Genomic DNA, 57671 nt, shown 5'->3' on the forward strand with positions numbered 1-57671 from the left:
TCGTGCGGCCCCCGTTCGGTCAGACGGTCTTCGCGGTCGCCCGCGTCCCGGGCTGACCCCGGCGCGCGCCACGCCGCCCGGATCGGACGTGATGGGCGACAGGTCCGGTTCGTGGCGTGGGCAACGCGCCGGATCTGGGGTTTTACCGGTGCGCGGAGGCCGTCCGGTGGCCCACACTGGGCTCGGCAGCGTGAGACGGGTCCGCCCCTCCTCCGGACGGGTTCCCCGGGCGTCGTCCGCCGCGCGGCCGGCCACAAGTTCCCGTGTGGTCCGACGGCCCGGCGGCCGGGAGACGGGAGGGGGTTTCCCGGCCGCCGGGTCCATACCCGGGGTCCATACTTGGGGGCACGCAGTTCCGTCCCCCCGGGAGATCCCTACCGTGCACCAGCCGCCCGGCTCCGGCCGGAGGACCCGCGCCCGTCGGCGAAGGCGTCCCGTAAGCGCGCGGTCGGCCTTCGCGGCCGGGATCGTCGTCGGGGCCTGCGTCGTCCTGGCGGGTGTGGCGCTCGTGTCGGCCTTCGGCGACGAGCAGCCGGACGGGCCGCCCGCGACCGAGGGCCTTGCCGCGTCCGCGAAGCCGACGGGGGTCTTCTCCCGCGCCTTCGCCGGGACGTGGCGCGGCGCGCTGGCCACCGAGGACCCCGGCTGGGAGGTGCAGCTCGCGCTTCCCGAGGGCGAGGGCACCGGGTCGGTGCAGTACTACCAGCACGGCAGGATCGAGTGCAGCGGCACTGTCCAGTTCGTCAAGGCGGCCAAGGCCGAGCTGCGGCTTGACGAGCGCACCCCCAACTGCTCGCCCAACAAGTCGGGCATCGTCAGGCTCACCCCTCGGGGCAAGGGCCTCAGGCACCAGTGGTACGCCAACGAGAACGACCTCGCCGAGCAGGCCCCCTCCTTCGACGGGACCCTCAAGAAGGTCGGCTGACTTCTCAGGCCCGGGCGAGCGCGGCGATCGAGTCGTCGGTGCAGGTGTCCCAGAAGACGCCCGCGACGTCCTCGAGATGGTCAAGGGACTCGGCGCGGAACAGCTGGGTCTGGTACTTGGTGATGTCGTACTCGGTGCCGCCCATGGCCGTCAGGTCGAGCGGGTGGACGTCCATCGCCCGGAACTCCTCGATCTCCCCGTACGACGACAGAATCCCCGCGCCGTACGCCTTGAGCTCGTCCCCTTCGGCGACCACCCCGAACTCGAGCGTGAACCAGAAGACCTTGGAGACGAACTCCAACGCCTCGGCCGTCTCCACCCGTCTCGCCGCCCCTCCCGCCGCCCGGTACAGGGCCGCGTAACGGTCGGACGCAAGGGCGTTGCCGTGTCCCAGCACCTCGTGCAGGACGTCGGGCTCCGGCGTGTAGAACGGCGTGCTGTGGTGGCGGATGTACTGGGTGGCGTGGAAGCGGGAGTCGGCCAGGGAGCCGTAGAACTCACGCAGAGGCACGAGCCCGGCCGCGGGCAGGTAGGCGAACCCGGTGAGCGGTCCGAGGGCGTCACCGACCTCCTGGAGCTGCGGGATGCGGTCGACGGGCAGGCCGAGCCTGTCCTTGGCCGCGAGGTACTCCGCGGCCGCGTACCGCAGGTGCTTGGCGGCGAGCTCGGCCGACACCAGCCGCCACACCTCGTGCTCCTCCGCGGTGTACTCGGCCTCCGGCAGCGGGTCGCCGGGTTCGTGTTCCAGCGCGAGCCTGGCGATCTCGTTGCGCCGCTCCCGGTAGACCGGGTCGGCGAACCCGGGGTGGCCCCTGCCCAGCTCGACCGTCACCCTGCCGTGCTCGTCCTTGGTGACCGGGGCGAAGTACTGCGCCTCCTCGAACATCGCGCCTCCTCTCCTCCCCTTTGGCGATTCCCCCAAAGGGGGGTGGCTAGGCATGGGGACGGTTGTCGGGATCTCCGCAGTTCGGGGGCCGGGTTTGGCGGGGGACGGGGGAATGGCGGATGCTTTGGTGGTGACGAGTACCAGAGAGCTGCGGGGCGTGCTGCACGCACTGCCGGGCGTCGACGAGGTCGGGGCGCGCGCCCGCGCGGCCAGGCTCGCCGCCCGGTCGGTGAAGAACGAGTCCAAGGCCGCCGCGATCGACCTTGCGATCTCCATGGTCGACCTGACCACCCTCGAGGGCGCGGACACGCCGGGCAAGGTCAGGGCGCTGTGCGGCAAGGCCGTGCACACCGCCCCCGGCGCGCCGACCGTGGGGGCCGTGTGCGTCTACCCCGACCTGGTGAAGGTCGCGGTCGAGGCGCTCGGGGACTCCGGCGTCGGGATCGCGTCGGTCGCCACCGCCTTCCCCGCCGGGCGCGCGCCGCTCGCGGTGAAGCTCGCCGACACCCGTCAGGCCGTGCTCGACGGGGCCACCGAGATCGACATGGTGATCGACCGCGGCGCGTTCCTCGCGGGCGACTACGCCAAGGTCTTCGACGAGATCGTCGCGGTCAAGGACGCCGCCGGGGACGCCCACCTCAAGGTCATCCTCGAGACGGGCGAACTGGCCACGTACGACAACGTGCGCAGGGCGTCATGGCTGGCGATGCTCGCGGGGGCCGACTTCATCAAGACCTCCACCGGCAAGATCCAGCCCGCCGCGACCCCGCCCGTCGTGCTGGTGATGCTCCAGGCCGTCCGCGACTACGCGGCCGACTCCGGCAGGATCGTCGGCGTGAAGCCCGCCGGCGGCATACGTACCACCAAGGACGCGCTGAAGATGCTCGTCCAGGTCCGCGAGGTCGCCGGGCCGCGCTGGCTCGACCCCGCGCTGTTCAGGATCGGCGCGTCGAGCCTGCTCAACGACCTGCTCATGCAGCGGGAGAAGCTCGCCACCGGCGTCTACTCCGGCCCCGACTACTTCTCCCTGGACTAGCCATGACCTTCGCAGACGCCTACGCGGCGGCCCCCGAGTCCACGTCCGTGGTCGACCTGCGGGCGGACTACGGGCTGTTCATCGACGGCGCGTTCACCGCCGCCAAGGAGACCTTCCCGTCGGTCAACCCGGCGACCGAGGAGGTGCTCGCCGAGGTGGCCCTCGCCGGGGCCGAGGACGTCGACCGCGCCGTCGCCGCCGCCCGCGCCGCCTTCACCGACGTGTGGGGGCCGATGCCGGGGGCCGAGCGGGCCAAGTACCTGTTCCGGATCGCCAGGATCGTCCAGGAGCGCTCGCGGGAGCTGGCCGTCCTCGAGTCGCTGGACAACGGCAAGCCGATCAGGGAGACCCGCGACTTCGACCTTCCGCAGGTCGCGCAGCACTTCTTCTACCACGCGGGCTGGGCGGACAAGCTCGAGTACGCCGGGTACGGCACCACCCCGCTGGGCGTCACGGCGCAGGTCATCCCGTGGAACTTCCCGCTGCTGATGCTGGCGTGGAAGATCGCCCCGGCGCTGGCGTGCGGCAACACCGTCGTGCTCAAGCCCGCCGAGACGACCCCGTTGACGGCCCTTGCCTTCGCGGAGATCTGCCGTCAGGCGGAGCTGCCTCCGGGCGTCGTCAACATCGTCACCGGGGCGGGGGAGACAGGTCGTCTCCTTGTGGAGCACCCGGGGGTCGACAAGGTGGCGTTCACCGGGTCCACCGAGGTGGGCAAGCTGATCGCGCGGAGCGTCGCGGGCACGTCCAAGCGGCTGGGGCTCGAGCTGGGCGGCAAGGGCGCGAACATCGTGTTCGACGACGCGCCGCTGGACGAGGCGGTCGAGGGGATCGTCAACGCGATCTTCTTCAACCAGGGGCACGTGTGCTGCGCGGGGTCGCGGCTGCTGGTGCAGGAGTCGGTGGCCGGGGAGCTGCTTGAGCGGCTGCGGGCGCGGATGGAGACCCTCATCGTCGGGGACCCGCTGGACAAGAACACCGACGTCGGGGCGATCAACTCCGCCGCACAGCTTGCCCGTATCCGGGAACTTGTGGACTCCGGCGTCGCCGAGGGTGCCGAGGTCTGGACGCCGCCGTGCGCGCTGCCCGAGCGCGGGTTCTGGTTCGCGCCGACGGTGTTCACCGAGGTCTCCGCGAGCCACCGGATCGCCCGCGAGGAGATCTTCGGGCCTGTGCTTTCGGTGCTGACGTTCCGGACTCCGGACGAGGCGATCGAGAAGGCCAATAACAGCCCTTATGGGCTTTCTGCTGGGATCTGGACCGAGAAGGGGTCGCGGATTCTCGCCGTCGCCGAGCGGCTGCGCGCGGGGGTGGTGTGGGCGAACACGTTCAACCAGTTCGACCCGGCGTCACCGTTCGGCGGCTTCAAGGAGTCCGGTTACGGGCGCGAAGGCGGCAGGCAGGGGCTGGAGGCTTACCTTGCCTAAGAAGGCCAAGAAGAACAAGCGCGCGCGGGACGTCCGCGCGCAGGCGGCCGGGCCGGCGTCCGGCGGAGGGAACGGCGGGCCGATGCGGCTGGCAGTGCGCAAGACCTACAAGCTGTTCATCGGCGGGGCGTTCCCGCGCTCGGAATCCGGCAGGTCATTTGTGGTGAACGACGCCTCCGGCGCCTTCCTCGCGCACGCCGCCCACGCCTCGCGCAAGGACGTCCGCGACGCCGTCGTCGCGGCCCGCAAGGCGGCCGGGGGATGGGCCGGGCGCACCGGGTACAACCGGGGCCAGATCCTGTACCGGATCGCGGAGATGCTCGAGGGCCGGCGCGCCCAGTTCGTCGCGGAGCTGCGCGCGGGGGGCCTGACGGAGGCGGCGGCCGAGGCCGAGGTCGACGCGGCGGTGGACCGCTGGGTCTGGTACGCGGGCTGGACCGACAAGATCACGGCGATCGCGGGCGGAACCAACCCCGTCGCGGGCCCCTTCCTCAACGTCTCCACACCCGTCCCGACGGGCGTCGTCGGCGTCCTGGCCCCCCAGGAATCCCCCCTCCTCGGCCTGGTCTCCGTGCTCGCCCCCGTCATCGCGACGGGCAACACCGCGATCGTCATCGCCGACGCCCCCCTGACGGCCATCACCTTCGCCGAGGTCCTCGCCACCTCCGACCTCCCCGGCGGCGTCGTCAACATCCTCACCGGCCCACGCGAAGAACTGGCCCCCTGGCTCGCCTCCCACAAGGACATCAACGCCCTGGACCTAACAGGCGCCTCCCCCGCCCTCGCCACAACCTGCGAACACGCCGCCACCACCAACCTCAAACGCCTCCTCCGCCCAAACACCCAGGACTGGACCGCACCCCCCAGCCCCCGCCGCATGACAACCTTCCTCGAGACCCGCACAATCTGGCACCCCCTCGGCACCTGAACCCCTCCCCCCCGTCCCAAGGCAACCGCGCCCGCACACGTTCCCCACGGTCCGGGGGGACCGCGCCCGAGCACGTTCCCCACGTCCCAAGGCAACCCCGCCCGCACACCGTCCCCGAGAGGACCACGACCGAGCAGCTTCCCCACGGCCCTGTGGCGACCACGGGTACACCGCGTGCGGCCGCACACCTTCCCGCAGTCCCGAGGGGACCGCGAGCGAGCAGCTTCCCCATGGGCCCGGGGGGACCACGGGTACGCCGCGTGCGCCCGCACACCTTCCCCGCAGTCCCGAAGGGACTGCGGGAAGCCTTTCCCCGGGTGCCCAGGACTGTGCCGCGGAGCCCGGCACCCGTCGCATGACAGCGTTCCTCGAGACACGCACGGTGCGGCACCCCATCCGCGTCTAAGCGTCTTCCCCACAGCCCCGAGGGACCGCGAGCGAGCACGTTCCCCACGGCCCCAGGGGGACCACAGGTACGCCGCGTGCGGGCGCGCATCTTCCCCGCAGTCCCGAGGGGACTGCGACCGAGCACGTTCCCCACGTCTCCGAGGGGACCGCGAGTGAGCACGTTCACCACGGTCCCGGGGGACCACGGGTACGCCGCGTGCGGGCGCGCACCTTCCCCGCAGTCCCGAAGGGACTGCGGGGAGCTTTTCTCCCGGTGCCGTCTGAGCGACTTTCCACGGAATCGGGGAGATTGAGGCCGTCGCGTATGCGGCGGCCTTAACGCCCTGTATCCGGTTGCCTGTGCGGGCTGTCCGCGTCATGGGGGTTGTCGGCGTGCTGGGCGACGCGTGGGTATTTTGCCGTTCTGCGGTTTAAAGCCGCAGGTCACGGGCTATCTCCCCGTTACCTGATCACTACGGGGGGATGGATCAGTGGCTACCAACACAACGAGGCGTGCGACCACTCGCCGTAGTTCTACGACGAAGCGCACGTCGGCCGCCACGAAGACGGCCGGAAGGAAACCTACGGCGAAGCGCACGAGCGCCGCCGCCAAGACGACGGGCACCCGCGTCACCTCGCGGACCGGCTCGTCCCGCACGGGCACGTCCCGCGCTTCCAGCGCGCGCAAGCCCGCCACCCGCTCGACCGGCACCCGCGCGACGGGCACCCGGGCCTCGAGCGCCCGGTCCTCGACGGCCCGCAAGAGCACGTCGGCCGCCGCGCGCAAGCCCGCGACCCGGGCGACGACGACGCGGGCCACCTCGACCCGGGCGTCGAGCACCGGCCTCACGCCAGCCAGGGCGGCCACCAAGGTGAACTCGGCGGCGACCAAGATGACCTCGGCCACCACCAAGCTGACCGCGGCGGCCACCAAGGCGGGCACCTCCGCCAAGTCGATGAACACCGCGATGACCGCGATGAAGTCGGCCACGAAGTCGATGGCGACGGCCGCCAAGGCGATGTCAGACGCAGCCAAAGCACTCAAAACCGTCAAGTCAACCGCATCCGCCACCACCCGCCGCGCCTCGACCGCGACCCGCGCAACCGGCACCCGCGCCACCACAAGCCGCTCAACCGGCACCCGCGCGTCCGGCACCCGCGCCACGGGCACCCGCGCCACCGGCACCCGCGCCACGGGGACGCGCGCGACCGGCACTCGCGCCACGGGCACCCGCGCTACCGGCACTCGCGCCGCAGGGACGCGCGCGACGGGCACCCGCGCCACAGGCACTCGTGCGACCGGCACCCGCGCGACGGGCACCCGAGCCGCAGGGACGCGCGCGACCGGCACCCGCGCCACCGGCACCCGCGCCACGGGAACGCGCGCGACCGGCACCCGCGCCTCGACCGCGACCCGCGCCACCGGAACCCGGGCGACGGGCACCAGGGCGTCCGGCACCCGCGCGACCGGGACGTCGTCGACCCGCACGGCCGCCGCGCGCAAGCCCGCCACCCGCACCTCGGCGGGCACCCGCGCGACGGGCACCCGAGCCGCCTCGACCGCCCGCAAGGCGTCCGGCACGACCACCCGCAAGACCGCGACCACCCGCGCGACGGGCACGACCCGCACCACCGCGCGCAAGCCCGCGACGTCCACCGAGACGCCCGAGACCCGAACCGCCGCACCGACCCGCACCCCGGTCGTCCGCACCAGGGGCACCCGCCGCACCGAGGCCCACGAGGTGGTCCCCGGCAATCCCGAGGTCATGAAGGAGGAGATGGCAGAGACCGATGACGGCGAGTCCACGGTCCTGCGCAACCTCTCCGGCCTCTTCAGCCGCACCTAACGGCCGCCCACCCACCCGTGGCCCCCGCCCACCAGCCGGGGGCCACACCCACCCCACCCACCCCACCCCCCCAGATCCACACCCCCCCAGATCCACACCCACCCCGACCCCCGCCGCACCTCCACCCCCACCTCCGCGCCACACCCCACCCACCCCACACCCGCCCCCCAAACCCACCCACCCACACCCTGCTCCCGCCCCAGGAGCGCTCCATCTGGACGGCCCGGACGCCGCGCTGCGGGCCGAACTCGTCGGCACGCTCCTGACGTCGCCAGCCGGAGCCGCACCAGCCCCCACGCCACCCCCAACACCCGACCCCCGCACCGGCACCCCGGCTCTCCACACCCCACCTAGCCCAGCGCCACACCTCATCCGTCCGGGCTACACACCCGCGTCCCCTTGCGCCCGCCCCCCCGTCCCGCACTCTGTCCCCCCACCCCGCACCCCGCACCCCGCGCCCCCACCTCGCGCCCCGCACCCTGCGCCGCACTCCCCGTGCCGCGCACCACCCCGCGGGGGCCGCACCCCGCACCCACACGCCACGCACCGCAGGGGCCGCACCCCACCGCACCACACCCCGCGCCGCACCCCGTCCAGGGCCACACCCCGTCCCGCGCGCCACCCCCCTCGCGCTGCACCCGTCCCCGCGCACCCGGCCCCCAGCCCCACCCACGCTGCCCAGCTAGAGCCGCACCAGTTCCCCCGCACTAGCGGCCCTCGCGCCGCACCCCACCCCTGAACCCCGGCCCCCGCACCGCACCCAGCCCAGGGCCGCATCCCGTCCTGCTCGCGTCACGTGCCGCCCAACCGGGCCGCGCTCTGCCTCGCGCGTCACACTCTGTCCCCCCCACGCAGCCACTCTGGCCTCTTCAGTCGCACCTAACGGCCCCACCACCCGTGGCCCCGCCCACCAAGCCGGGGCCCACGCCATGCACCCCCGCGCCACGCACAGCCCCGCCAGGGCCGCACTCGCACCCCGCACCGCACCCCGCGCACCGCCGAGGCCACACCTCACCCCCGCACCCCACTTAACCTCCCGCGCACCTGCATCCCACCCGCACCCCGTCCACGGCCACACCCCGTTCCCCGCGCCGCCCCCTCGCGCTAAACCCGTCCTCCCGCGCCAGACGCTGTTCAGGGTGGCGCGCTGTCCAGCCGGGCCGCGTTGTCCGGGTGGGCCACCCCCGGTGTTCCCCTGCGCCGCACGCCGCCTATCCGGACCACATGCGGGTCAGGGCCACGCGCCGCGCAGCCGGGCTACACGCCGCCCGCTTGTGTTGAGTGTCCCGGCTGGGCCGCGCGTCGCACACTTGGGTTACGCGCCCTCAGGTGGGCCGTGCGCTGTCCACTCGGGTTGCGTGTCCGGGCGATCCCAGCCCGGATACGTGAGGGCGAGTCCGCGTGCCGTCCGGGCGGGGCGTGTGGCGTTCAGGCCGCGCGGTGGCCGCGTGGGTGGCGCGCTGTGCGGTTGGGTCGCGCGTTCAGGTGGGTCGTGCGCTGCCCTGCTGGCTGTGCGCTGTTCAGGGCCGCGCGGCACGCGCGGGTGGCAGGGCGTCCTGGGCCGCGCGCTGTCCACTGGGCTCCGCGCTGTCCGCTCGGCTGCGTGTCTGGCCGGGCCGCGCGCCGCGCGCTTGGGTCACGGGCTCTCCAGACGGGTCACGTGTCCGGGTGGGCCGCAGACCGTCTAGGCGGGTTGTGCGGTGCCCTGGGTTGCGTGCTGTTCGCGCGGGCGGCGCGCCGTGCGGCCAGGCGGCGTGTTTGGGTGGGTCGTGTGTTGTGTGCTTGGGGGGTGGGTGGGGGTGGGGTTGGTAAAGGGTTGGTGGGGGGGGTGTGGCGGGGTTGTGGTTGGTGGGGGGAGGTTTAGCGTCGGGGGTATGCGTCTGGGGATTGGTGTTGTTGGGTCTTTGACCTTGGTGTTTGCGCTGGTGCCGGGGGGTGGGGCCGCGGCGGAGACGGGGTATCGCGATGGGGGGCGGGATGTAAGGATCTTGCAGAAGCGGCTGAAGGAGCTGGGGTTTCCGCCCGGCAAGGTGAACGGCAGGTATGGGAAGGCGACGCGGTCGGCGGTGTGGGCGTTCCAGCACGCCAACGGGATCAGGCCGACCGCGCGGATCAACGCCGCGACGCGGCGGGCGCTGTGGCATCCGCGCAAGCTGCGGCCCCTGGCCCCCGGACGCGGCCGCCGCGTCGAGATCGACCTGCGCAGGCAGCTCCTCGTCGTGTGGAAGGGGCGCAAACCCGTCCTGGCGAGCCACATCTCGACCGGGGCGAACAAGAGCTACTGCGACCACGGCCTGTGCGGCTTCGCCAGGACGCCGACAGGGGACCACCGCGTCACCCGGCGCATCAAGGGCTGGCACACCGGACGCCTCGGCGCGATGTACTACCCGGCGTTCTTCGTCGGCGGCGTCGCCCTGCACGGCTCGACGTCGGTGCCGAACCGTCCCGCTTCGCACGGATGCGTCCGGATTCCCATGCACAACGCCAAGGCCGTCTACCGGATGGCGCCCGTAGGCACCCGCGTGTACGTCAGGGGTGCCGCCAAGCGGCGCTGAGCGTCACCCTACGGCCCTGGGGAGCCTGACGACGAACCTCGCGCCGGTGTCGGCGTCGAGGGCCGCCACGGTGCCGTTGTGGGCGTGTGCGATCTGCCGGCAGATGGCGAGGCCGAGCCCGCTGCCGCCGGTGTCCTTGCTGCGTGAGGCGTCGAGGCGGGTGAACCTGTCGAAGATCGCCTCGCGCATCTCCGGCGGGATGCTGTCCCCGTCGTTGATGACCTCCAGGACCGCCTCGTGGCCGTCCGGCCGGACCTTGACGACGACCTCGTCCTTCGCGTGCCGTACCGCGTTGTCCAGCAGGTTCGTGAACAGCCTGGCCAGGTGGACCTTGACCCCGGACACCTTCACCGGCTGCGCCTCGATCCTGACGCGCGGGTCCTCCGGACGCCGTCCGATCTCCTCCCGCACCAGCTCGGCGAGGTCGATGGGCTCCTTCTCGACGGTCGCGCCCGCATCCAGCCTGCTCAGCGCCAGAAGGTCCTCCACGAGCTCCGACAGCCGGTCGAGGCTGCCCGTCAGCTTCTCGGCCGTCGTCGGCCAGTCCGCCTCCTCCGGATACAGCATCGCCTCGTCGAGTTCGGTGCGCATCGCGGTGATCGGCGAGCGCAGGTCGTGTGAGGCGTTCGAGGTGAACTCGCGCTCCCGGTCGATCGTCGCCTCGAGCCTGGCCAGGACGAGGTTGGCGGCCTTGGCCAGCGCGCGCAGCTCGTCGTCGTGCTCGGGCAGTGCGATCCGACGGCCTCTGCCCTTGCCCTCGCCGATCGCGAAGCCGATCCGCATCGCCTGCGACCGGATCTGGCTGACGGGCTCCATCGCCACCCGGACGGTGTGCGCGGTGCCCGCCGCCGTCAACGCGATCAGCATCAGCGACACCAGCATCAGCTGGAAGACATAGGCCGAGCTGATGTACCAGGGGACGGGTTCGTCGATGACGTAGATGAACCAGTCGCCCGGCGTCTCGTAGACCCGCATGGCGATGATCGCCCGGCAGTTCTCCCCGGCCGCGTCGCAGAGGGTCTCGGTGGCGTGCGGGTGCGTCACCGAGGGCATGAGGTCCGAAACGCGGGGTTTTGAACCGAGATCCCCCGTCCCCCCGACGACCACGCCGTCGGCGTTGACGACCTGGACCCCGTCCAGCGTCTCCAGGGGCCCGACCGAGGGGATCATCCGGGGGACCTGGTCCCGTTTGATCATCTGGATCACGCCGAGCGCGGAGTTGGCCACGCTCTCGCGGTGCAGGTCGGCGACGCGGCCGCGCAGCACGAGCGTCAGAAGGATCGCCATGCCGAGGCAGAGCAGGGCTGTGACGGTCGCCGCGAGGACGGTCAGCCGGGTCCGGATGGACCACCGGTTCACCCTGCACCCCCCGAGGTCGCCTGGGCACACCTTCAGTCGGGGGATCTAACGTCCAGTAAAACACGCGGGGGCGACCGGCGGCAGCCCGGGTGCCCCCGCGTGATCTTCACATCCGTTCCGGGACCGTGATGCCGAGCAGTCCGAGGCCGGTGACCAGGGTGTTCAGGGCCAGCGAGCACAGCGCGAGCCGGGGCGCGCGGACCTCGTCCGGGACGGGTCCGTCGGGGCCCTTGACCACCGGGCAGTTCTCGTAGAACCCGGTGAGGGCGTCGGCCACGCCGTACAGGTAGGCGGCCAGCTTGTGCGGGGCGACGTCCTCGATCATCGCGTCGATCGCCGCGCCGAAGCCCAGCAGGTGCAAGGCAAGGGCCCGCTCGGCCGGGTGCGTGATCACGATCGGCCCCGACGCGTTCGCCGGGTCGGCGTCGGCGAGCCGGAAGATCGACCTGATCCGGGCGGCCGCGTACTGCAGGTACGGGCCGGTGTTGCCGGTGAGCGCGATCATCCGGTCGAAGTCGAACACGTACTCGCTGTCGCGCGCGACCGACAGGTCGGCGTACTTGACCGCGCCGATCCCGACGGCCTCGGCGATCTCGGCCTGGGTCGCGGCGTCGTAACCCCGGTCCTCGATCACCTTGGCGGCCCGCTCGACGGCCTCCTCGAGCAGCTGGGCGAGCCGGATCGGCTTGCCCGAGCGGGTGCGCAGGATCTTGCCGTCGGTGCCGAGCACGTTGCCGATGCCCGCGTGGAACGGCTCGGTCCGGCCCAGCCAGCCGGCCTTGCGGACCGTCTCGAAGACCATCTTCAGGTGCAGCGCCTGCGGGATGCCGATCACGTAGACGACGCGGTCGGCGTGCAGGGTCTGCGCCCGGTAGCGCAGCGCGGCCAGATCGGTGGTGGCGTAGCCGTACCCGCCGTCGCTCTTGCGGATGATCAAAGGGACGGGCTTGCCCTCACGGCCGGTGAAGCCGTCGAGGAAGACGCACAGGGCGCCGTCGTCGATCACCGCGATGCCCTGCTCGTACAGGTCGTCGCAGACCGCGCCGAGCATGTCGTTGTACTTGCTCTCCCCGGCCAGGTCGGCGTCGGACAGGGTGACGTCGAGCTCGGCGTAGATCTTGTTGAAGTACACCTTCGACATGTCGACCATGCGCCGCCATACCGTCAACGTCGCGTTGTCGCCGGACTGCAGCAGCACGACCCGCCGCCTGGCCCGGGCCGCGAAGTCGCTGTCGTTCTCGCCCTTGTCGCTCGCGTCGAACTTCGCCCGGGCCGCCTGGTAGAAGACGTTCGGGTCGGTGCGCAGCTCGGCGGCCGCCTCCTCCTCGCCGATGTCGAGCAGGTGCTCGATCAGCATCCCGAAGGGGGTGCCCCAGTCGCCGATGTGGTTCTGCCTGATGACGTGGTGGCCGCGGAACTCCGCGGCCCGGCAGAACGCGTCGCCCACGACGGTGGTGCGCAGATGCCCGACGTGCATCTCCTTGGCCACGTTCGGCGCGGAGTAGTCGACGGGGATCACCTGCGGCCGGTCCGTGCGCGGCACCCCCACCCGCGTGTCGCCGACCAGCGGCGTGGCCTGCCCCGCGATCCACTCGTCCGACAGGGTCAGGTTGACGAACCCGGGCCCGGAGACCTCGACGCCCGAGCAGATCCCCGCCACGTCGAGCCGCTTGACGATCTCGTCGGCGACGTCCCTTGGTCGCTCGCCGAGCTTCTTGGCCAGCGGCAGCGCCACGTTGGCCTGGAGGTCGGCGAACTGGGACGGCCGGATCACCGGGTCGGTGTGCGCGTACTCGACGCCGAAGGCGTCGACGATCGCGGCCTGCACCCGGGCGGCGAGAACGAGCTGTGGATCGGACATGTACCAAGGTTATCGACCCGGAGCACACCACTCGACGGGTTATCCACAGGCGAACTGACCATCGGAAGCGGCCTCGGATTCGTTCGGGGCCGTTTCTGCGTGCCGGGGATCACGTGCCTGAGCTGGGCGGATCGGCTCGGCTGGTGCCGATCTTGGTCGTTGGTGATCGCGGGTGGTCGTTGGTTCCCGCTGTTCGCGGGCCATAGACGGGCCAGATCCGGGACGTTTGCGCTGGTCAGAGCCATGCGGCGGGCTGTTGCGGGCCAATCGGCGAAGGGGGTGCGCTGCGTGGGCTCGGGGCGGTGGCCCTTGCGTCGGGCGGGTGGGCGGGACGGGGAGGGGAGGTGGACGGATCCGGACTTGGGCGGGGGAGCAAGGCCGCTAGCGTCATGCGAACGGGCAGAACAAGCCATGAGCGAAGCTCACCCTGAGGGCGGCGAAGCCGTGGCTTGGGCTTTGCGCGGGGTACCCGTCCAAGTAGGGATACGGCCACCGTGCGGGCACCTTCCAGGGGTGGTGGTGATTGTGGAGCCCCGGTGGAACAGCAGCGGACGCAAGCGCATCACACCATGTGGCTTCCGGGAGGCGGACTACTCTGGCGTGATGCCACCGGGACGCGTCACGAGGGCCTCATTCCACCGCCCGCTGGAGCCGATCGAACGCCCGATGCCGATGCCGCTGCTCCCCACGGCCATGTGGACGGACGCGCAGTGGTCCCGCCTCCAGCTCGGCTACGAGTCCCAGGAGATGGAGGAGAAATGGGACGCGATCGTGGAGGGCGACGTCCTCTTTCTTCACCGCAGCTGGACGGGGTACGGCGTCTATGAGCTGACCTTCGCTCACACCCAGGTCGGCCACCACATCTCCAGCGGCGCAATCGAGACGGGCGACCGCTACGGCTCTCCTCGCCCCGAGTTCGACGCCGTCCTGGCCGAGATGGTCATCGGCATCGTCCTCGGGGAGACCCCTGCACACCTCGGCGATCGCTTCCGGGCCGTCACCCGCGCTGACACCCCCGCCGAACTGCTCACTCACGCTAGCTTGGGCCTCCGCTGCGCTGACTAACAGACCGCCGTCAGCGGTCGCCCGAACAGGGACGCGCGCGGAGCGCTCCGTAGTTCGGGACGGCCGCGTCAGCGGACGGCCCTTGATCCTGTAGGGGAAAGACTCACACATCGAGGTATCTCCAGAGAGAATCCTCCGGCGAGTTCGTGCATTAGTCGCGTTGTGCGCCCTCTGGCCAGATGACGTGTACAGGTGTTCCGGCTTGGCGAGCGTGGCTCACAACGTCGGCGGTTCCGCCATAGCCGCGTGCTGGCTGCCCATCCCAAACGGCCCACAGTTCGTCGGCCTGGTCGAGCATGTGAGTGCTCGCGGCCATGTGCGCCTCTGAGTCCGACTCGACGAAGTCCAAGGCGTGGACGGAAGACGCTGAGGACAGAAGCCGGTCGTACTCGTCGTGGAAGGCTTCGGGGAGTTCTTGCCGGTACTTGGTCGCGGGGATGATGGCTTCGATGGTTCCGCCGTGATCCAGGACGACACGCGCGAAGATCTGATCGGCTCCATCAGCGAGACATGTCAACCCGACTACGGTACCGGTGGTGTTCGTGAGGAGATCACGAATCGCTTGTTCGATCAGACGGGCAGTCGCCTCGGAGAGTCCTCGGTGACCGGAAACGGCGATGCGGGGCATGACGGCTCCTTAGGGGAGGGTGGCGCGAAGCCGCCGGTCGAATTCTCGTACCCGGCCGGTCAGCGGGCCCGCGTACGCGCGGCGGAATCGTCGAGCACGGTGGATGAGGCGCTGAGCACTCGATTTGTAGAGGGGATTCGTCACACACGCCGCTGTCCCGTTGAGGACGCCCGTGGGTTCGGGCCGCCGAAGCGGTGGCCCGAACAGCACAACGGGCGTCCGGCGCTTGCGCCGGACGCCCGATTGGGCGTCGTTCGGGATCGCCGCGTAGTGGCGGTCCCGCTCGATCAGTAAGGGAAAGATCTCACGCTAGAGATCAGCCGTCCGCCTTGATCCGACTGAGAAGGCGGCGAAACACGGGGGCAGATGCGGCGAGATGGGGGAGCTGGGGGTGCTTGCTGTCCCGCAGGCCGATTGACGACCCGATCGGGGCAACCTCTACGCACTGACCGTTACCGCTGCTGTGGGTACTCTTTCGCCAAGCGCGGGCCGGTGTGACGCTCATTGGTCCGCACTCCTTCCTAGACGTCGGACGCGATACCGGCGATCAGGTCGGCGGACGCCGTAGGGCTGAGCGCGGCGGCTCGCAGGTGCTCAAACACCAGCCTATACCGCTCGACTTCACTCTCCTCCTCCAGAAATAGGTCACCGGCCATGCTGTCCAGGTAGACCACATCCTGTCCGATCTCCTTGGCGAACATCATGACGACGAAGGCACCTGACATGCCGGGGTGCACACCCGCGTCGAACGGGATCACCTGGAGGGTGACCTTGCGACTGCGGATCAGCTCTCGAAGGTGGTCAAGCTGCTCTCGATGCTCCTCCGCGGAGCCGACGCGCCGCCGCAACGCGGCTTCGTCCACGATGAACCACAGCTTTGGGGGCTTGGACCTCTTGAGGAGTTCCTGACGGCGCATCCGCGCCTCAACGAGAATGCTGATCTCGTTCTCGGAGGCTTCCGTGAGAGTCCCAGCGATCACGTGGCGCGCGTAAGTCTCCGTTTGCAGCAAGCCAGGCACGAACAACGCTTCGAAGTTCCAGATTGATGCGGCCTCCTCCTCGAACCCGATGTACGTCGCGTACCGATCGGTGAGAGTGCCCTCGAACCCCTGCAACCATCCATCGCGCCTACCTGAAGCCTTCAGCAGCTCCTTAAGGCGCTCTCGCTCCTCCTCCGAAGCTGCGTACAGGTCCAGCAGAGCCAGCAAGGTTCGAACCTGAGGCCGAACAAGCGCGTTCTCGACTCGATAGAGCGTCGCGGAGTTGATAGACGTCCGCGCCGCGACATCTTCCTTCGTGAGACCGGCCTCACGCCTGAGCCGTCTCAGCTCGGCGGCGAAGCGCCGAAGGCGGATTGTCGGTGTATGTGCAGCTGGAGCCACTTCGTTCCTCCCTGGGCCTGAGTGTCCAGAATGCATCTCCTACTTAAGTGGGTCAATATTCTGCATGCCTTGCATAAGAGCCACCCGCTAAGTCATGCTGAGCATTCCAGTGGTCACGGTAGCTGAGTGGTCACGTTCAGCGGTCTCCGATGACCAAAACAACGGCCCCGGTCGGTGCTCGAACACCGGTTCCGGGGCCTAGACCGGAGGTAGGTCCGATCATGAGCACAGAGTTTAGGGGACTGTCGGCGTTGGCTCCTCCGGAGGGTTTGGAGGCCCTGGAGGCGCAGCTACGGCGGCGGGGGGATCTGGTGGTCTCGTCGGGGCTCGCGGGCGGGCGGGTGCCGTGCCTGCGGGTGGCGGGTGCGGCGGCGTCGGGGGGCGTGATGGAGCGGGTGACGGTGGAGCCGGGCTCGTCCGGGCAAGAGTTCGTCCTGGCGCGGGGTGAGCGGCTGGCGGTCGCTGACGTGCCGGGCGCGGTGGAGCGGCTGGCCGTCGTGCTGGGCGGACACGTGAACTTCTCCGCGCGTGCGGACGCTCGGACGGTGGGGGCGGCGCGGGCGTGGTGTCGGCGGGTCCTGACGGGCTGCTGCGAGTCGCTGCACGACGTGATCATGGTGGTCTCGGAGCTGCTGGGCAACGCCGTCCGGCACACCGGGGAAACGCCGGTCGCGAGCGTGGTGACGCTCTGGCATGAGGGCGGCGGGCTGCACGGGGAGATCCGGCATCCGGTGGCGGAGAAGGCGGCTTGTCCGGCTACCCCGGTGGAGGTGCTGGCTGAGCTGGCGACCCTGGGAGCGGCGGTGGAGGTTCCGGTGGAGGCACTGGCGGAGAGCGGACGCGGCCTGCTGGTCGTGCGGGGCTACACCGCTGAGCTGCACCAGGCCATTACTCCTACGGAGCTGGTCACGACATGGCGGCACGGCTCGTGCGGGTGCGTTTGGGCGCGGTCTACCTGAGCACATGAAGCGCGTTTACAGAAGGGACGGCTGGGCGTGGACCGTGTGTCGCTCTCCGATTGGGGCCGGGCCTCTGAGTGGTGCCGGAAGGTCCTGGGCGACTGCGAGCGGGTGAAGGAGTGCCTGGCGGTCGTCTCGGCCTACCGGCAAGCAGTCCTGCGGGGTGGCCGGGCAGATCCCGAAAAGCCGAGCCTCTCGCTCCTCGTCTGGCATGAGGAAGGCGGGCTCTGCGTCGAAATCGAGGTCTGGGGGTATCGCCGTCAGGATCTTGCCTCGTTGGCCGGCTCCGCCGTCCAGCCGACGCACTCCCGGTTCGTCATGGTGTGGACGCTCGGGAAGTGCTGCGGGTCATGAAGCAGGAAGAGGGGCGGGGCACGGATGAAGGTGACGGTGAGGGTTCTGCTGTCACGGCCACGGAGCGGCCGATGGTGATAGCGGACGGCAACGCGAGTCTCCTTCTCGGCGTCGCGCGTCAGTGGCGGCGGAGGAGGAGGTTCAGGGTTCTGTCGTACCAGTCGTGGCGCAGCGCGTGGGACAGGAGCAGGGCGGCGGCGACGGCGATGGCCAGGGCGACGGCGTCGTTCTCGGCGCTCTGGTGCTGGAGCGCGAAGAACTCCCGCAGGCCGGGGACGGCTATGACGACGAGGAACGCCGCGCCCATCGACGCCACGAGCGCGACCCGCCACCACGTGTAGGGCCTGGCGATAAGCGCGAGAACCCACAGGGACAGGACAAAAAGGGCGAAGGTCGCGGTCGTGCTGTCCTGGGCGAACTCGGTCCTCGGGTCGTCGGACGCCAGGACATATCCGGCGAACGTCGCGGCCCCGCAGGCGAGGCCCGCCGGGACGGCGAAGCGCAGCACCCGCGGCACGAACCCGGGACGGGCCCGTTCAAGGTTCGGCGCGAGCGCCAGGACGAACGCGGGGACCCCGATCGTCAGCGCGCTGATCAGGGTCAGATGCCTCGGCAGGAAGGGGAACCGCACCCCGACGATCCCCACGAGGACCGAAAGCAGGATCGAGTAGACGGTCTTGGTCAGGAACAGGTTGGCGACCCGCTCGATGTTGCCCAGCACCCGCCTTCCCTCGGCGACCACGTGGGGGAGCGTGGCGAAGCTGTCGTCAAGGAGCACCACCTTGGCCACCGCCCGGGTCGCCCCGCTTCCGGAGCCCATGGCGACGCCCAGGTCGGCGTCCTTGAGCGCGAGCACGTCGTTGACGCCGTCGCCGGTCATCGCGACCGTATGGCCGCGCGCTTGCAGCGCGCGTACCATCGCCCGCTTCTGCTGCGGGGAGACACGTCCGAAGACCGTGTGGGTCTCCAGGACCTCCTCGATGTCGGCGTCGGTGATCTTCCGCGCGTCATACGGCCGGTCCGCCCCCGGGACGCCAAGGGCCGCCGCGATCGCCCCCACGCTGACGGGATCGTCACCGGAGAGCACCTTCACCGCGACGCCCTCATGCGCGAAGTACGCCAGCGTCTCCTTCGCCTCGGGCCTGAGCCGCTGCCAGAGGACCACGAGCGCCGCGGCCTCCACTGCCGCACCGCCACCGCCCACGAGCGCCGCCAGGCCGCCCTCAGGGGCGTGCGCGACGGCAAGGACGCGCCGCCCCGTCGCGCCGATCCGCTCGGCCTCCTTCAGCTCCGCCGAGCCCGCCGCGAGGAGCACGTCGGGCGCGCCGAGCATCCAGTCGCCGTGCTCGCCGAAGGACGTCCCGCTCCACTTGCGCGCGCTGGAGAACGGCACGACCTCCCCGGGCGGCCACACCGGCCCGTCGCCCTCCCCAAGAGAGGCCGCGATGGCCCGCATCGTCGGGTTCGGCGACGGGTCCGCCGCCACGAGCGAGCGCAGCGCACGGTCGACGGGAAGCCCCTCCCGGGTGGGGACGACCTTCTCCAGGTCCATCCCCGGCTCGGTGAGCGTGCCGGTCTTGTCGAGGCACAGCACGTCGACCCTGGCCAGCCCCTCGATCGCCGGGAGCTCCTGGACGAGGCAGCGCCGCCGCCCCAGCCTGACGACCCCGACGGCGAACGCGATGCTCGTCATGAGCACGAGCCCTTCGGGGACCATCGTGACGACCCCCGCGACCGCGCCCACGACGGCGTCGGAGAAGCTCCTGGTGGACAGGAACTGGCTGATCGTGAGCAGCACCCCCACGGGCACCAGAAGCCAGGTCACGTACTTGAGGAACTTGTTGATCCCCGTCTGGAGCTCGGACTCCGCGAGCTTGAACCGGCTCGCCTCCTCCACGAGCCGGGCGGCGTAAGCGTCACGCCCTACCTTGCCCGCAGTGAACGACCCGCTCCCGGCGACGACGAAGCTGCCGGAGAGCATCTCGTCCCCGGGCCGCTTGGCCACCGGCTCCGCCTCGCCCGTAAGCAACGACTCGTCCACCTCAAGCGAACGCGACTCCACGACGGGCCCGTCAACGACGATCCTGTCTCCGGCCGCCACCATCACGAGGTCGTCCTTGACCACCGCCGCCTGCGCGACCTCCACCGGCCGCCCGTCGCGCACCACGCGCACCCGCTGCTCGCCGAGCACCGCGAGCCTGTCGAGGGTCCGTTTCGCCCGGAGTTCCTGGACGATCCCGATCAGCGTGTTGGCGAGGATGATCCCGCCGAACAGGCCGTCACGCCAGTCGCCGAACACCATGACCAGCACGAACAGCGCGCCGATGAGCGCGTTGAACCTGGTGAGCACGTTCGCCCTGACGATCTCCGCGACGCTCCGGCTGCTGCGCCGCGGCACCCGGTTGACCAGGCCCGCCGCCACGCGCTCGGCGACCTCCGCAGCCGTCAGCCCGGTCGCGGCGCGCTCGGCGAGGGTCACGCGCCGTCGCCCGGCGGCTGCGGCTCGGCGACCTGCCCCGCCTCCCGGACGGCCCCGCCCTCGGCGGGCCGCGCGTCGCCGTCACGCCCGAACCTGAACCGCGACGGCCGCGCCGCCGCGCCGAGCTGGTCCTTCACCCGGTCGATCAGCCTGCCCTCCGACAGGTCGAACGCCAGCTTGCAGGCCGCCGAGATGGCCCGTGACGTCGCCGCCCCGTGCGCCACCACCACCGCCCCGTTAAGGCCGAGCAGTACGCCACCGCCGTACGTGTCGCTGTTGAACCTGTCGGTTAGCGCGGTCAGCTCCTTGCGCTGTAGCGCCGCCCCCAACTTCGCGGTACGGCTCGACGAAAGCGCGCGCTTGAGCTCGTCCACCGCGATCCGCAAGGTGCCCTCCATCGTCTTCAGCGCGATGTTGCCGGTGAAGCCGTCGGCGACGATCACGTCGACGCTGCCGCGCAGCAGGTCGTGGCCCTCGATGTTGCCCGCGAACTCCAGCGGGGACGCCGCGAGCAGCTCGTGCGCCTTCTTCGTCAGCTTGTTGCCCTTGCCGGGCTCCGACCCGATCGTCAGCAGGCCCACCCTCGGCCGCTCGACGCCCAGCCTGATCTGCGCGAACGCGGTCCCGAGCATCGCGAACTGGACGAGCATCTCCGGCTTGGCGTCGGCGGTCGCGCCCGAGTCGAGCAGCACGGTCGGGCCGGGACGGGTCGGCAGCGTCACCGCGAGCGCCGGCCGCATGATCCCGTGCTGCGTCTTCAACCTGACCGCCGACGTCGCCACCACGCCCGCCGTCGACCCCGCCGACACCAGCGCCCCCGCCTTGCCGTGCTTGATCAGCTCACACGCGATCGCGATCGACGACCTGGGCTTGCGCCACGACGCCAACGCGCCCTCGCCCATCTCCAACGACTCGTCCGTGTGCACGATCGACAGGTTCCCGACCGCGTCGTACTCGGTGAGCAGCGCGCGGATGCGCCTCGCCGGACCGACGAGGATCAGCGGCACCCCGTGGTCCCGCGCGGCCGCGACCGCGCCGGCCACCACCTCCCGTGGCGCGTGGTCTCCTCCCATGCAGTCCAGCACCACCGGCAGCAACTGGCCTCTCCTTCACCTAAGACGCTAGTCGGCCCCGCAGTCCGCCCCCAGGCAGGGGACGTTCTTCACAAGAGGCCGTCCGCTCACGAGGATCGTGTAGTACTCGCGCTCGGATTTCGCCAGCGCCGCCCCGAAGACATGGACCGGCTTCTTGGCCGTCGTCTCCCCGGTGCACCTGACCAGTAGCTTCTCCTCGGAAGCGCCTTCCATACTCTCGCAGACCAGATCGCCGGCCAGCGGCTGCCCCCGCGTGCCGAGCTCGGCCTTCGCCGCGGCCGGCACCGCCTTCAGCATCGCGGCCTGGTTCTCGTAACGTGTCCCGCCGCTCCTCAGCAGGAGAACGGCGGCGACGGCGACACCGGCGCACGCGGCGACGGCGATGACGGCGGCGAGGATCTTCTTGTTCACGCTCGATGATGTCACCTCCACCATCCGTCACCACACGCGAGAACGATCATCTTTCCGCGCCCATTGCCCGCCCGATAGCCGATCGATAGCGACCCCGTGCACCCTGAAGCCACCTGTTTCGTCACCTTGCAGCCGGGTCGGAGTAGGAACGCGCGGCACCCCCTCGGGGCGATGACTTCGACCGCACCGGGCCGAGGGGGCGCTGCGCGCAACCCCCGCATGCGCGGGGGAGGGTCAGACGCCGTAGGTGGCGACGAGGTGGCCGCGGGCCAGGGTGTGGGCGGTGATGTTGAAGCCGACCTGGGCGGCGGGGGCGTCGGCGGGGACGCCCAGGGACGGGACGTCCAGGGCGTGGACGGCGAAGACATAGCGGTGGGCGGGGCCGGGGGGCGGGCCCGCGCCGCCGAAGGCGTTGTCGCCGTAGTCGTTGCGGCCCTGGACGCCGACGGGGTCGTCGGCGCCGATCCCGGACGGCAGTTCCGTCACGTGCGCGGGGACGTCCCACAGCAGCCAGTGCCAGAAGCCCGAGCCGGTGGGCGCGTCCGGGTCGAAGACGGTGATCGCGAAGCTCTGGGTGCCCTCCGGGGCCCCCGACCAGGCGAGCGCGGGAGAGACGTTCCCGCCCGCATGGCCCCAGCCGTCGAACACCTGGGCGTCGGAAAGGGTCCCGCCGTCGGTGACGTCCGTGCTCGTCACCGTCAGGGACGGGACCTCGGGCAGGAAGTCGTACGGGAGTGGTGCTGGCATGGAAGTGGCCTCCATCTGCCGGTGCGTCTGCCGGGTGATGGAGGCCACTTTAGTGAGCTACTTGTTGATCGCCTCGGTGTACGCGGCGATCACGTCTTCGGGAGTGCCGTCCATGACGAGCTGCCCGTCGTCAAGCCAGAGCACCCGGTTGCACGTCTCGGCGACCACGTCGAGCTGGTGCGCGACGAGGAACACCGCGCCCGCGTTCTTGCGCATCTGGTCGATCTTGCGCTTGCTGCGGCGGCGGAACTTCGCGTCGCCGGTCGCCAGCGCCTCGTCGATCAGCAGCACGTCGTGGGTGCGCGCCGAGGCGATCGCGAACCGCAGCCGCGCGCCCATGCCCGAGGAGTAGGTGTTCATCGGGTACTTGATGAACCCCTTGCGCAGCCCGGCGAACTGCACGATCTCCTGGTACTTCTCCTTGGTCTCCTCCGGCGAAAGCCCCATCGCCAGGCAGCCGAGGATGATGTTGCGCTCGCCCGTCAGGTCCTTCATCAGCGCCGCGCCGACGCCCAGCAGCGACGGCTGCCCGTCGGTGTAGACGCCGCCCGACGCCGGGGGCAGCAGCCCCGCGATCGCCTTCAGCAGCGTCGACTTGCCCGAGCCGTTCGTGCCGATGACGCCGATCGCGTCGCCCTTGTAGGCGATGAAGGAGACCCCGCGCACGGCGTGGATCTCCGTCATCTGCGGACGGCTCCGGCCGCGCAGGATCCGGCCCAGCGCGCTGGCCCCGGTGCCCTTCTCCCGGACGGTGCCGTACACCTTGTACTTGATGTGCAGGTCGTCGACGACGACGATCGGCTGCCTGGTGGTGTCGATGACCACCGGCGGCGGGACGTGGTTCACCTGCTCCTTCTCGGCCACGTCGACACCTCTACCCACGTCCGTACCTCTCCTCGGCCCGGTAGAACCAGTAGAAGCCGCCGACGAGGATGACGACGGCCCAGACGACCGCGTAGATCCACAGCATCCCCGGGTTGGTGGCGGCGACCTGGGGGTCGGTCTGCGCGACATACTCGGGGAGCAGGGCCTGACGGGCCAGCTCGACGTAGACGTAGCCGGGGTTGGCCTCCAGCACGTCGCTGATCCAGGGGTTCTCCCTGATGAAGTCCGAGCGGGTGCTCAGGCTCGCCACGGAGAAGATCACGCCGGACGCGTACAGCCAGGTCCTGGTGATGAACGGGATGAGCTGGGAGATGTCCCTGGTGAACGCGCCGAGCCTGGCGACGATCAGGCTGATCCCGAGGTTGAACAGCAGCTGCAGCGCGACAACCGGGATGATCATCAGCCAGCTGAGCGCCGGCATGACGCCGAACGCCATCACGATGCCGAACAGCACGGCGAGCGCGACCATCGCCTGCTGGAACTCCACGACCGTGTAGGCCAGCGGCAGCGACGCCCTGGGGAAGTGCAGCGCCCGGATCAGGGAAAGGTTCGTCCCGACGGACTTGGCCCCGGAGGTGACCGACCGCTGGGTGAAGGAGAAGAGGAAGACGCCCGTGACGAGCCACGGCACGTAGTCCGGGATGCCCTTGCTCGTGCTGAGCAGCAGGCCGAAGATCAAGAAGTAGACGCCCGCGTTGAGTATGGGCGTCAGCACCTGCCAGAGCTGCCCCAGCCTGGAGGAGGTGTACATCGCCTTGCTCTTGGACGAGGCGAACATCCAGATGAAATGCCGCCTGCCCCAGAGCCTGCGCAGATAGAGACCCAGAGGGGGGCGAGCGGCGCTCTGGGTCAGGCCGTGGCGAGCGGCGAACGCGGTCAGTGACTCGCCGGACTTCCCTTGGGATGCGGGGGGTGCGGTGAGACTGCCGGTGGGGCCGCTTGCGGGCCGTTCCGGGTGACTCATGGCGCAGAGCCTATTGCAGCCACAGGCACGGATGGGACATTCGCCGGCATGTGATCCACCGCTGGTAGATCTTTCCTTCAGCGCCCTGACGCGTCCGTTATCTCGGGGTTGTGAACAGGCTGTGAAGCAGTGTTTTCGATCATGGTATCGCGTCCGGCGAAGGCGCTGGTCGGGCCCCTTCCCGGAGGGGACGTCCTCCGGGGCCGCCGTTCCAGTAGCCTTTGGGCCGTGAGTCGAGAAGGCGTAACTCCGCAATCCGAAGATTTCTCCGCCTGGTACAACGACGTGGTGCTCAAGTCGCTCCTCGTCGACCGGGGACCGGTCCGCGGCACGATGGTCATCCGCCCGTACGGGTACCGGATCTGGGAGCTGATCCAGGCCGACCTCGACGCGAAGATCAAGGAGGCGGGGCACGAGAACGCCGCCTTCCCGATGTTCATCCCCGAGTCCTACCTCAAGCGCGAGGCCGAGCACGTCGAGGGGTTCTCGCCGGAGCTCGCCGTCGTCACGCACGCGGGCGGCAAGCAGCTCGAGGAACCGCTCGTGGTGCGGCCGACGTCCGAGACGGTCATCGGCGAGTACATGGCCAAGTGGATCGACTCGCACCGCGACCTTCCGCTGCTGCTGAACCAGTGGGCGAACGTCGTCCGGTGGGAGATGCGGCCGCGCATGTTCCTGCGCACGACCGAGTTCCTGTGGCAGGAGGGCCACACCGCGCACGTCGACGAGGACGACGCGATGCGCGAGACCCTCTGGGCCCTGGACGCCTACGAGAAGGTCGCCCGCGACCTCGCGGCGATGCCCGTCGTGCCGGGTGAGAAGACCCCGGGCGAGCGGTTCGCCGGCGCGGTCCGCACCTACACGATCGAGGGCATGATGCGGGACGGCCGCGCCCTCCAGGCGGGCACCTCCCACTATCTCGGGACGAACTTCGCCAAGGCATTCGAGATCGACTACCAGGACGCCGACGGCGAACTGACCCTCGCGCACACCACGTCATGGGGGATGAGCACCCGCATGATCGGCGGCGTGATCATGACCCACGGTGACGACAAGGGACTCGTCCTGCCGCCGCGGCTCGCGCCCTACCAGGTCGTCATCGTGCCGCTGGGCCGCAAGGAGCAGGCCGAGATCACCGCCGCGAAGGCGCACGAGATCGCCGCCTCGCTGAAGGCCGCCGGCGTGCGCGTGCACGTGGACGACAAGCGGCCGCAGCTGTCGCCCGGGTTCAAGTTCAACGACTGGGAGATGCGCGGCGTCCCCGTCCGGCTGGAGCTCGGCATGCGCGACATCGACGGCGGCGTCGTCACGCTCGCGCGGCGGCTCCCGACCGTCGAGGGGCAGGGCAAGGAGCAGATCCCGTTCGACGAGGTCGTCGCGCGCGTCCCGGTGATCCTCGAGGACTTCCAGGAGTTCCTGCTGCGCCGCGCCGAGGAGTTCCGCGACGCCAACACCGCCCCCGTCGACACCTGGGACGCCTTCACCGCCCAGGTCTCCGGCGGCTGGGCCCTGGCCCTGCATTGCGGCCAGACCGCCTGCGAGGACGACATCAAGGCCGAGACCGCCGCCACCCCCCGCTGTATCCCGGCGGCGGGTGAGGCCGCGGAGGGCACCTGCGTGAAGTGCGACGCGCCCTCTGCCTACGGCAAGCGCGTGATCTTCAGCAAGTCCTACTGACCGCACGGCGAAGGCCGGGCACCCCTCGGGGCGGCCCGGCCTTCGGCGTTCTAGCGGGTGAGGGACTCGGTGAGGTCCTTCAGGTGGAGGAGGGGGTTGGTGGCGGGGAGGCCGGGACGGAGGCCGTCGGCGTCGGGGATGGGCAGGCCCGCGCAGGTGCGGTCCTTCTTGGGGAAGACGCCGTCGATGAGGTAGGCGTCGACGATCTTGTCGACGCAGGCGTTGCCCGAGGCGTAGATGCCGTGGTCGCCCTCGTTCTTGACCGTCACCAGGCGCGAGTTCTTGAACTTCTGACGGGTCTTGGCCGCGCCCTCGTACGGCGTCGCGGGGTCGTTGCGCGACTGGACGAGCAGCGTCCTCGGCAGCCCCTTCCCGGGACGCTTCAGCTTCGGCCCCGTCGTGCGCGTCCACGCCGCGCACGGGTCGGTGATCACGCTGTAGCCGATCAGCGGGTGCTTCGCCCCGATCTGGGCGGTCTTGGCGGCGTGCTGCGCGGGCGTCCCGGTGAACTTCGTGTCATTGCACTGGATGCCGTAGAACGTCGCGATTTCGGCCGAGTAGGGGTCGTCGGCGCTCTGCAGCCTGAGCGGCTTGCGGCGCGCGGGGTCGGCGAGGACCGCCGACAGCGTCTTCAGGTCCTGGGCGAGCGGCGGGAACTGGTACCGCGTGTAGAGGGAGAAGGCGACGAGGTTGTCGAGGTCGTCGGGGAAGAGGGTGAAGGCGTAGCCGTCGACGGTCTCGACGTCCACGCCGCCCTGCGCGCCGATCTCCTTGCGGATCGCCTCATACCGGGCGACGACCGCCTTGGCGGTGCCGCCGAGCGCGTACTCGTAGTCGTACTTCGCGGCCCAGCGTGCGAAATCCTGCGCGAACCTGCGCTGGAACCCGACGGGCTGGAGGTAGTTGTGCTGCTGCCAGGTCGCGGCGAAGTTGACGACCGAGTCGAGGACGAACCGTCCCGTCCGCTTGGGGTAGGCGGCGGCGTAGTGCGCGCCGAGCCAGGTGCCCGCCGAGTAGCCGAGCCAGTTGATCTTCGTGACTGCCGCGCCCTTGGACGTCTTCAGGGACCTGCGGAGGAACTCGATGTCCCGGACGGTCTGCGCCGTCGTCACATACTTGGACGCGAGGCCGCCGCCCGTCCGGCACGCCTTGGAGACCGCCGCGCCGAAGTTGAGCAGGCGCTTGGTGTTGGCCGTCGAACGGTCGCGGGAGTCCATCGGCGGCTCGGGCAGCTCCTTGCACAGGTGCTGGGTGGAGTAGCCGGTGCCGCGCACGTCGAAGCCGATGATGTCCTGGGTGTCCATCAGGCGCTTGCGCTGGGCGTCGACGAACAGCAGGGGCGTCAGCAGGCCGGACGCGCCGGGCCCGCCCGGGTTCGTGAACAGCACGCCCTTGGGCTTGCCCCGGGCCTTGAGCCTGCTGACCGCGATGGTGATCTTGGCCCCGTCGGGCTTCGCCCAGTCCCTGGGCACCTTCACCTCGGCGCACTGCAGCCTGCGGTACCTGGCCGGGGCCGAGGCGTCGAAGCACTTCTGCCAGACGATCTTCTTGACGGCGAGCCGGGCGACCGCGTCGCTGACGTCGGTGGGGCCGGTCGCGTCGGTCGCGTCGGTCGTGGAGGACGGGACGGGGACGGGCGCCGCGTAGACGGCCCCACCCCCAAGGGAGAGCGCGCTCGCAAACGAGACAGCCGCCACAAAAAGGGCAGGACGGCGCATGATCGGGGGGTCCTCCTCGGAAGAGGCGAGCACCGGAAACCGGCAAATCTCGCAAAATATCCGAGAATCCTAGGCTCACCGCCCCCTCACCGGCACCCTCCCTGATCTCCGTTCCCTAACGGTGCTTATCGGGCCTCGCTCCGCTCGGCCGGTGATCGGGCGCCTCAAGCCGCCGTCTTCCCTCCGGTCCAGACGACGGCGCGCCCGATCACTCCCGGGGTGTTCCGCCCGGAAGCCGTGGGCATGGGTTCGGCCCGGACCGTCGGGTCCGGGCTGGGGAAGGCGGCGTCAGGCGGCGCGGGCGCGCGGGACGCCGGGGCCGTGGTCGGCGAGCGCCGAGCGCAGCTGCTTGCGGCCGCGGTGGAGGCGCGACATGACGGTCCCTATCGGGGTGCCCATCATCTCGGCGATCTCCTTGTAGGCGTAGCCCTCCACGTCGGCGAGGTAGACGGCGTTGCGGAAGTCGGCGGGAAGGTCGCGAAGCGCGGCGACGACGTCGGAGTCGGGGATGCGGTCGAGCGCCTCGTGCTCGGCCGAGCGCAACCCGGAAACCGACGACTCGGTCTGCGCGAGCTGCCATTCCTCGAGCTCGTCGGAGCCGGTCCGCTGTGGTTCGCGTTGCTTCTTGCGGTAGGAGTTGATGAAGTTGTTCGTGAGGATGCGGTGCAGCCAGGCTTTGAGGTTGGTGCCCTCCTGGAACTGGTGGAAGTTCACATAAGCCTTGGTCAGGGTCTCCTGGACCAAGTCCTCGGCGTCGGCGCTGTTGCGCGTCATGCGCACGGCGCTGGCGTAAAGGGGATCGACCAAGGGGAGTACGTCGCGCTCGTAGCGTTCGGTCTTCTCAGTCGTCGTGGTCGTCATCAACCCTCCTCTTCGCCCGGAAGCCGTTTTCGGCGCGTACCTCCCATCCAGTCCACCACTGGCGCGCTGACTGACCTACAAAAGCAGGGTAAAGACCTTCAGATTGTGATTTATCGGACAAAACCCTTGGCTCAGGGTGACGTCTCCACGGGGAAACGACGTTCCATGGACGTCGCACCCGGGTTTCGGTACGCTTCCGTGGGCGTGCATATGCACGTGCACCGGTTGGGGGACCGCATGCCTTCGTCGCGTGCGCCGGACCGGGCGAACGGCGTCGGGCGGTGGAGGGCGGTCGGTTCATGAGTTCCGGTTCGATGACCCGTCGCATCCAGCTCGGCGGACGCCTCCGTCGCCTCCGCGAGGCCCGCGGCATCACCCGCGCCGACGCGGGCTACGCCATCCGCTCCTCGGAATCCAAGATCAGCCGCATGGAACTGGGCAGGGTCGGCTTCAAGGAACGCGACATAGCCGACCTCCTCACCCTCTACGGCGTCACCGACCCCGCAGACCGCCTCCCCATCCTCGAACTCGCCGCCGAAGCCAACCGCCCCGGCTGGTGGCAGGAATACCCCGACCTCATCCCCCCTTGGATGACCACCTACCTGGGCCTAGAAGAAGCAGCCTCCCTCCTCCGAGTCTTCGCCCCCCAATTCGTCCCCGACCTCCTCCAAACCGAGGACTACGCCCGAGCCCTCCTACGCGTAGCCCACCCCAAAGCCTCCCCCGAAGAGCTGGACACCCGCATCACCATCCTCCGCCGCCGCCAACTCGCCTTCTTCCGCCCCGACGGCCCCCGCCTCTGGGCAGTCCTGGACGAATCAGTCCTCCACCGCCCCGTAGGCCCCCCCGAAGTCCACCAAGCCCAACTAACCCACCTCTTGAACCTCAAAGGCGTCATCCTCCAAATCCTCCCCTTCTCCGCCGGCGCCCACCCCGCCACCGCCGGCCCCTTCACCCTCCTCCGCTTCCCCCACCCCGACCTCCCCGACACCGCCTTCACCCACACCCTCACCTCCTCCACCCACCACGACCACCCCACCTCCCTAGACACCCACCTCCAAACAATGGAACACCTCTGCGTCCTAGCCGACCCCCCCGCCACCACCCCCACCCACCTAACCCCCACCCCCTAAGAGAACTCAGGCTAAGAGAACTCAGGAAAGCGCACGTTCGCAGCGTTGCAGGCGCTTCTCCAGACGCTCCCGCGTGCTCGCCGCCTCAGGCGGCCGACTCAGCGCCTGGGTGAGCACCGCGGCCGCCTCAGCATGCAGGCCCTGCTTCACGAGCCAAATACTGAGCCTGTCGGCGACCTTGGCGTCAGTGCTCCCCGCGGCGACGGCCCTGCGATACCCGGCCACGGCGTCGTCGACGTCACCGGCCTTCTCCGCGCGTAGTCCGCGATCAGCGGCCAGAACCGCCACGGTGCCGTCGTCATTCTGGCTTTCCGCAAGGCTCTCCAGCGCGGCACGTAGCCTTGCTCCGCCACGGGCGGTGACGCCGCCGTGGCGATCGGCCCCGTGGGACACGGCGAGGAACTGGTGGACGAGGGAAGGACGCACGGACATCGGAACCCGAGCGTAGATGTCGAGCAACGTCGGAACGTGCGCCGCTGAGCAGATGTACTCCAGGAACTCCGACCATGCTTCGACGTTGTCCCGGTCGGAGAACAACGCGTTCACGTAAGCGGCGAGGGTGTCGTCCCGTCGGCCCTTCTGGAACCGTGTGCAACGCGCGAGCAGGAGCCACGCGTCCGCAACCATCGGGTCGCCGGCCTTCTCCAACTTGGAGACCAGTTCGTTGACGCTGCTCTCGAGCGCCGTCCACGCCTTGGGGGACCGCTCACCTGAGGCCGCCTCCTTGACCCGGACATATTTCTCCCCGGCGGTCGCGAGAGACCGCCGTGCCCCGTCATGACGGCCCTGGAGCAATGGGGGCCGCTGGTCCAGCCGGCGCAGCAGCCCGGTGGCCGATTTGGCCATATCCGGAACATGGGTGAGAGCTTCCGGCGACAGCCCCAACGGTCGGCCGTCAAGCAGAAGTACGACCTGATTGGCGGATCTGTTCTCATGGAACTCCGCAGGACAGGAAGGCAGTTGTCCCCCGTGCGCGGCCGCGAAACTCAAAATCGCCGGCCGTACCTGATGGCCGACACCGCTCGGCAAATACCCGACCAGATGCGTCTGCACGTAGATCGCCACGGAATTCGGATGTTCGGCGAACGACGGCTCGGGAACCAACACGGCCACATGCGTTCCGTCAGTTCCAGAGCCTTCCGCCGCCCGCACGGAATCCTGCCGATAGTACTCGCCGACGACCTCGACCTCGACGTCCCCGGGAAGCCACGCAGGGGCGGCCACGAGTTGAGGCAGCCGTTGAGGCGTCACAGCGGAGGGGTTCACCACCGGCCAACTGACCTTCCCCGCCGAACGCGTCTCCGCACCCGGCTTAACCTCGGATCCCCTGGCCCCGCCGGCACCGAATTCAAGCCGCTGACCCGCCGCCGCGATCTTTCCCTCGACCGCGGCGATCCCACCGGCCACACCACCGTCATAGGGCACGGCGGAGGCATCGATGCCAGACCGCCGATTGATCTCCACGACATTCCTGAGCCAGGCGTAAAGCTGACCGAACTCGTCACGCTTCTTCCACGTGAAAAGCACGGTGTCCGGATCGGAAGCAGCACTACCGCTACTGACGACCCTGGGCTCAACCCCTCCAAGCCCAAGCTGAAGGTGACCATTGACCAACCGCCCAGCCTCCCTGAACCGAACATCAGAGACCGCCTGCAGCGGGATACGCCGACTCCGCACCTCATGCCCAGAGACCTTCGCCCTCACCCCCTCCCGCACAAGGACCAGCACATCCCCCTCAAGAACAATCCGCCCGTTATACCCCACATACTCAGCCACACCAACAGTATGCAACCCACCCCCTCCCCCCGCACCCCCTTCCCCAAATCAACAAGCCCCACAAACCAATACGGACGACCACGCGGATGTCCCGCCCACACAAGCAGAGAAGATGGCCCCTCGGCATGTTGAGGGGAGCAACCCGGATGGGGCGCGATGGCCCCGGGAGAGGCGAGGGATGACACGGCAGTGGTGTGATGGCGGAGGGATGCACTGGCCTTGTTGCAAGTCAAGGGGGCCGAGAGGACTCGAACCTCCGACACACGGTTAAGGAACGCCCATGCACAACCCCGCCTGACCTGCGGAGTTTCCGAGAATCCAATCCCCGTGCTCCGTTGAACATGGCGGCAGCGTGCGCGCGCATTGCTTCGCACTCCTCCTCTTGGGACGGTCCTGACGTCCACCAGAAGAAGCCAGCCACTGCGGCAACCAGGACGATAAATCCGACCGGTTCTGCGAGGGCCCTCTATCTATAGGATCCCTTGTACGGGTTTGGCTGAATTCGCCCACATCCTGGCAGAGCCTAAGAGAGAGGCGAAAGATCCGCGGTGAAGGTTCTCGAATTGAGACCGAAGCGATGAAATCGGTTACGCCCCAGAACGACTTGCCTAGGCAAGCGCAAGACCGCATCCCCGATCAGTAACTTCTCAGGCACTGAATGCCGATGTCCCCGCCGGTCAACCCTGACGACCAGTGGCCTTGACATGGTCTGGGTACAGGCGGCACCTCGTCGTCACTCAGCCCTGAGCGGCTCATTACGAGCCAACCGAACCCCGTCCACCGCCGTCCATATCTGCACTCTGACCAGACCTGATGGCTGCTCGCTGTCCACCGGTGTCCATGTTCGTCTAGTGCTGTTGTTGGCGCCGCTGTTAGCAGGATCAGTCGATGGGGGACGTGCGTGGCCAGTTCGGAACAGGTCGTGCTGCGCTCCTCGGCTATGCCTGATCGCGGATTAGGCCGGTTGGGCCGCCCTCTCGCAGAACCAGGGAGGCCAGCGTTACACCTACCAGTGGGGGTTACCTCAGGACTGGCCACGCACAGCGCGACGGTAGCGAACCCCACTGACAACAACAGCTTGGGAATCGCCGACCAGGACCAATACCGGATTTCCGGCTGCCCTGGCTGCGGCGCGGGTGCGGTGGGCGCTGCGGGCCACGCTCGGGAAGGGGCCGCCTTCGGGGAAGAACGGTGCCAGGTTCAACGGGGCGTCAGGGTGGCGGGTTCGGTGCCTCGCGCTCGGTGGGCGGTGTGCTCCAGGACCTGGAGCGGGACGCCCAAAGCGTGGGAGAGGTGGGGGAGCCAGTCATCGGGGATGCGCTCGCGTCGTTCCCAGCGGGAGACCTCGTGGCGGAGAGGGGCGGTCCAGGGGATAGGTTCCCTTGGGGATGTCGGCTTGCGTGAGCCCTTTGTGCTCCCGGGCTGCCGTCGGGAGGGTGGGTGCGGGGCCAGTGGTCTCCCTACGGTCTCCCATGGGGGTCTGGAGTCTGCCGCGGAGACGACTTTTGCGACATAAACGCAGGTCTGGTGGGCGGCCCCGAGAGGATTCGAACCTCCGACACACGGTTTAGGAAACCGTTGCTCTATCCCCTGAGCTACGGGGCCTGGCGCGGAGGGTGTCCGCGGTGGGGGAAAGCTTACAGGGTTTCGGGAGGGGATGGCTTGGCGGTGGGCGGGTTGTGGGGGAAGGGTCGGGGAGGGGTGGGGGTGTAGTAGCGTTCGAGCGGCTGTAGTTGGAAGACGTTCGTCCGGAGGGACCCGGTGACTACCTCTCGGGGTGTGAGGGTGGTTCGGGCGGCGATTGTGGCGTTGTTGCTGATTGTGGTCGTGGCGTCGCCGGGGGTGGCGGCGGTGAAGCCGTCGATCGACCAGGTGGAGAACCTGCGGAAGCAGGCGACGAAGGCGCGGAACGAGCTCCAGGGGCTCGATAAAGAGCTGAAGGGGCTGCGCAAAGAGGTCAGGCAGTCCAAGAAGAGGCTGCGGGAGACGCTCGCGGAGCTGGCCAAGGCTGATGAGGAGTTCGACCGGATTCGGGGGCCTTTGGCGCAGCTGGCGAACTCCGCTTATCAGGCGCCGGCGGCCTCGGGGGCGCTGTCGATCTTCGGGCCGGGGAGCGCGACCGACGCGCTGCACGCGTCAGCGGATGTGACGTTCCTCGCCGGCAGTGACCAGGCGCTGATCGACGCCGCCGAGGAGCTGCGGGACCGGCGTGAGGACCTCGCCGACGACGCGCAGGACCTCCAGTCGCGCACCAACCTCGACCAGGCGAAGATCAAGAAGCAGCAGAAGACGCTGTTCAAGCGCGTTGACGATCTGAAGAACCAGCTCAACAAGATGCTGAAGAACCTCGATCTGGACCGCGACACCGAGCTGACGCTGCGCTGCGACGAGAGCCTTGTGGAGGACTCCAAGAAGTTCCCCAACGGCCTCATCCCCGGCCAGTACCTGTGCAAGATCCCGCAGCAGGGGTTCCTGTTGCGCGCCGACGCGGCGCTGTCGTTCGTGAAGCTCAACGCGGCGTACAAGAAGCGGTTCGGGGTCGACATGTGCGTCCGTGACGCCTACCGCGACCTGGCCGAGCAGCAGCGGCTGTACTACGCGCGGCCTGGCTTCGCGGCGATCCCCGGGCACAGCAACCACGGCCTCGGCCAGGCGCTCGACCTGTGCGGCGGGGTGCAGACGTCGGGTTCGGTGCAGTTCACGTGGCTTGAGGCGAACGCGGGCACCTACGGGTGGTTCCACCCGTCATGGGCGTACAGCAGCCCGTTCGAGCCCTGGCACTGGGAGTTCGGCACCCAGGACCGCTGAAACGGCGAATGCGCACATCCCCCAAGGAATGTGCGCATCCGTGACGCGTCAGGCGGACGGCGTGGCCGTCGACGCCGTCGAAGACGAGGACGAGTCGCTCTTGGCCGGGGCCGCGGACTCGGTCTTGGTCTCCGCCTTCTTGTCCGTGGACGCCGACGTCGACGTGGTCGCCGGGGTCGTGGACGAGCCGGATCCCCGGCTGTCGTTCCGGTAGAAGCCCGAGCCCTTGAACACGATTCCCACGGCCGAGAAGACCTTGCGGAGGTTGCCGCCGCAGTTGGGGCACTCGGTGAGGGCGTCGTCGGTGAACTTCTGGACGACTTCCAGCCCCTCGCCGCAATCAGCGCACGCGTACTGGTACGTGGGCACGGTCACTCCTTCGCAACACTGTTGGCACTCGGCATCGCCGACTGCCAATAGTACGTCTAGTCTCCGCGCTCTCCGAACCAGCCCGCCAGCTTGCCGCGCCTGCTCACCGCGCGCAGTCGGCGTTCGGCCTCGTCGCGGTCCTCGGCGGTGGTGACGACCAGGAGCTGGTCGCCGCCCTGCAGGACGGTGTGCGCACCGGGGACGAAGCTGTGCTTTTCCACCATCCGGCCCGCCCCGACGGTCTCGCGCAGCACCATCGTGATCTGCGCGCCCTTGGGCAGCCGCAGTTCGAAGATCTCCACGCCGGACAGCTTGGAGTCGTCGGGGATCTTGACCTGCAGGAGGTCGGCCTTGAGCTCTTCCAACGGGGCCGCCTCGACGCCCAGATCGGTCGGCTGCCCCTCGTCGGTGATCTTGAGCTTCTTGGCGAAGACGGGCAGCGTCGGCCCCTGCACCAGCGTGAAGATCACCACAATGATGAAGACCGCAGAGAACAGCTCGTCCGCTCCCGCGACGTGTTCGGTCATCGGCACCGTCGCGAAGATGATCGGGACGGCCCCGCGCAGCCCCGCCCACGACAGGAACGCCTTCTCCCGCCAGCTCACCCCGAACCCGGTGGTCGCGATGATGACGGACAGGGGCCGCGCCACGAACGAAAGGATCAGCCCCACGACGACCCCGAAGACAAGCTGCCCAGGCAGCTCCGCAGGGGAGGCGAGCAGCCCGAGCATGATGAACAGCCCGATCTGCGCGAGCCACGCGACGCCCTCGGCGAACCCGAGGGTGGCGGGCCGGTGCGGGAGCTTGGAGTTGCCCAGGACGAGCGCGCCCAGGTAGCAGGCGAGGAAGCCGGACGCGTGCAGCATGGTCGCGCCGCCGTACGCGGCGAAGCCGAGCGACATGACGGCGAGCGGGTACAGCCCGGACGCCGGGAGCGCGACCCCGCGCAGCACCCGGGCCCCGAGCCACCCGATGAGCAGCCCGACGATCCCGCCGACGACGAGCTCGTAGACGAGGATGCCGAGCAGCGCGCCCGCGCCCGTGTCGTTGTGGTGGGTGCTGCTCAGCATGACGACGAGGATGACGACGGGCGCGTCATTGAACCCCGACTCGGCCTCCAGCATCCCGGCAAGACGCGGCGGCAGAGGCAGCCTGCGCAGTACGGAGAAGACGGCGGCGGAGTCGGTGGGCGCGAGGACCGCGCCGAGCAGCAGCGCGATCCGCCAGTCCGCGCCGAGCAGGTAGTGCGCGGCTCCGGCGACGATGACGATGCTGAGCGACGTGCCCACGATGGCCAGCGACATCGCGGCGGGGACGCCCCCGCGCACATGCCGCCAGTCGGTGGTGAGGCCGCCCTCGATGAGGATGATGACGAGCGCGGTGAGCCCGAGCGTCTGGGCGAGCGCGGTGTCGTCGAACTGGATGCCGACGGGTCCTGACTCGCCGAGCAGCAGCCCGATGCCGAGGTAGGCGAGCAGGCTCGGCAGGCCGAGCCGGTACGACAGCCGGACCGCCACGATGGCCACAAGGACCATCACCGCGCCGAACGCGAGCCACTCGTCAAGCCCCACAGACCACCTCCGTCGGGCAATTATCCCGAACGGAACGGTACCGCCGCGCCGGGCGTGCCTCAGGGGGAGGGTGGTCGGCGGGTGACGCGGGGGCCCAGACCGTTCACGACGTGCTTGACGGGCTCGCCGGAGACGAGTCGAGTGAGGTTCGCTACGACTTCGCCGATGATGGCGATCTGGGCCTGTCCGCTGGCTCCGGCGGCGTGCGGGGACAGCAGGACGTTCTCGTGCGACCGCAGCGGGTGACGCTCGGGCAGGGGTTCGGTCTCGTAGACGTCGAGGGCCGCCCCGCCGAGCGCGCCGGAATCCAACGCGTCGAGGACGGCGGCGTCGGGCACGATGCCGCCGCGCGCGACGTTCACCAGCAGCGCCCCGGGCGGCAGCAGCGCGAGTTCCGACGGCCCGATCAGCCCGCGCGTCTCCGCGGTGAGCGGCAGCGCGACGACGAGGACGCCGCTGACCGCGAGCAGTTCGCGCAGCGGCAGGTACTCCGCGACGGCCTCCGCCCGTGGCGTACGGCTCCAGTAAGACACCCGGCAGCCCAGCGCGCTGAACAGCCGGGCGGCCTCCGCCCCGATCGCGCCGTACCCGACAATGCCGACATGCTGGGCGTGCAGCTCGCGTCCGCCGATCTCCAGCTGCGGCCAGCCGCCCTCGCGCATCCGCCGGTCGGCCCACGCGAGCCTGCGGCAGAGCGCGAACGCCGCGCCGACGGCCCACTCGGCGACCGCGCGGGTGTTCGCGCCGGGGGTGTTGGCGACGGCGACGCCGGCCCGCGTCAGCGCAGGAATGTCGCAGCTGTCCACGCCGACCTGCGGCATCTGCACGAACGCCAGGCGCGGCGCGGCCGCGACTGCCGCGGCGTCGAGGGCGAGTTCCCCGGTGAAGTCCCCGATGACGGCGTCGGCCTCGGCCAGCGCCTCGTGCAGGCCGGATTCGTCGCGGGCGCGCGGCACGACGAACTCGGCCCGCGCCCGCACGTCGGCGAACAGGGCGTCGATCAGCTCCACCGGAAGCGGCGGCAGCGCCGCGATCCTCCACATGCACCGCACCCTAGAAGACCCCGCCGACATTTCCGCCGGGCCCCCGCTCAGAGCCGGTGGAACCCCGACGGCGTCGCCACGGCCCGCACCGGCACGTCATGCGGCTTCGACGGCAGCTCCGCGACGAACTCGTCGTCGTACACGACCCCGACGGTCAGGATCGCGGGGCCGACCCGCGCAAGCGCGCGGTCGTAGTACCCCCCTCCCCGCCCCAGCCGCGTCCCGTCCGACGAGACCGAGAGCGCCGGCACGAGGACGACGTCCGCCGCCTTGATCGCGTCGACTCCACGGGGTGGCTCCGTGGGCTCCAGAAGGCCGTAGCGCCCTTCGCGCAAAGATTCCGGACCCTCGTAGGAGGCCCAGTCCAACTCGCCGTCAGAACGGACGAGAGGGATGAGCACGTACGAACCACGCTTCCACAGGGCGAAGAGCAAACTTCTCGTGCCCGGTTCGTTACCCACTGAGACATATGCTGCGATGGACGAAGCCATCTCAAGCTCGGGAACGGTGAGGAGGACGTCGCGTATGGCGGAGCTCGCCCTGTCTTGTTCGGGACTGGGTAGGACACTCCGTGCTTGACGTATATGGGTTCGCAACGAGGGCTTAACGTCTTCCTGCACCCGACACTCCCTTCAGTTGACTAGGGTTTTTCCTATGGCCGACATCTCACCCGTAACCAAGGCAGTGGTTCCCGCAGCAGGACTCGGCACCCGATTCTTGCCCGCGACCAAGGCGACGCCCAAGGAAATGCTGCCGATCGTGGACAAGCCCGCGATCCAGTACGTCGTCGAGGAGGCGGTCTCCGCGGGCCTCTCCGACGTCCTGATGATCACCGGTCGGTCGAAACGTTCCATCGAGGACCACTTCGACCGCGCCTACGAGCTCGAGGAGGCGCTGCGCCATAAGGGCGACACCGCGCGGCTCGCCTCGATCCAGGAGTCGGCCGAGCTGGCCCAGATCCACTATGTCCGCCAGGGTGAGCCCAAGGGCCTCGGCCACGCGGTGCACTGCGCCGCCCAGCATGTCGGCAATGAGCCGTTCGCGGTGCTGCTCGGCGACGACCTCATCGGCTCCAGCGACCCGCTGCTCAAGCGCATGATCGAGGTGCGCCAGCAGTACGGCGGCAGCGTCGTGGCGCTCATGGAGGTCCCCGAGGACCAGGTCTACAAGTTCGGCTGCGCGGCGATCTCCGGCAACGTCGAGGACGACGTGGTCGAGGTCTCCGACCTCGTGGAGAAGCCGTCGATCGAGGACGCGCCGAGCAACTGGATCATCATCGGCCGCTACGTCCTCGACCCCGAGGTCTTCGACGTGCTCGCCAAGACCGCCCCGGGACGCGGCGGCGAGATCCAGCTGACCGACGCGCTGCGCACCCTCGCGACGATGCCGTCGGAGAACGGCGGCGGCGTGCGCGGCGTGCTGTTCCGCGGCAACCGCTTCGACACCGGCGACAAGCTCGACTACCTGCGCACCGTCGTCCAGTTCGCCGCCGAGCGCGACGACCTGGGCGCGGACTTCCTCGGCTGGCTCAAGGAGTTCGTGGCCGACCGCGAGGTCTGAGGGCCGGGTCGCGCGTGCGCCGCGGGTGGTCCGTGAAATACATGGGGGCATGAGATCTGTCTCCGACCACCTCGCCGCGATCGTCGCCAGGCTCACCGCGCTGCCTCCGCTCCGGCTTCCCCTGCTGGAGGCGGCCGGCACGGTGCTCGCCGAAGAGGTGCGCTCACCCGTCGACCTCCCCCCGTTCGACAACTCCGCGATGGACGGCTACGCGGTACGCGCCGCCGACCTCGCCGCACTCCCCGTGACGCTACCCGTCGTCGCCGACATTCCCGCGGGATCGGTCGCGACGACGGGCGTCACGCCGGGCACCGCCGCGCGGATCATGACCGGCGCGCCCCTGCCCGAGGGGGCCGACACCGTCGTGCAGGTCGAGTGGACCGACGGCGGCGTGCGCGAGGTGCGCATCGACAGGGCCCCTCCGCTCGGCACGAGCATTCGGCGGGCGGGCGGTGACGTGCGGCGCGGCGACGTCGTCCTGGCCGAGGGGGTTCGGCTCGGCGCGGCGCAGCTGGGGATCGCGGCTTCGGCCGGGCGGGCCGAGCTGCTGGTGCGGCCCAGGCCGCGCGTCGTGGTGCTGTCCACCGGCGACGAGTTGCGCGTCCCCGGCACGCCGCTTGAGCCCGGCCAGATCTGGGACTCCAACAGCTTCATGCTCGCCGCCGCCGTCGCCGAGGCGGGCGGGGTGGCCCTGCGCCGTTCCTTCGTCGGCGACGACCCCGCGAAGGTGCGCGCCGTCCTCGACGAGCAGCTCGAGCACGCCGACGCCGTCATCACCACCGGCGGCGTGTCTATGGGCGCGTACGACGTCGTCAAGGAGGTGCTGTCGGGCGGGGGAGAGGTCGAGTTCTCCAAGGTGGCGATGCGTCCCGGCAAGCCGCAGGGCTTCGGCCTGCTCGGCGGGCGCGTCCCTCTGTTCACCCTTCCCGGCAACCCTGTGAGCGCGTACGTGTCGTTCCAGGTGTTCGTCCGTCCGGCGCTGCGTTACCTCCAGGGACTCGCCCCCGAAGGGCTCCCAGCCGTGACGGCCGTCACCGAGTCCGCCCTGACGTCTCCCGCAGGGCTCCAGCACTACCTGCGGGCGTCACTGACCTTCGAAGACGGTCGTTATCGGGTCAGTCCGGCGTCCGCGCAGGACTCCCACCAGATGCGGGCGCTCGCCAACTCGTCAGGTCTCATCGTCCTTCCGGCCGACGTGACGGAGCTGCCCGCGGGCGGCGAGGCCGAGGTGCTTAGGCTGCCCTCGTGAAGTTCTCCCACCTCGACTCCCAAGGCGCGGCCCGCATGGTCGACGTCTCCGCCAAGGACGTTACCGTCCGTACCGCGACCGCGCGCGGGTTCGTCAGGCTGTCGGCCGAGTGCGTCGCGGCCCTGCGCGACAACGCGGTCCCCAAGGGCGACGCCCTGTCCGTCGCGCGTATAGCGGGGATCATGGGCGCGAAGAGGACCGCCGACCTCGTACCGATGTGCCACCCGATCCCGATCCACGGCGTGAAGGTCGAGCTCGAGGTGACCGACGAAGGGGTCGCCATCGAGACGTTCGCCAAGACGGCGGACAGAACCGGCATAGAGATGGAGGCCCTCACGTCGGTGACCGTGGCCGCCCTCGCCCTGGTCGATATGGTCAAGGCGGTCGATCCCGCCGCAGTCATCACCGACGTGCGGGTCGTGGAGAAGACCGGAGGCAAGACCGGAACCTGGAACCGACCCTCCGACGAACAGGACAGCGACACATGACCGTGCGCGCGCTAGCGGTGACCGTCTCGACCCGCGCGGCGGGCGGCGTCTACGAGGACCGCTCCGGCCCGCTCCTGGCCGAACTCCTGCGCGAGTGGGGCTGCCAGGTCGACGGCCCCCGCGTCATCCCCGACGGCACCGCGGTCCTGACCGTGCTGAAGCAGGCCGTGGAGGACCGCTACGACGTCGTCGTCACCTCGGGCGGAACCGGGCTCACCCCGACCGACCAGACGCCCGAGATGACCAAGGCGGTCCTGGAACGCGAGGTCCCCGGGATCGCCGAGGCGATCCGGCAGCGCGGGTCGGTCGCGACCGCGATCCTGTCACGCGGCCTGGCCGGGACGGCGGGCGGAACCCTCATCGTCAACCTGCCCGGCTCCACGGGCGGCGTCCGCGAGGGCATGGCGGTACTCGGCCCCGTACTGTCCCACGCCATCTCCCAGATCAACGGCGGCGACCACCCCCGCCCCCCCGCCCCCCCACGCGACTAAGCGCGCTGGCGTCCCCGCAGATAGCGCGCCTACCCGCGCCTGCTCACGCGCGAGTAGCGCGCGTACCCGGGCCTGCTCACGCGCGAGTAGCGCGCGTACCCGGGCCTGCTCACGCGCGAGTAGCGCGCGTACCCGGGCTTGCTCACGCGCGAGTAGCGCGCGTACCCGGGCTTGCTCACGCGCGAGTAGCGCGCGTACCCGCGCTTGCTCACGCGCGAGTAGCGCGCTGGCATCCCCGCGAACAGCGCGCTGGCTCACCCGCGAATAGCGCGCGTACCAGCGCGCTACTCACGCGCGAGTAGCGCGCTGGCTTGCCCGCGAGCAGCGCGCGTACCGGCGCCTGCTCACCCGCGACTAAGCGCGCTGGCGTTCGTGCGAATGGGCGCGCGGATGGCGGAGTGTGCCTCTGCCGCGCAATCATGGTGGTGTGGAACGGATGCGAGGCTGGCCGGTCACGCTGACCGAGGGGCCGGTCGGGCTGCGGCCCCTGCGGCTGCGGGACGCGGCGACATGGCGTGACGTGAGGGTGCGCAACGCCGAGTGGCTGCGGCCGTGGGAGCCCACCAACCCCGAGACGCCCCTGTTCCGCAGCGGTCTCGGCCCGTACTACAGCATGATCCACACGATGCGCCGCGAGGCGCGCAACGGCCTGTCGCTGCCGTGGGTCGTCACCTACGACGACGTGTTCGTCGGCCAGATCACCGTCGGCGCGATCGTGTGGGGGTCGGCCCGCAGCGCCCAGGTCGGCTACTGGATCGACCGCGCCTACGCCGGACGCGGCATCACCCCGACCGCCGTCGCGCTCGCCGTCGACCACGCGTTCTTCACCGTCGGCCTGCACCGGGTCGAGGCGGCGATCCGGCCGGAGAACGCCGCGTCACGGCGTGTCGTAGAGAAACTCGGCTTCCGCGACGAGGGGGTGCGCCGCCGTCAACTGCACATCGACGGGGCGTGGCGCGACCACATCTGCTACGCGCTCACCTCCGAGGACGTCCCCGACGGCCTCGCCGCCCGCTGGCGGGCCAGGGGCGCACGGCAGTGAGGCGGACGGCGGTAACGCGCGCGGCGGGGGACCGGCACTAACGCCAAACCCCGGATGATCCTCACGATCGAGAAAACTTCGCTCAAGAACGGGTCATCACTGGAGAGATCTCACGACACACCGTCCCCTATGCTCGTCAAGACTAGGCCCCGGACCTACCGTGCCGAAAGTGAGCATGCCAACGTCCCGGAGCCGCATCGCTCCCGGGAGTGCTCGCCCAGAGCCGGTCCGGGAGGGATGTCGATGAGCAGCACCCTCCTGTATCTGGCGATCGTCGCCGTCTGGGCCGTCGTGCTCGTGCCGATGTGGCTGCACCGCGACTCCGACACCCCCTCCGGCTTCACCCGGCTGCTCGCCCGCCGCCCCCAGGCCGCCGAGTACGACGACTACGCGTTCGACGAGTCCGACGCGTTCGAAGACTCCGACAAACCCCTCGAATCCCCCGAGACCGAACCCGAGGTCACGCCCGCCGCGCCGCCCCCCGCCTTCCCCGCCGACGAGGAAGACGACGACCTCGACGTGCCCGAGCCGGTGCGCCGCCCCGTCCGTCAGCCGCTCACCAACGGGCACCGCAGGGCCCGCCGCTCGGCCGTCATCGCGCGCCGCCGCCGCAACACCTCGACCCTGACCCTGGTCACCGTCGCCTCGTTCCTCGCCGCGCTGCTTACGCCCGCGCCGTTCTGGATCGCGCTGCCCCCGGTCGCCCTGTTCGCCGCCCACCTCGCGCTGCTGCGCACCGCCACCCGCGTCGACGCCGTCCGCGCGGCCGAGCGCCGGGCCGTCCTGACGGCGCGCGCCGCCGAGCGCCGCGCCGCCGAGGCCGCCGCCCGCGAGGCCGCCGCTTTGCGGCCGACCGCCTCGATCCTCCCGTTCTCGGCCCGTCAGGCACCCACCGAGGTCTTCGACCAGTTCGCCGACCAGCCCAAGGCCGTCGGCGACTGAGGTCAGCAGGCCCGGGCGGGGTGCGCGGGCTCGGTCCAGAGCGGCTGCCGCTCGGTCGTGTCGAGGAAGCGGTGCAGCGCGCCACGGGTGCGGGTGAGGGCGGCGATGTGCTCGTCGGTGCGGCGCAGCCTGTCGCGCAGGACGTCGAGGAGCTCCGGGCAGTGCGCGATGTCGGGCGCGCTGCCGGTGGAGCACGGCAGCAGGGTGCGGATCTCCTCGGTCGACAGGCCCGCCTCCAGCAGCCGCCTGATCTGCGTGACGGTCAGGACGGCGTCCTCGCCGTAGTCGCGGTAGCCGTTCGCGCCTCTGCGGGGCTCGAGCAGGCCCTGGGCCTCGTAGTAGCGCAGCTGGTGGGCGTTCACCCCGGTCCGCCGGCTCAGCTCACCGATCAGCACGCGGCCTCCCCTTGACCTTCATACCGGTGTCAACGCTGACGATTCTGCCATCGGAGATGTCTCACCCGAAGGGGTACGACCATGTCGAATCAGCCTTACTCCGCCACGCCGGTGACGGTGCTCGGCCTCGGTCTCATGGGGAGCGCGCTTGCGGCGGCGTTCCTTGCGGCCGGGCATCCCACGACCGTATGGAATCGCAGTACGGCGAAGGCGAAGCCGCTCGTGGACAAGGGGGCGAAGGCGGCGGCCTCCGTCGAGGAGGCCGTCGCGGCGAGCCCGCTCGTCGTGGTGTGCGTGTCGGACTACCCGGCCGTGCGCGCGCTTCTTGAGCCGCTTGGCCCGGCGCTTGACGGACGCGTCCTGGTGAACCTGACCTCGGGGACGTCAGGGGAGGCGAGGGAACTCGCGCAGTGGGCGGACGGCAAGGCGGCCGCCTACCTTGACGGGGCCATCCTCGCCACGCCCGGAGCCGTCGGAAGCGAGGCGGCTGTCTTGTTCAGCGGGCCGCGCGCCGCCTTCGAGCTGCATGAACCCGCGTTCCGCAGCCTCGGTGAGGGAGCGGCTTACCTGGGCGAGGACCACGGCCTCGCGTCCCTGTACGACGTAGCCGTGCTCGGCCTTATGTGGCAGACCCTGAACGGGTTCCTGCACGGCGCGGCTCTGCTCGGCGCTGCGGGGGTGGAAGCCAAGTCGTTCGCTGGGATCGCGGCCGAGAGCCTGCGGACCGTCGCGGGGTGGCTGCCGGGGAACGCCGAGCAGATCGACGCCGGTGACTTCCAGGCGGTGGACGCGACGCTCGACACGCACCTCGCGGCGATGGACCACCTCGTGGAGGAGAGCGAGGCGCTGGGCGTGGACGTCGAGCTGCCGCGCGCTATCCGGGACCTGGCTCGGCGGGCCGCGGACGCCGGGTATGGCGGCGGCGAATACGCGGTGCTCGTGAAGCTGTTCGAAGCGCCGGGTTCGCGGCGTTCGCCGGAGTAGCCGGGAGCGGGCTCGGGTGGCGTGGTGTCCTGTTCGTCTCGTAACGTCGTGGTGTGACCGTCACGGAGAGGGAGACACGGACGCTGCCCGCGCTCGCGGCCGGCGCGGTGGACCTGCCGTTCGTGATCCTCGGGTGGCGCGAGGTCATCGGGCGCGACACGACGTGGAACGAGCACTCGCACCCGTTCCACGAGCTGCTGTGGAACGAGCGCGGCGCGTCGACGGCGGTCGTCGGTGAGCGGGTCTGGACGATCACGCCGACGCTCGGCATGTGGATGCCCGCCGGGGTGCTGCACTCGGGGTCGGCGATCGCCGGGACGTGGTGCCGCGCGAACTTCTTCGGATTCGGGACGATGACGTCGCTGTCGGACACTCCGGTCGCGGTGGAGATCACCCCGCTTCTCCGGCTTCTGCTGGAACGTCTGGCGGACTCGTCATTGTCCGACTCCTCGCGCGCGGTGACCGAGGCGATGGTCCTCGACGTCCTCGCCCCGTCGCCGCGCGAACTCCTGTTGCACATGCCGACGTCGGACCTGCTGCGGCCGATCGCCGACGCCGTCCGTGAGAACCCCGGAGACCCCCGCACGCTGACGGACTGGGCCCGTCACCTCGGCGTCAGCCCCCGGACGCTCACGCGCGCGTTCAACGCCGAGACGGGCACGAGCTTCGCCCGCTGGGTCGCCGCGGTCCGCGCGCAGCACGCGGTGGCGCTGCTGACCCGGGGGTGGGACGTCGACGGCGTCGCCGAGCAGGTCGGGTACCGCTCGGCGAGCGCGTTCGGCGCGGCGTTCCGCCGCACGACGGGCCTGACGCCCGGCGCGTTCCGCTACCCCTCCTGACGCCCTTGTTCCGAATGTCCCGTTCACCGGGTGGCCGGATCGCGATATCGGCTGGCTCAAAAGCTCGATTGCGACAAGTCGGTCAATTCTCCTAGGGTTCAGCCAAGGCAAGGCTTACCTAACTTGCGGAGTGCAGAGGGTGCCGCGGCACGGACGGAACCGGGGACCGGACCGGCGGGCGCCTGCGGATCGTGAAAGTGGAGAACGGATGAAGCGCCCCTTCGGCCGCGTCCTTGTGGCGGCGGCCCTACTGGTCGGCGTCGCGGGCTGCGGCGGGTCCTCGGACACCAAGGACGAAGGCGCAGCGGCACCCGCCGCGGCGGCCTTCCCGATGACGATCGAGCACGCGCTCGGCACCACGACGATCCCGGCGAAGCCCGAGCGCGTCGCCACCGTCAACTGGGCGAACCACGAGGCCCCGCTGGCGCTCGGCGTGGTCCCGGTCGGCATGGCCGCCGCGAACTTCGGCGACGACGACGGCGACGGCCTGCTGCCCTGGGTCAAGGAGCGGCTCACCGAGCTGAAGGCCGACACCCCGGTTCTCTTCGACGAGACCGACGGCATCGACTTCGAAGCCGTCGCCGATACCAAGCCGGACGTTATCCTCGCCGCCTACTCGGGCCTCACCCAGCAGGATTACGACACCCTCAGCGAGATCGCCCCCGTCGTCGCGTTCCCCAAGGCCGCCTGGGCGACCCCGTGGCGCGAGATCATCAAGCTGAACAGCAAGGCGATCGGCCTGGAGGCCGAGGGCGACAAGCTGATCGGCGACATCGAGGGGCAGATCAAGGACGTCGTCGGCAAGTACCCGCAGTTGCAGGGCAAGTCGATCATGTTCATGACGCACGTCGACCCTAATGACGTCAGCGAGGTCGGCTTCTACACGACGCATGACACCCGCACCCTCTTCTTCGAGGACCTCGGCCTGAAGATCGCCGACAGCATCGTGGAGGCGTCCAAGGGCACGGACAAGTTCGCGCTCAGCCGCAGCGCCGAGCAGATCGACGCCTTCAACGACGTCGACATCATCACCGGCTACGGCGACGAGAAGAACGAACTCCTCGGCATCCTGCAGAAGGACAAGCTCCTGTCGAAGATCCCGGCGGTCGAGCGCGGCTCGGTCTACCTGCTGCCCAGCACGACCCCGCTCGGCACCGCGGCCAACCCGACCCCGCTGTCGATCTCGTGGGTGCTCGAGGACTACGTCAAGGCGCTCGCCGGAGCCGCCGACAAGGTCAAGTGACCGCACAGGACGCCAGGCGCGCGCCGGACCCCGCGATCGTGCGGAGTTCGGCGCGTGCGCGCGTGCTGTGGTTGCTCGTTGTGCTCGCGGTACTGGGCGCGGTGATGCTCGCGTCGGTGGCGTTCGGGTCGCGTGACGTAGGGCTCGCCGACGTATGGGCCGGGCTCTCGGGAGCCGACGAGACCCTGGAACAGGCCGCGGTAGCCAAGCGGGTGCCTCGGACGCTGCTCGCTGTCGTCATAGGCGCGGCGTTGGGCCTGTCGGGAGCCGTCATGCAAGGCGTGACGCGTAACCCGCTCGCGGAGCCGGGCATCCTCGGGGTCAACATGGGAGCTTCGCTTACGGTCGTCGTGGCCGTGGCGTTCTTCGGGCTCGCCTCCCCGACCATGTACATCTGGGTGGCCATGGGCGGCGCTGCGGTGTCGGCTGTGTTCGTCTATACCGTCGGCTCGCTTGGCCGGGGAGGGGCGACGCCGCTCAAGCTCGCGCTGGCCGGAGCCGCCACCTCCGCCGCGTTCTCCTGCCTGGTCAGCGCGGTCGTGCTGCCGCGCAACGACATCGCGGGGAGCTTCAAGCTCTGGCAGATCGGCGGCGTGGGCGGCGCGTCCTACGAGCGGATAGGGCAGGTACTTCCCTTCCTCGCCGTAGGGCTGGTGATCTGCCTGCTGTCCGCGCGCGGGCTCAACTCCCTGGCCCTCGGCGACGAACTCGCCGCGGGGCTCGGCGAGCGCGTCGCCGTCGTCCGTGGCCTGGCCGCGCTCGGCGCTGTGGTGCTCTGTGGGGCCGCGACGGCCGTCGCCGGGCCCATCGCCTTCGTCGGGCTCGTCGTGCCGCACGCGTGCCGTCTGCTGGTCGGCGTGGACCACCGGTGGCTGCTGCCGTTCTCCGCGCTCACCGGCGCGGCCCTGCTCACCGTCGCCGACGTCGCAGGCCGCGTCGTCGCACGGCCGCAGGACATCGAGGTCGGCATCGTGACCGCCCTGATCGGCGCGCCGTTCTTCATCCACATCGTCCGGCGGCAGAAGGTGCGTGAGCTGTGAGCGCGGTCATCGTGCGGCCGTCCGTCGTGGAGGCCGTCCGGCGGGGGCGGCGTAGGAACTCCGCGCGCCGTCGTCTGGTGATGGGGGTGCTCGCCGTGCTCGTCGTCGCCGGGTTCGCGGTGACGCTCATGGTCGGCAAGACGTTCTACCCGCCCGGCGACGTGTGGCGGGTGATCCTCGGCGAGCAGGTGCCCGGCGCGACCTTCACCGTCGGACGGCTCAGGCTGCCGCGCGGCGTCCTCGCGGCCGTCGCCGGGTTCTCCTTCGGCATGGCCGGGGTGACCTTCCAGACGATGCTCCGCAATCCGCTCGCCAGCCCCGACATCATCGGCATCAGCTCGGGCGCGAGCGCGGCGGCGGCCATCGCGATCGTGTCGCTGTCGCTCGGCGGGACGCAGGTGTCGGCCATCGCGATCGTCGCGGCCCTGGCCGTCGCGCTGCTGGTGTACAGCCTCGCCTTCCGCGACGGCGTCGTCGGCACAAGGCTCATCCTCATCGGGATCGGCATCTCCGCGATCCTGGACAGCGTCACCTCCTACGTGCTGTCGGAGGCGGCCGAATGGGACCTCGCGGAGGCGACCCGCTGGCTTACGGGCAGCCTCAACGGCGTCGGCTGGCAGCAGACGGTACCGGCTTCCCTTGCGCTGCTCGTCTTGGCCCCCGTACTGCTCCTCAAGGGCCGTGACTTGTCCGCGATGCAGCTAGGCGACGACACCGCGTCGGCGCTCGGCGTCCGGGTGGAGCGGTCGCGGATCGTGGTGATCGTCGCGGCGGTCTGCCTGATCGCGTTCGCCACCGCCGCGGCGGGGCCGATCGCGTTCGTCGCGTTCCTGTCCGGGCCGATCGCGGCTCGGCTCGTCGGGACCGGCGGGTCGCTGCTCGTCCCGGCCGGGCTGGTCGGGGCGCTGCTGGTCCTGGTCGCCGACTTCACCGGGCAGTACGCGTTCGACGTGCGCTACCCCGTCGGCGTCGTCACCGGCGTGCTCGGCGCGCCCTACCTCGTCTACCTGATCGTCCGTTCGCACCGGGCCGGAGGCTCGCTATGACCACCTCCCACTCCCTGTCCGCCGAAAGGCTGTCGCTCGGCTACGGCGACCGTCTTGTGGTCGAAGGGCTCGACCTCGCCGTGCCGCCGGGGCGGATCACCGTCATCGTCGGCGCTAATGCGTGCGGGAAGTCCACGCTGCTGCGGTCGCTTTCGCGGCTTCTCGCGCCGCGTGACGGACGCGTCGTCCTGGACGGCAAGGAGGTGCACAGGACGAACGCCAAGGAGCTGGCGCGTACGCTCGGGCTTCTTCCACAGTCGCCCATCGCGCCGGAGGGGATCACCGTTCTCGACCTCGTCGGACGGGGTCGTCACCCGCATCAGGGGATCTTCTCCCGGTGGAACGAGAAGGACGACGTCGCCGTCGCCGCGGCCTTGGAGGCCACCCAGACGACCGACCTTGCGGACCGTTCCGTCGATGAGCTCTCGGGCGGACAACGCCAGCGCGTATGGATCGCGATGGCGCTCGCCCAGCAGACCGACCTCCTTCTCCTCGACGAACCCACCACGTTCCTCGACGCAAGCCACCAGGTCGAGGTCCTCGACCTGCTCACCGACCTGAACCGGGACAGGGGCACGACCATCGTGATGGTCCTGCACGACCTCAACCTCGCCGCCCGGTACGCCGACCACCTCATCGCGATCGCGGACGGCGGGCTGTATGCGTCAGGGACTCCTGCGGAAGTGCTCACCGAGGAGTGCGTGCGTGCCGTCTTCGGGCTCGAAAGCAGGGTCATCGAGGACCCCGTCTCAGGGAAGCCGCTGATGCTGCCGATAGGCAGGCACCACGTACGGGAGACCGCCTCGGCCGAGTGACGGCTCAGGGCTTCAGGCAGCCCGTGCCGCGCTGGACGCGCAGCCGGGACGGGTCGGCGGTCTCCTCGGCGCTCACCCAGCCGACGCCTTCGAGATCGGCCCGTATGCGGTCCTCGGTGCCGCGCAGGAGGCCGCCGACGTCGACGGTGAGGCCCTGGGCCGCCCAGTGGTCCGCGAGGCGCTGGAGGGCCGTCACGGGCGGCCCGGCGACGGCGACGCGGAAGTCGGCGGTGTGGCGGGTCTCGCCGGTGTCCTTGCCGGTCAGGCCGCTTTCGCACTCGTCCTCCGACGTGCCCTCGAGGGTCGGGTCGGTGCCCAGGACCTCGCGGGACGAGGTGGTGACGAGGCCGTCGAGGAGGGTTTCCGCGTCGGGCAGGGCTGTCGCCTTGTGGCCGTGCAGGGGGCCGTCGGGGTTCGCGGCGGGGCGGGGCGGGGTCCTGCCGTCGTCCAGGCCGGGGAGGCGGGGGCCGAAGGCGTCCTGGAGTTCGGCGCGCTGCCAGGTGCGTGTGTTGGAGTGGCCGTCGCCGTCGCGTATGGCGACGTTGAGGACGTCGATACCGCCGAGGTGATTACGCCAGGTGATCTTGGCGGCGCGCTTCCCGAAGCCGACCTCGTTCTTGCTGTCGTGCAGGGGGAGCGTGGTGACGGCGTCGACGGAGACCGTTGTCGTGCCGTTCGTCTGCGATGTGGTGATCTTGGGGGAGTCGACGCCGGCGGCCTCCCAAGGGTCCTGCGGCTTGGGCGTCGGGCCGTCCGTGGTGCATCCGGCTGCGGCGAGCAGGACGAGGAGCGCCGCCGCTCCGGCAGTACGCATCCGCATGAGGACCCCCTTGCGCGTGATCTCCGTCGCCCTTATGACGCGTGCGCGGCGGGCGAAGTGCGAGATGGATGAGCGAGCCGGATGAGAAGGCCCTCATCGTCGGCCAATGGACGGCTCACCCGGTCCGCACATCGTGAGGGCATGAGCGAAACGCTGTGGTCCGCGCAGGACGGGGAACTCGGGCAGGTGTGGGAGGCGGCCGTCGCCGCTTCCGGGGGAGTCTTCCGCGACGCCGTCACGACCTACCTCGACGTCCAGCCCGGCGGGACGACGGTCGCCGCCGAGGTCGACGCCGTGTGGCCCGACCGGGGGCGGGCCACGGAGACGTTCGCGGCGAGCACGTCGCGTAGGGCGCGGGGAGCCTTGCGGATGTCGGACGGGGTCCGCGAGATCGGCGTCTGGAGGTTCCCGCACGATCCCGCCCTGCCGGGCTTGGCGCGGGCTTGTGACGCCTCGCGTATACGGGCGCTTCTCGAGGGGCTTGGCGTGGACGTCTCCGAGGCGCGGCTTTCGATGCACGCCTACCGGCCGCTGCGCAGGGCCGTCATCGAGGTCCGTACGCCGAGCGCGAGCATCTTCGTGAAGGCGCTGCGGCCGGATCGGGTCGAAGGCGTCCATCTGCTTCACCGGGCCGCCTCCGGGACGCGTATGCCGGAGAGCCTCGGATGGACCGACGACGGGCTCCTTGTCCTCGCGGGCCTCGGGGGGCGGTCCTTGCGCGACGTTCTTCTGGAGGGGGACCCCTCGGGGATCGACCCTGCCGAGTTCGTCGAGGTGCTGGGGGAGTTGCCCGCGGAGTTCGTCGCGCGGGGGACGCGTCCGGGGTGGGGGGAGAAGGCGCGGCACTACGCGGAAGTGGTGAGCGCGATCCTTCCCTCGGCGGGGCCGACCGCGCACGCGATCGCGGAAGCCGTGTCGGTGCCTACGGACTCGCCGCAGGTGCCCGTACACGGGGACTTCTACGAGACGCAGCTACTCATCACCGGTACGTCGGTCACAGGGTTGCTCGACATAGACACCGCGGGGGCGGGCGACCCGTACGACGACCCCGCCTGCCTGCTCGGACACCTCGCCGTCCTCGCCCAGCTCAGGCCCGACCGCGCGCACGTCATCGAGGAGTTCGCCGCGCGCTGCCTCGCCGAGTTCGAACGCCGCCTCGACCCGGAGCCGCTGCGCGCCCGTGTCGCCGCGGTCGTCCTGTCCCTCGCCACCGGCGCGCACCGCGTCGCCGACACCGACTGGCCCGCGGTCCTGCGCGCCAGGCTCGCCCTCGCCGTCCACTGGTGCCCCGGCACGTCCGCCGCGGCCTGACCACCGAACCGATCAGTACAGAACGCCAGAAAGGAACAGTTTTCATGCCCAGCAAGCGCTCCTGGTTCGTCATCGCCACCGCGACCGCCACCGCCGGCGGCGTCATCGCCCTGGCGGCCACCGCCTCGGCCGACGACGACCTCCCGCTCAAGGACCCCAACACGACCGCCCAGATCCACCTCGCCGCCGACTCCGCGGACTCCGCCGCGTCCGCGAACTCCCCGGCCTCCGCGACCGCCAAGGCCCCGAAGGCCGACTCCGGCAAGCACGCTGACTCGGCGGACTCCGGAAACTCGGGGAACTCCGGAAACTCCGCGAACTCGGGGAGCTCCGCCAACTCGGCCAACTCGGGGAACTCCGCCAAGTCCGCGAACTCGCCGAGGTCGGCCAAGTCCCCGGCGTCGGCCAAGTCCCCGGTGTCCGCCAAGTCGCCCGTGTCCGCCAAGTCCCCGGTGTCGCCGAAGTCGCCCGCGTCGCCGCACTCCGCCCACAGCGCCGACAGCGCGGGCAGCGCCGACTGACCCGCCGCACGCCGACGGCCCGGGGACCTTGGTCGCCGGGCCGTCAAACGCGTGTTCAGGGCAGGTGGGCGGCCTCCGCCTTGGCGGACTGCGCCTCGGCCGTGCGGCCCAGGGCGTCGAGGGTGCGGCCCAGGCTCGTGAGCGCGGTGGCGAGCGGGGCGCGGTAGCGTCCGGGATTGGCGGCGTAGAGCGCCCGGCGCAGCTCGACGGCCTCCTGCTTGGCGGCGAGCGCCTGCTCCTTGCGGCCCAGATTGCCGAGCGTGATGCCCAGGCTGAGCAGGACCGAGGCGAGGGCGGCGCGGTGGCGTCCGGCGTCCTTCGCGTAGAGCGCGCGGCGCAAGGTGATGGACTCCTCGGCGGCCTTGAGCGCCTCGTCGTCCTGCTTGAGGCCGCTGAGGGTGGTGCTCAGCTCGTGCAGGCAGGCGGCGAGGAGCGGGCCGTGGCGGCCGGGGTCGGCGGCGTACAGCGCGCGCCGCAGCTCGACGGCCTCACGCGCGTAAGGCAACGCCTCGTCTTTCCGGTCGAGGTCGCCGAGCGTTACGGCGAGCGCCTGGACCGACGTCGCGAGGTCGGCGCGGTAACGGTCGGGGTCGGCGGCGTGGAGCGCGCGGCGCAGCTCGGCGGCCTCCCGCTTGACGGGGAGGGCTTCGTGATCCCGTCGCAGGGTGGTGAGGGTGGTGCCGAGGCTCTGCAGCGAGGAGGCGAGGCCGGGGCGGTAGCGCGCTGGATCGTCGGCGTAGAGGCCGCGACGTATCCGCACGGCCTGCCGTTTGACCTGCAACGCGTGCGCGTTCTGCCGGTCGCCGCTGAGCGCTATGCCGAGATTGTGCAGTGCGATGCCGAGACCGGCGACGCTCTTCGCGGACGCGACCGCCGCGACGTCGTCGCGGATCTGGCCCTCGGGGAGGCTGCCGAAGAGTTGTTCGGCCGCTGTATGGACGTCCTGCGGCCAGGTGGACGAGCCGGGGAAGGCGTCGATGAGCGTGAGCCAGGCGCGGGCGGGCGGGCTCGCCGCGTCACGGACGTCCGCGAGGAGCTGCGCGACCTCGGACGCGCTGCCCGGCCTGTCGTCCGGCTCCTTGGCCAGCAGCCGCGCGACGAGATCGGCGAGCGCCTCGGTGACGTCGGGGCGACGGCGTCGCAGGGGGACCGGCGCGTGCTGGAGGTGCAGGGCCATCAGCGCCTCGATGCGGTCGGCCAGGAAGGGCGGCTCGCCGGTGAGGAACGCGTACAGGATGCCGCCGAGCGCGTACAGGTCGGTGCGCGCGTCGACCGGCGCGCCGAGCCACTGCTCGGGCGCCATGTACAGCGGCGTCCCGATGACCTTGCCGCTGAGCGTGTGCTCCGTCGTCGCCTGCTTGGCGTGCGCGATCCCGAAGTCGCAGATCTTCACCCGATCCCCCGGCAGCAGCATCAGGTTCCCCGGCTTCAGATCCCGATGGACGATCCCCTCCGCATGCGCCACCGCCAGCGCTTCAGCCACCTGAATCCCCAACGAAACCGCCCGTTCCACCCCGAACCCGTCGGGATGCCCCTCGAGCTCCTCGGCGAGATCCTGCCCGGCCAGGTACTCCATGACGAGGTACCACCGCCCGTCCCCGAGCTCCCCGAAGTCGTCAACGGCGGTGATCCCCGGATGCGCGAGCCGCGCCGCGATCTTCGCCTCCTGCCGGAACTTCGCCGCCATCACCCCCGACCCCGCCACATGCGCGTGCAGCACCTTCACCGCCACGGCCCGCCCCTTCAACAGATCCCAACCGCGCCAAACCTCCCCGTGCCCCCCGCCTTTCACCCTCTCCTCAAGCCGGTACCGCCCCCTGATCTCCATCCCCAAACCCTCTCCTCACCCAACAAACCACCCCCATCATCACCCACCCCCACCCCTCCCTCCACCCCCTCGCCCCCCGCCCGATTGCCCAACCACTCCCGATGTTTGCTAAGGTTGACCCGTTCCCAGGGGAAGCCAACCCCCGGGCAAGGGGATGTAGCGCAGTCCGGTAGCGCACTTCGTTCGCATCGAAGGGGCCAGGGGTTCGAATCCCCTCATCTCCACCCAACGCGGCCCAGCCGCACCCAAGGGCCTGATCGCCACCCAGCGACCAGGCCCTCGCTCATTCCCGCTGCCCCCACATCGCCAAGATCCCCTGCCACCAGGCAACACCAATCGATCCCAACAACACCCCGAAGGACTCCTTCAGGTCGTGGACGATCAACGGGGACACCTACTTCCTGGACGACCTCAAGGTCTTCGCTGACGGGCGCTCTACTACTGGGAGTGGGGAGATCTCGAGGGGCTGCGCGCCAAGATCGAGTGTGGTTGGGTGGCGACGTCGTTGCCCGAAGGCGGGCTCCGCGCATGCGCATGCGCTGGCGACGTGGCGGTTCGCCGAGCCGGAGACGTGGGTGACCGCGGACGCGCTGATCGGCGAGGTCGCCGATGAGATCGATCGGTTGAACGGACGGCCCGACTCGCTGGAGCGGTGCCGTGACGTCGCGGTGCGCTACGCCCGCTCGCGCACTGAGGAGGACCGCCGCGCACTGGGCGCCGCTTACGCGGCGGTGCCCGCGCATCGGCGGGTCTACCTGGGCGACATGGACGCCCGGGACGTCCCTTTCTGTTTGCTCATCGCGGAGATCGGCGAGGAGTGGGCGGACTACTTCTCCTTCGAGGACGGGTCCGGCGATTGGGAAGGCGGGACGACGGTCACCGAGCAGGCGCGGGAATGGGCGTTCCGATTCTTCGAGGACTGGGACACGCCCGATCCCGTCTGGGCCGCGGTACGGGAGGCCGACGGCCCCGTCGAAGCCTCCTCGCCGACCGTGCACCTCAACGAGGGACGCCCGATGTACCCGCGCGCGCACGGGCTCCGCAACACCTACTCCGCGCCCTTCACCGTCGCCGGGCACGTCTACCCCACGGTCGAACACCCCTCTGCCCAGATCATGAACGGCCCACCCACGGCAAAGAGCCCCAACGTCCGCGACCAGAATGCTGGTCCGCTACCTGACCGTCGTTCGCCGTGACGGCCGGTCGTCGGGTCCGCGCGTCTCGTCCTACTTCCCGACAACGAGGGATGGGTGATGTGACTGCCTTCTCCTGCGTGAACTGCAGAGCGCCGGTGACTGCCGCCAGCGAAGCGCCATATCCCACCCGAGCCTGAAGGCGTTGCTTCGGGACGCGGCTTCGGACTGTGGTCTGTCCGGGTCGCCGTCTGGCGGCCTTCGCCGATCCCTGAGAAACAATCCGAGCAGGGCGGAGAGCTTCCTCGCCCGGCCGGCACTTCACCCGAGCCCGGAACCACCGAGCCGCCTTCGGAATAAGCGACCCGCCCAGTGACCCTGCCATCCTGATCTACGGCACCTACGCCTACCCGGCTGGCTGGTCAATCAAGACAGCCTATGACGCGCTCGCCTAGGACGTCGACATCTGCACCCCGAAGACGTTCGTGGCTTGAGGCCCACGCGGATCAGCTCGTCGGAACGGGTGTTGCCGACTTGATGGACTGGACGGGCCGAACATGCTGCGCGTGGGCTGCGGAGCCGAGATCGCCACCGAGGGGAACGACTGTTGGGTCATCTGGGAGGACATCCGCCTGGAACCCACCGCGGTCACTGAACACCGTCCACCCTCGGTTGCGGACCTGGGAAACGATCACCCGCGCTGCGGGAAGGGAAAGGACGTGACCGCCAGTGTTGATCAGCCATGTCCATCGCCATTGGCGCGGCGGCTGACGTCAGTCCGTGTCGTCAGCGGGAAGCACATACTCGACCGCGAGTTTCGCCATGTGCAGCGGATAAGGGATCTTCAGCGGCGCATCAAGATCGGGTGCGAACCGCAGTTGATGGACGCAGTCAGCCCACTCTTCCGGCTGATCGGGCTCTGCTCCCGTCTTGCAGGCAGCCACAACGATCTCGAGCAGGTTCGGGTTGAAGGCGGTGACGCCCGTATCCCGAACCACCTTCTCTTTCTGATTGACGCGAGTCCCCTCTTTGCGCGCGGTCACCGCTGCGTTCTTCGCGGTGTGCGGCCGTTCTGAACTGCTGTAGAAGACCCGGCCACTGGGGTCACCGCCCACTGCCCAGACACCGGCGGGAATCCCCTCATGCGCTCCTGATCCATGCCATTGGGGGGTCTCGTCTCTCGCGCTGTCCCGTACCCTGACGTGGCGAAGTTCGCCGCCCCAAAGACTAATCGGCACGGCATCTCCGTCATCGAGCCAGATCTTGTCGAGAACCAGCTCTTCATGGCCGAGCCAGGTCCAGGAATCCCGCATATTCTGTGCATGGGAAAGTAGCAAGGTAGGAGTGTTGCGCAAGTTGTACAACATCGAACGCAAAAACGCTGCCGTCTCTCGACGCCTGATGGCTTTGGCGGAATCGAGCTCTGCCTCGTGCTGTGTGAATTCCTTAATATGCTCTTCGAGCATCTCTTCGGAGACTCCGGTCGCTAGCCAAAGAAGGAATTTCCGATAGGGAACCCAGCGGCGAACATCCGAGTTCCACCCCTCAACCGCCGCCACACCGCTGCTGGGACGAATTCTCACCGCCACGGGCTGTTGCACTGATCTCCGGGTCGGCCCGCGGCGCTGCCTCTTGGCCATCCAGACGGCCAGATACTGAATATCCTCGGGTACGCCTGATACAGTATGCTCCGGAACTCGGCTGAGACCGAACTGCCGGAATCCGTCCAGCCAGCTCTTTTCCACCCGATGAGAAATACTCTTCTCCAGAGCCTTCGTGGCCGGAGTCTGGACGAACTGACTGATAACCCCGGCATCAGCGAAGCCGAGCCTGACTGCGAACTTCGGGTCGGAGTGGCGGACCTTGAAAGTGCGCTCGATCTCGACCAGAACGATGTCGGGAACAGGCCCCCCGACCAGCGCCGAAGCGGCCGTTTCCGTCCGCCGGCGCTTGAGTGCAGCACGGAACTCGCCGGGCTCCAGATGGACGGCACCGACATCCAAAGCGCGGACGATATCGCCGACGTATGAGGTTTGGAGCACGATGGTGAGTTCCGGGCATCGCCAATGCCGGACGCCGTCAACCGGATCGCACGGCTCAAGCCCCAGGAGAGCGCGGAACGAATCCACTGCGGCGTCAAGGGTCTTCTGCTCCTGATGGCAGATCCGCGCGACGAACGGCTCTTCTCCGAGCATCTCGCGAAGCATCCTCCGCCGCCTGGTGGCGTCATCGTCAGCCGAACGCTCGGCATGTGCTTGTCGGATACTGGCTGCCTCAGACTTCGCTGTACCTTTCGGCACTCGCGCGGCGGCCGGGAGGTTCGCCGGTTTGCCCGATCTTGATCGGGTGCAGGCAGGCACGCGCTCAACGACCTCCGAGAGAGCCTCACCCACCCACCTCAGCATTGGGGCGCGATCCGCAGACATGAGGCCCGCTCCGACCTCGTGTTTCCCCATCACGTTGCTGTACGCGATCCCAGCCCGCACTCGCATTTCGTTCAGCCCCAGAAGAAATGCTTCCGGCTGCTCACTCAACAGCACCGCGTCGATCTCGCTCTCGATCAGGCTCGCCGTTGGGAGCAGGTCGATTCGGTCGACCGGTAGCCAATCGTACTGTGCCGTTGATAGAGAGTATCGGATTCGGTGACAGGCCATTCGTCGGGTGTCTCCATTTGTTCCGGGCCAGGGTGATTTTGAGACCACGTATACTGATGCCGCTCTGCCCCCGGTAAAGATCGTGCCACCATTGCCGACTTTGGTCACCCATCTCCTGACGCCCGTGCGGACATG

The 57671-nt window shown here is 69.8% G+C and carries 52 protein-coding genes and 2 tRNA genes (2 of these 54 cut by a window edge); 29 read left to right on the forward strand and 25 right to left on the reverse strand.

The window, feature by feature from the left end:
• A protein-coding gene (locus tag R9X44_RS01395; protein WP_319812070.1) for a class I SAM-dependent methyltransferase crosses the window boundary here: on the forward strand, nt 1-56 show its 3' end. It extends 676 nt beyond the left edge of the window; 56 of the gene's 732 nt are visible here — the last part of the coding sequence; the start codon falls outside the window, past its left edge; the stop codon is at nt 54-56.
• A 323-nt stretch (nt 57-379) separates the two neighbouring features.
• Complete coding sequence (locus R9X44_RS01400; RefSeq protein WP_319812071.1) at nt 380-925, forward strand: hypothetical protein; 546 nt, start codon at nt 380-382, stop codon at nt 923-925.
• A gap of 4 nt (nt 926-929) precedes the next feature.
• Here R9X44_RS01400 and R9X44_RS01405 read toward each other — a convergent pair whose 3' ends face one another.
• Complete coding sequence (locus R9X44_RS01405) at nt 930-1811, reverse strand: phenylalanine 4-monooxygenase (RefSeq protein ID WP_319812072.1); 882 nt, start codon at nt 1809-1811, stop codon at nt 930-932.
• A 130-nt stretch (nt 1812-1941) separates the two neighbouring features.
• Between R9X44_RS01405 and deoC the strand changes: the two genes are divergently transcribed.
• The 3 genes from deoC (at nt 1942) to R9X44_RS01420 (ending at nt 5202) form a co-directional block, all read left to right on the forward strand.
• Nucleotides 1942-2847, forward strand: coding sequence for a deoxyribose-phosphate aldolase (gene deoC, locus R9X44_RS01410; RefSeq protein WP_319812073.1), 906 nt, complete (start codon nt 1942-1944; stop codon nt 2845-2847).
• Nucleotides 2848-2849: 2 nt separating this feature from the next.
• Nucleotides 2850-4274, forward strand: a complete 1425-nt coding sequence (locus tag R9X44_RS01415) for an aldehyde dehydrogenase family protein (RefSeq protein ID WP_319812074.1) — start codon at nt 2850-2852, stop codon at nt 4272-4274.
• Nucleotides 4275-4356: 82 nt separating this feature from the next.
• Complete coding sequence (locus R9X44_RS01420) at nt 4357-5202, forward strand: aldehyde dehydrogenase family protein (protein ID WP_319812772.1); 846 nt, start codon at nt 4357-4359, stop codon at nt 5200-5202.
• Nucleotides 5203-6040: 838 nt separating this feature from the next.
• On the opposite strand, the gene R9X44_RS01425 is transcribed toward R9X44_RS01420, so the two are convergent.
• Nucleotides 6041-6580, reverse strand: a complete 540-nt coding sequence (locus tag R9X44_RS01425) for a hypothetical protein (protein ID WP_319812075.1) — start codon at nt 6578-6580, stop codon at nt 6041-6043.
• Here R9X44_RS01425 and R9X44_RS01430 point away from each other — a divergent pair.
• Nucleotides 6558-7436, forward strand: a complete 879-nt coding sequence (locus R9X44_RS01430; RefSeq protein WP_319812076.1) for a hypothetical protein — start codon at nt 6558-6560, stop codon at nt 7434-7436. The genes R9X44_RS01425 and R9X44_RS01430 overlap by 23 nt on opposite strands.
• Before the next feature lie 1874 nt (nt 7437-9310).
• Complete coding sequence (locus R9X44_RS01435; RefSeq protein ID WP_319812077.1) at nt 9311-9991, forward strand: L,D-transpeptidase family protein; 681 nt, start codon at nt 9311-9313, stop codon at nt 9989-9991.
• Between the two features lie 3 nt (nt 9992-9994).
• Here R9X44_RS01435 and R9X44_RS01440 read toward each other — a convergent pair whose 3' ends face one another.
• Both R9X44_RS01440 and argS read right to left on the reverse strand, forming a co-directional pair.
• Nucleotides 9995-11350 (reverse strand): HAMP domain-containing sensor histidine kinase, encoded by a 1356-nt coding sequence (locus R9X44_RS01440; RefSeq protein ID WP_319812078.1) that lies wholly within the window; start codon nt 11348-11350, stop codon nt 9995-9997.
• A 106-nt stretch (nt 11351-11456) separates the two neighbouring features.
• Entirely contained in the window at nt 11457-13211 is a 1755-nt protein-coding gene (gene argS, locus R9X44_RS01445) for an arginine--tRNA ligase (protein WP_319812079.1), read from the reverse strand.
• A gap of 603 nt (nt 13212-13814) precedes the next feature.
• Between argS and R9X44_RS01450 the strand changes: the two genes are divergently transcribed.
• On the forward strand, nt 13815-14276 hold the full coding sequence (locus tag R9X44_RS01450; protein ID WP_319812080.1) for a hypothetical protein: 462 nt from the start codon (nt 13815-13817) through the stop codon (nt 14274-14276).
• 151 nt (nt 14277-14427) lie between these two features.
• Here the strand turns inward: R9X44_RS01450 and R9X44_RS01455 are convergent, their stop codons facing one another.
• From R9X44_RS01455 to R9X44_RS01465, 3 genes are all read right to left on the reverse strand, one after another.
• Nucleotides 14428-14904, reverse strand: a complete 477-nt coding sequence (locus R9X44_RS01455) for a hypothetical protein (RefSeq protein WP_319812081.1) — start codon at nt 14902-14904, stop codon at nt 14428-14430.
• 316 nt (nt 14905-15220) lie between these two features.
• The gene (locus R9X44_RS01460; RefSeq protein WP_319812082.1) at nt 15221-15409 is read right to left on the reverse strand and encodes a DUF397 domain-containing protein; all 189 of its coding nucleotides are present in this window, start codon (nt 15407-15409) and stop codon (nt 15221-15223) included.
• Nucleotides 15410-15425: 16 nt separating this feature from the next.
• Complete coding sequence (locus R9X44_RS01465) at nt 15426-16322, reverse strand: helix-turn-helix transcriptional regulator (protein WP_319812083.1); 897 nt, start codon at nt 16320-16322, stop codon at nt 15426-15428.
• A gap of 185 nt (nt 16323-16507) precedes the next feature.
• On the opposite strand from R9X44_RS01465, the gene R9X44_RS01470 reads away from it, so the two are divergent.
• Both R9X44_RS01470 and R9X44_RS01475 read left to right on the forward strand, forming a co-directional pair.
• The gene (locus tag R9X44_RS01470; RefSeq protein ID WP_319812084.1) at nt 16508-17245 is read left to right on the forward strand and encodes a hypothetical protein; all 738 of its coding nucleotides are present in this window, start codon (nt 16508-16510) and stop codon (nt 17243-17245) included.
• 36 nt (nt 17246-17281) lie between these two features.
• Complete coding sequence (locus R9X44_RS01475) at nt 17282-17599, forward strand: hypothetical protein (protein WP_319812085.1); 318 nt, start codon at nt 17282-17284, stop codon at nt 17597-17599.
• A gap of 118 nt (nt 17600-17717) precedes the next feature.
• Here R9X44_RS01475 and R9X44_RS01480 read toward each other — a convergent pair whose 3' ends face one another.
• The 6 genes from R9X44_RS01480 to R9X44_RS01505 form a co-directional block, all read right to left on the reverse strand.
• Nucleotides 17718-20078, reverse strand: coding sequence for an HAD-IC family P-type ATPase (locus R9X44_RS01480; protein WP_319812086.1), 2361 nt, complete (start codon nt 20076-20078; stop codon nt 17718-17720).
• A complete protein-coding gene (gene plsX, locus R9X44_RS01485) occupies nt 20075-21166 on the reverse strand; it encodes a phosphate acyltransferase PlsX (RefSeq protein WP_413774903.1) in 1092 nt (363 codons plus the stop codon). Before plsX ends, R9X44_RS01480 begins: the two co-directional genes overlap by 4 nt.
• A gap of 33 nt (nt 21167-21199) precedes the next feature.
• Complete coding sequence (locus R9X44_RS01490) at nt 21200-21583, reverse strand: hypothetical protein (RefSeq protein WP_319812088.1); 384 nt, start codon at nt 21581-21583, stop codon at nt 21200-21202.
• A 234-nt stretch (nt 21584-21817) separates the two neighbouring features.
• Nucleotides 21818-22330: a YbhB/YbcL family Raf kinase inhibitor-like protein gene (locus tag R9X44_RS01495; RefSeq protein WP_319812089.1), complete on the reverse strand. Its 513-nt coding sequence runs from the start codon at nt 22328-22330 to the stop codon at nt 21818-21820.
• A 57-nt stretch (nt 22331-22387) separates the two neighbouring features.
• Complete coding sequence (locus R9X44_RS01500) at nt 22388-23194, reverse strand: ABC transporter ATP-binding protein (protein WP_319812090.1); 807 nt, start codon at nt 23192-23194, stop codon at nt 22388-22390.
• 10 nt (nt 23195-23204) lie between these two features.
• Complete coding sequence (locus R9X44_RS01505; RefSeq protein ID WP_319812091.1) at nt 23205-23993, reverse strand: ABC transporter permease; 789 nt, start codon at nt 23991-23993, stop codon at nt 23205-23207.
• Nucleotides 23994-24407: 414 nt separating this feature from the next.
• Between R9X44_RS01505 and proS the strand changes: the two genes are divergently transcribed.
• Nucleotides 24408-25856 (forward strand): proline--tRNA ligase, encoded by a 1449-nt coding sequence (gene proS, locus R9X44_RS01510; RefSeq protein WP_319812092.1) that lies wholly within the window; start codon nt 24408-24410, stop codon nt 25854-25856.
• A 50-nt stretch (nt 25857-25906) separates the two neighbouring features.
• Here the strand turns inward: proS and R9X44_RS01515 are convergent, their stop codons facing one another.
• Nucleotides 25907-27574 carry an alpha/beta hydrolase gene (locus R9X44_RS01515; protein WP_319812093.1) on the reverse strand — a complete coding sequence of 556 codons (1668 nt, stop codon included), beginning with the start codon at nt 27572-27574 and terminating at the stop codon, nt 25907-25909.
• A gap of 288 nt (nt 27575-27862) precedes the next feature.
• Nucleotides 27863-28435, reverse strand: a complete 573-nt coding sequence (locus R9X44_RS01520; protein ID WP_319812094.1) for a sigma-70 family RNA polymerase sigma factor — start codon at nt 28433-28435, stop codon at nt 27863-27865.
• Nucleotides 28436-28749: 314 nt separating this feature from the next.
• Between R9X44_RS01520 and R9X44_RS01525 the strand changes: the two genes are divergently transcribed.
• Nucleotides 28750-29568 carry a helix-turn-helix transcriptional regulator gene (locus tag R9X44_RS01525; RefSeq protein ID WP_319812095.1) on the forward strand — a complete coding sequence of 273 codons (819 nt, stop codon included), beginning with the start codon at nt 28750-28752 and terminating at the stop codon, nt 29566-29568.
• A gap of 21 nt (nt 29569-29589) precedes the next feature.
• On the opposite strand, the gene R9X44_RS01530 is transcribed toward R9X44_RS01525, so the two are convergent.
• Complete coding sequence (locus R9X44_RS01530; RefSeq protein WP_319812096.1) at nt 29590-31344, reverse strand: DUF4429 domain-containing protein; 1755 nt, start codon at nt 31342-31344, stop codon at nt 29590-29592.
• A gap of 1532 nt (nt 31345-32876) precedes the next feature.
• Nucleotides 32877-32949, reverse strand: a tRNA-Arg gene (locus R9X44_RS01535).
• Between the two features lie 216 nt (nt 32950-33165).
• On the opposite strand from R9X44_RS01535, the gene R9X44_RS01540 reads away from it, so the two are divergent.
• Entirely contained in the window at nt 33166-34152 is a 987-nt protein-coding gene (locus R9X44_RS01540; protein WP_319812773.1) for a D-alanyl-D-alanine carboxypeptidase family protein, read from the forward strand.
• 48 nt (nt 34153-34200) lie between these two features.
• Here R9X44_RS01540 and R9X44_RS01545 read toward each other — a convergent pair whose 3' ends face one another.
• The 4 genes from R9X44_RS01545 to R9X44_RS01560 are packed head-to-tail and all read right to left on the reverse strand — an operon-like array spanning nt 34201 to nt 37755.
• Entirely contained in the window at nt 34201-34521 is a 321-nt protein-coding gene (locus tag R9X44_RS01545; protein WP_319812097.1) for an FmdB family zinc ribbon protein, read from the reverse strand.
• A gap of 56 nt (nt 34522-34577) precedes the next feature.
• Nucleotides 34578-36092 (reverse strand): potassium/proton antiporter, encoded by a 1515-nt coding sequence (locus R9X44_RS01550; protein WP_319812098.1) that lies wholly within the window; start codon nt 36090-36092, stop codon nt 34578-34580.
• 59 nt (nt 36093-36151) lie between these two features.
• Nucleotides 36152-37135: an NAD(P)-dependent oxidoreductase gene (locus R9X44_RS01555; RefSeq protein WP_319812099.1), complete on the reverse strand. Its 984-nt coding sequence runs from the start codon at nt 37133-37135 to the stop codon at nt 36152-36154.
• A gap of 47 nt (nt 37136-37182) precedes the next feature.
• On the reverse strand, nt 37183-37755 hold the full coding sequence (locus R9X44_RS01560) for a 5-formyltetrahydrofolate cyclo-ligase (protein ID WP_319812100.1): 573 nt from the start codon (nt 37753-37755) through the stop codon (nt 37183-37185).
• Between the two features lie 34 nt (nt 37756-37789).
• Here R9X44_RS01560 and galU point away from each other — a divergent pair, with 34 nt between their 5' ends.
• The 6 genes from galU (at nt 37790) to R9X44_RS01590 (ending at nt 42907) form a co-directional block, all read left to right on the forward strand.
• A complete protein-coding gene (galU, locus tag R9X44_RS01565) occupies nt 37790-38695 on the forward strand; it encodes a UTP--glucose-1-phosphate uridylyltransferase GalU (RefSeq protein WP_319812101.1) in 906 nt (301 codons plus the stop codon).
• 49 nt (nt 38696-38744) lie between these two features.
• Nucleotides 38745-39944 carry a gephyrin-like molybdotransferase Glp gene (gene glp / locus R9X44_RS01570; protein WP_319812102.1) on the forward strand — a complete coding sequence of 400 codons (1200 nt, stop codon included), beginning with the start codon at nt 38745-38747 and terminating at the stop codon, nt 39942-39944.
• A complete protein-coding gene (moaC, locus tag R9X44_RS01575) occupies nt 39941-40432 on the forward strand; it encodes a cyclic pyranopterin monophosphate synthase MoaC (protein WP_319812103.1) in 492 nt (163 codons plus the stop codon). The genes glp and moaC overlap by 4 nt, the downstream gene beginning before the upstream one ends.
• A complete protein-coding gene (locus R9X44_RS01580; RefSeq protein ID WP_319812104.1) occupies nt 40429-40923 on the forward strand; it encodes a MogA/MoaB family molybdenum cofactor biosynthesis protein in 495 nt (164 codons plus the stop codon). Before moaC ends, R9X44_RS01580 begins: the two co-directional genes overlap by 4 nt.
• A 436-nt stretch (nt 40924-41359) precedes the next feature.
• A complete protein-coding gene (locus R9X44_RS01585) occupies nt 41360-41965 on the forward strand; it encodes a GNAT family protein (RefSeq protein ID WP_319812774.1) in 606 nt (201 codons plus the stop codon).
• Nucleotides 41966-42208: 243 nt separating this feature from the next.
• Nucleotides 42209-42907: a hypothetical protein gene (locus tag R9X44_RS01590; RefSeq protein WP_319812105.1), complete on the forward strand. Its 699-nt coding sequence runs from the start codon at nt 42209-42211 to the stop codon at nt 42905-42907.
• Nucleotides 42908-42909: 2 nt separating this feature from the next.
• On the opposite strand, the gene R9X44_RS01595 is transcribed toward R9X44_RS01590, so the two are convergent.
• Nucleotides 42910-43302: a MerR family transcriptional regulator gene (locus R9X44_RS01595; RefSeq protein ID WP_319812106.1), complete on the reverse strand. Its 393-nt coding sequence runs from the start codon at nt 43300-43302 to the stop codon at nt 42910-42912.
• Between the two features lie 81 nt (nt 43303-43383).
• Here R9X44_RS01595 and R9X44_RS01600 point away from each other — a divergent pair, with 81 nt between their 5' ends.
• The 6 genes from R9X44_RS01600 (at nt 43384) to R9X44_RS01625 (ending at nt 49269) form a co-directional block, all read left to right on the forward strand.
• Nucleotides 43384-44286: an NAD(P)-dependent oxidoreductase gene (locus R9X44_RS01600; protein ID WP_319812107.1), complete on the forward strand. Its 903-nt coding sequence runs from the start codon at nt 43384-43386 to the stop codon at nt 44284-44286.
• Between the two features lie 53 nt (nt 44287-44339).
• Complete coding sequence (locus R9X44_RS01605) at nt 44340-45125, forward strand: AraC family transcriptional regulator (RefSeq protein WP_319812108.1); 786 nt, start codon at nt 44340-44342, stop codon at nt 45123-45125.
• Nucleotides 45126-45333: 208 nt separating this feature from the next.
• Complete coding sequence (locus tag R9X44_RS01610; RefSeq protein ID WP_319812109.1) at nt 45334-46368, forward strand: iron-siderophore ABC transporter substrate-binding protein; 1035 nt, start codon at nt 45334-45336, stop codon at nt 46366-46368.
• Complete coding sequence (locus tag R9X44_RS01615) at nt 46365-47408, forward strand: iron ABC transporter permease (RefSeq protein WP_319812110.1); 1044 nt, start codon at nt 46365-46367, stop codon at nt 47406-47408. The genes R9X44_RS01610 and R9X44_RS01615 overlap by 4 nt, the downstream gene beginning before the upstream one ends.
• Entirely contained in the window at nt 47405-48454 is a 1050-nt protein-coding gene (locus R9X44_RS01620; RefSeq protein WP_319812111.1) for a FecCD family ABC transporter permease, read from the forward strand. The genes R9X44_RS01615 and R9X44_RS01620 overlap by 4 nt, the downstream gene beginning before the upstream one ends.
• Complete coding sequence (locus R9X44_RS01625) at nt 48451-49269, forward strand: ABC transporter ATP-binding protein (RefSeq protein ID WP_319812112.1); 819 nt, start codon at nt 48451-48453, stop codon at nt 49267-49269. Before R9X44_RS01620 ends, R9X44_RS01625 begins: the two co-directional genes overlap by 4 nt.
• 4 nt (nt 49270-49273) lie before the next feature.
• Here the strand turns inward: R9X44_RS01625 and R9X44_RS01630 are convergent, their stop codons facing one another.
• Nucleotides 49274-50089, reverse strand: a complete 816-nt coding sequence (locus R9X44_RS01630; RefSeq protein WP_319812113.1) for a hypothetical protein — start codon at nt 50087-50089, stop codon at nt 49274-49276.
• Between the two features lie 141 nt (nt 50090-50230).
• Between R9X44_RS01630 and R9X44_RS01635 the strand changes: the two genes are divergently transcribed.
• Together R9X44_RS01635 and R9X44_RS01640 are read left to right on the forward strand one after the other, a co-directional pair.
• The gene (locus R9X44_RS01635; RefSeq protein WP_319812114.1) at nt 50231-51400 is read left to right on the forward strand and encodes a phosphotransferase; all 1170 of its coding nucleotides are present in this window, start codon (nt 50231-50233) and stop codon (nt 51398-51400) included.
• Between the two features lie 44 nt (nt 51401-51444).
• Nucleotides 51445-51921 (forward strand): hypothetical protein, encoded by a 477-nt coding sequence (locus R9X44_RS01640; RefSeq protein ID WP_319812115.1) that lies wholly within the window; start codon nt 51445-51447, stop codon nt 51919-51921.
• A gap of 55 nt (nt 51922-51976) precedes the next feature.
• On the opposite strand, the gene R9X44_RS01645 is transcribed toward R9X44_RS01640, so the two are convergent.
• Nucleotides 51977-53749, reverse strand: a complete 1773-nt coding sequence (locus tag R9X44_RS01645; protein WP_319812116.1) for a serine/threonine-protein kinase — start codon at nt 53747-53749, stop codon at nt 51977-51979.
• Between the two features lie 150 nt (nt 53750-53899).
• Between R9X44_RS01645 and R9X44_RS01650 the strand changes: the two genes are divergently transcribed.
• Both R9X44_RS01650 and R9X44_RS01655 read left to right on the forward strand, forming a co-directional pair.
• Nucleotides 53900-53973, forward strand: a tRNA-Ala gene (locus R9X44_RS01650).
• A 351-nt stretch (nt 53974-54324) separates the two neighbouring features.
• A complete protein-coding gene (locus R9X44_RS01655; RefSeq protein WP_319812117.1) occupies nt 54325-54945 on the forward strand; it encodes a hypothetical protein in 621 nt (206 codons plus the stop codon).
• A 710-nt stretch (nt 54946-55655) separates the two neighbouring features.
• On the opposite strand, the gene R9X44_RS01660 is transcribed toward R9X44_RS01655, so the two are convergent.
• Nucleotides 55656-57671, reverse strand: the 3' portion of a protein-coding gene (locus R9X44_RS01660; RefSeq protein ID WP_319812118.1) for a pPIWI_RE module domain-containing protein. 675 nt of this gene lie beyond the right edge of the window; only the last 2016 of its 2691 coding nucleotides appear in the window; its start codon lies off the right edge, out of view — the gene reads right to left on this strand; the stop codon is at nt 55656-55658.

It is taken from the genome of Actinocorallia sp. A-T 12471 (assembly GCF_033875155.1).
Classification (GTDB): Bacteria; Actinomycetota; Actinomycetes; order Streptosporangiales; family Streptosporangiaceae; genus Actinocorallia.

Excerpts from the sequence above, each read along its gene's own strand:
- R9X44_RS01405 (WP_319812072.1), bottom strand. The coding sequence starts at position 1,811 with ATGTTCGAGGAGGCGCAGTACTTCGCCCCGGTCACCAAGGACGAGCAC.
- R9X44_RS01415 (WP_319812074.1), top strand. The coding sequence starts at position 2,850 with ATGACCTTCGCAGACGCCTACGCGGCGGCCCCCGAGTCCACGTCCGTG.
- R9X44_RS01420 (WP_319812772.1), top strand. The coding sequence starts at position 4,357 with ATGCGGCTGGCAGTGCGCAAGACCTACAAGCTGTTCATCGGCGGGGCG.
- R9X44_RS01430 (WP_319812076.1), top strand. The coding sequence starts at position 6,558 with ATGACCGCGATGAAGTCGGCCACGAAGTCGATGGCGACGGCCGCCAAG.
- R9X44_RS01435 (WP_319812077.1), top strand. The coding sequence starts at position 9,311 with ATGCGTCTGGGGATTGGTGTTGTTGGGTCTTTGACCTTGGTGTTTGCG.
- argS (WP_319812079.1), bottom strand. The coding sequence starts at position 13,211 with ATGTCCGATCCACAGCTCGTTCTCGCCGCCCGGGTGCAGGCCGCGATC.
- R9X44_RS01450 (WP_319812080.1), top strand. The coding sequence starts at position 13,815 with ATGCCACCGGGACGCGTCACGAGGGCCTCATTCCACCGCCCGCTGGAG.
- R9X44_RS01455 (WP_319812081.1), bottom strand. The coding sequence starts at position 14,904 with ATGCCCCGCATCGCCGTTTCCGGTCACCGAGGACTCTCCGAGGCGACT.
- R9X44_RS01460 (WP_319812082.1), bottom strand. The coding sequence starts at position 15,409 with ATGAGCGTCACACCGGCCCGCGCTTGGCGAAAGAGTACCCACAGCAGC.
- R9X44_RS01465 (WP_319812083.1), bottom strand. The coding sequence starts at position 16,322 with ATGCATTCTGGACACTCAGGCCCAGGGAGGAACGAAGTGGCTCCAGCT.
- R9X44_RS01470 (WP_319812084.1), top strand. The coding sequence starts at position 16,508 with ATGAGCACAGAGTTTAGGGGACTGTCGGCGTTGGCTCCTCCGGAGGGT.
- R9X44_RS01495 (WP_319812089.1), bottom strand. The coding sequence starts at position 22,330 with ATGCCAGCACCACTCCCGTACGACTTCCTGCCCGAGGTCCCGTCCCTG.
- R9X44_RS01505 (WP_319812091.1), bottom strand. The coding sequence starts at position 23,993 with ATGTTCGCCTCGTCCAAGAGCAAGGCGATGTACACCTCCTCCAGGCTG.
- R9X44_RS01515 (WP_319812093.1), bottom strand. The coding sequence starts at position 27,574 with ATGCGCCGTCCTGCCCTTTTTGTGGCGGCTGTCTCGTTTGCGAGCGCG.
- R9X44_RS01520 (WP_319812094.1), bottom strand. The coding sequence starts at position 28,435 with ATGACGACCACGACGACTGAGAAGACCGAACGCTACGAGCGCGACGTA.
- R9X44_RS01525 (WP_319812095.1), top strand. The coding sequence starts at position 28,750 with ATGACCCGTCGCATCCAGCTCGGCGGACGCCTCCGTCGCCTCCGCGAG.
- R9X44_RS01555 (WP_319812099.1), bottom strand. The coding sequence starts at position 37,135 with ATGTGGAGGATCGCGGCGCTGCCGCCGCTTCCGGTGGAGCTGATCGAC.
- galU (WP_319812101.1), top strand. The coding sequence starts at position 37,790 with ATGGCCGACATCTCACCCGTAACCAAGGCAGTGGTTCCCGCAGCAGGA.
- glp (WP_319812102.1), top strand. The coding sequence starts at position 38,745 with ATGAGATCTGTCTCCGACCACCTCGCCGCGATCGTCGCCAGGCTCACC.
- R9X44_RS01580 (WP_319812104.1), top strand. The coding sequence starts at position 40,429 with ATGACCGTGCGCGCGCTAGCGGTGACCGTCTCGACCCGCGCGGCGGGC.
- R9X44_RS01585 (WP_319812774.1), top strand. The coding sequence starts at position 41,360 with ATGCGAGGCTGGCCGGTCACGCTGACCGAGGGGCCGGTCGGGCTGCGG.
- R9X44_RS01590 (WP_319812105.1), top strand. The coding sequence starts at position 42,209 with ATGAGCAGCACCCTCCTGTATCTGGCGATCGTCGCCGTCTGGGCCGTC.
- R9X44_RS01600 (WP_319812107.1), top strand. The coding sequence starts at position 43,384 with ATGTCGAATCAGCCTTACTCCGCCACGCCGGTGACGGTGCTCGGCCTC.
- R9X44_RS01610 (WP_319812109.1), top strand. The coding sequence starts at position 45,334 with ATGAAGCGCCCCTTCGGCCGCGTCCTTGTGGCGGCGGCCCTACTGGTC.
- R9X44_RS01625 (WP_319812112.1), top strand. The coding sequence starts at position 48,451 with ATGACCACCTCCCACTCCCTGTCCGCCGAAAGGCTGTCGCTCGGCTAC.
- R9X44_RS01630 (WP_319812113.1), bottom strand. The coding sequence starts at position 50,089 with ATGCGGATGCGTACTGCCGGAGCGGCGGCGCTCCTCGTCCTGCTCGCC.
- R9X44_RS01635 (WP_319812114.1), top strand. The coding sequence starts at position 50,231 with ATGAGCGAAACGCTGTGGTCCGCGCAGGACGGGGAACTCGGGCAGGTG.
- R9X44_RS01640 (WP_319812115.1), top strand. The coding sequence starts at position 51,445 with ATGCCCAGCAAGCGCTCCTGGTTCGTCATCGCCACCGCGACCGCCACC.
- R9X44_RS01645 (WP_319812116.1), bottom strand. The coding sequence starts at position 53,749 with ATGGAGATCAGGGGGCGGTACCGGCTTGAGGAGAGGGTGAAAGGCGGG.